Origin of the sequence: Rhodococcus sp. 5A-K4 (genome assembly GCF_046097995.1) — a bacterium.
Taxonomy (GTDB): domain Bacteria; phylum Actinomycetota; class Actinomycetes; order Mycobacteriales; family Mycobacteriaceae; genus Rhodococcus_F; species Rhodococcus_F erythropolis.
In genome coordinates, this window is record NZ_JBJURM010000023.1 from 57,672 (window position 1) to 109,233 (window position 51,562).

Genomic DNA, 51,562 nt, shown 5'->3' on the forward strand with positions numbered 1-51,562 from the left:
GGCCAGATCGCCGGCCTCAACGTCCTTCGTATCGTCAACGAGCCCACCGCGGCTGCACTGGCATACGGACTGGACAAGGGTGACACCGAGCAGACCATTCTGGTCTTCGACCTCGGTGGCGGCACCTTCGACGTCTCCCTGCTCGAAATCGGCGACGGCGTCGTCGAGGTTCGCGCAACCTCCGGTGACAACCACCTCGGTGGCGACGACTGGGACGAGCGCGTCGTCGCTTGGCTGGTCGACAAGTTCAAGGCTCAGAACGGCATCGATCTGACCAAGGACAAGATGGCCCTGCAGCGTCTGCGTGAGGCTGCGGAGAAGGCGAAGATCGAGCTCTCCAGCTCGCAGAGCACCTCCATCAACCTCCCGTACATCACGGTCGACGCGGACAAGAACCCGCTCTTCCTGGACGAGCAGCTCTCCCGCAGCGAGTTCCAGAAGATCACCTCGGACCTGCTCGATCGCACCCGTGCGCCGTTCCAGGCAGTGATCAAGGACAGCGGAATCGCCGTCAAGGACATCGACCATGTCGTGCTCGTCGGTGGCTCCACCCGTATGCCGGCAGTCTCCGATCTGGTTCGTGAACTGACCGGTGGCCGTGAGCCCAACAAGGGTGTCAACCCGGACGAGGTCGTCGCAGTCGGCGCCGCACTCCAGGCCGGCGTGCTCAAGGGCGAGGTCAAGGACGTTCTGCTCCTCGACGTCACGCCGCTTTCCCTCGGTATCGAAACCAAGGGTGGCGTGATGACCAAGCTCATCGAGCGCAACACCACCATCCCCACGAAGCGTTCCGAGACCTTCACCACCGCTGACGACAATCAGCCTTCGGTGCAGATCCAGGTCTTCCAGGGTGAGCGCGAAATCGCTTCGCACAACAAGCTGCTCGGCTCCTTCGAGCTCACCGATCTGCCGCCCGCCCCGCGTGGCGTTCCGCAGATCGAGGTCACCTTCGACATCGACGCCAACGGCATCGTGCACGTGACGGCGAAGGACAAGGGCACCGGCAAGGAAAACACGATCAAGATCCAGGACGGCTCCGGTCTGTCCAAGGAAGAGATCGAGCGCATGGTCAAGGACGCCGAGGCTCACGCCGAGGAAGACAAGGCACGTCGCGAAGAGGCAGAGGTCCGCAACCAGGCCGAGTCGCTGGTCCACCAGACGGAGAAGTTCGTCAAGGAGCAGCGTGAAGGTGAGAACGCGGGCAAGGTCTCCGAGGAGATCCTGACCAAGGTCGAGGCAGCGGTCAAGGACGTCAACGACGCCCTGGCAGGCACCGACATCGCTGCAGTGAAGACCGCAGTGGAGAAGCTGGGCACCGAGTCGCAGGCTCTGGGCCAGGCCATCTACGAGGCTTCCGCTGCAAACGAGGCCGGAAACACCGACGGCGCAGGCAATGACGACGACGTCGTCGACGCCGAGGTTGTCGACGAGCCCACCGACTCGGACAAGAAGTGACCTCGGACAACTCCGAGAACAACCCGGTCGACCCCGAGACCGGTGCACAGGGAGAGGCGGCGGGGGAATCCCTGCCGCCGCTCGACTCGGAAGACACAGGGGTAGTTCAGGAAGCAGAGTCGATCGTGGAGGAAGCATCCGCCACCGATCAGCTCGCCGAACGAACTGCGGATCTGCAGCGACTTCAGGCGGAGTTCACCAACTACCGTCGTCGCGTCGAGCGTGACAAGCAGGTCATCAAGGAAACCGCGCGCGCTTCGGTCATCACCGAACTCATCGGAATCCTCGACGACCTGGATCGCGCTCGGGCACACGGTGACCTCGAATCAGGTCCACTGCGTGCACTCGCGGACAAGCTCAACACGACCCTGACGGGTCTGGGTTTGACCGACTTCGGTAACGAGGGCGACGATTTCGATCCCGCACTCCACGAAGCGGTGCAGCATGAAGGCGAAGGCGACGACCCCGTACTCGGGACGGTCATGCGCAAGGGTTACAAGCTCGGCGACCGGGTCCTTCGGACCGCAATGGTGGCCGTGACGGACCGGGTAGGCGACAAGCCTGCAGACGGTTCAGAACAAGAAGCGAAGTAAGAGTGAGAGGAGGAGACGCCCAGTGAGTCAACGGGAGTGGATCGAGAAGGACTTCTACAAGGAGCTGGGCGTCTCGTCCACCGCGACGGCCGACGAAATCAAGAAGGCGTATCGCAAGCTGGCCCGGGATCTTCATCCCGACGCCAACCCTGACGATGCGAAGGCCGAAGAGCGTTTCAAGTCCGTCAGTGAAGCTCATGCCGTTCTGTCTGATCCGGACAAGCGCAAGGAGTACGACGAGGCCAGGCGCCTCTTTGCCAGCGGAGGCTTCGGTCCTCGTGCGCAAGGTGGCGGTGGATTCAACCCCGGAGCTGGTGGTTTCGACATCAACGACCTGTTCGGCGGCGGTGCCGGCGGGCAGGACTCGGGTCTCGGAGACATCTTCGGCGGATTGTTCAATCGCGGGGGAGCGGGCCAGCGCACAGCTGCGCCCAACCGACCGCGTCGAGGCAAGGACCTCGAGACCGAGACGACGCTCGCCTTCCGCGAAGCGGCGCTCGGTGTCACCGTCCCACTTCGTCTGACCAGCCCGACGTCGTGCACCACGTGTCACGGCAGCGGCGCAAAGCCGGGCACCAGCCCGCGAGTGTGCCCGCATTGCAACGGAACCGGCGTGGTCAGCCGCAACCAGGGCGCATTCGGATTCAGTGAGCCGTGTGACGACTGCCGGGGAACCGGCTCGATCATCGACTCGCCTTGCGAGGACTGCCACGGTAGCGGCGTCACCAACCGGACACGGACCATCACGGTTCGCGTGCCGGCAGGCGTGAGCGACGGTCAGAAAATCAGACTCAAGGGCAAGGGCGAAGCGGGTCTCCGCGGAGCTCCGGCGGGTGACCTGTTCGTCAACATCCGCGTCAAGCCGGACAATGTCTTCGGCCGTAACGGCGACGATCTGACGCTGACGGTTCCGGTGAGCTACGGCGAACTGGTGCTCGGGACGACACTGTCCGTGCCGACCCTGGACGGCCGTGTCGGAGTGAAGGTTCCGGCCGGAACGGTGGACGGACGCATTCTGCGAGTTCGCGGACGCGGCATCCCCAAGCGTCCCGAGGGGGCAGGCGACCTTCTGGTCACCGTCAAGGTATCCGTCCCGCAGAAGTTGGACGACCCGGCGATCGAAGCGCTGAAGACCTATCTCGAAGCCGAGAAGGCGAGCGGGTTCGATCCACGGGCCGGGTGGGCCGGTGCATGATGACCGAACGACCGCAGAATCAATGGGATGCGACGGTCGATCCTGACGCCCAGATCTTCGTGATCTCGGTGGCAGCCGAGTTGGCCGGCATGCATGCGCAGACCTTGCGTAACTACGATCGACTCGGTTTGGTCACCCCTCACCGAACCACTGGTGGCGGACGACGCTACTCCCCGCGTGATGTTGCGCTTCTGCGTGAAGTGCAACGGCTTTCGCAGGACGAGGGCGTCAACCTCGCCGGAATCAAACGGATCATCGAACTGACCAACCAGGTCGAGGCTCTGCAGCATCGCGTCCGCGAACTGGCCGAGGAAATCGCGAAAGTCCATGCGGGCTATCGCCGGGACCTCGTTCCGATCCCACGCAACAACGCGTTGGTGGTTTGGAAGCCACGAAACCAGCGATAGTTCAGACCTTTACGCAAACGGCTCCACGCCCTGCTCGGATTCACCTCATCGAATCCCGCAGGGCGTGGGGCCGTTTTGGCGTTTCCACCCAGCGGGAATCGGTCTGTCGAGGCCGCCCGAATATGCATAGCGTCCGCTTCCATGACTCCTCTTTTGTGCGTTTGACGTTATCCAGATCACATTCTATGCTCCAACCCAAGCAACTGCTTGCTAGATCATCAAGCGGGTGCTTGGTTGGCTGGTGCTCGAAATCAGGCGTTCCCACCGGCCGATCCTTCTTTCGTCAGGTATTCGCCTGACGTTCGGTGCATACATGTGTTCTAGGAGTGCAGACATGAATCGTCGGCCCATTCTTGTTGCGGCAGTTGCCGTGACGGCTCTGGCTCTCGCGGGGTGTAGTGGTTCTTCGGAGTCCGAAGGTGGCGCGGATTCGCCGTACCGCGTCCTGCTGACCGGCGGGATCAGTGCGCAGGGTGTTCTCGCGGCGAACTCGCAGACTTCCCTGCTGGCCACGAAGGCCGGCGTTCAGGTCCAGAACGAGGCCGGGGGCATCGGCGGCCGTCAGATCGAGCTCACCACTGTCGATGACGCGGGTGATGCAACCATCGCCGTCACCAAGCTGCGCGAAGCCATCAACTCGGGGAACAAGCCTGACCTCTACCTCAACTCGGGTCCTTCGTCGATCGCGGCTGCGGTTCTCCCGATCCTCAAGCAGAACAACATCCTCTCGCTGAGCATGGCGCCTTCTCCCGATTCCACGGACCCCTCGAAGTTCCCGCTGAACTTCGACCTGGCTCCGGGCGCGACCGACACCGCTCGCGGCATCTCCGAGTATGCAAAAACCAAGGGCTACAGCAGCGTCGGAGTCCTGCACGGTAGTACCGCTTACGGTGAACTCTTCGGCGAGGAGATGACCGGTGCGCTCGAGAAGGTCGGTCTGAAGGCTGCCGGCAACGAAGAGTACGACGCCGCTGCTCTGGACATGACGGCGCAGTTGCAGTCCCTCAAGAATGCCGGTGCAACGGCAATCGCGTTGGACGCGTACGGCGCCCCGCTCGGATACGTGTTGCAGAGCCTGGAGCGACTCGGCTGGGACGTGCCGTTGATCGGCAACACGTCGGTCTCTGCCACCAACCTCATCGCCAATGATCCGCCCGCCGGTGTGCTCGGCACCCCGCAGGTGAAGAACCTGGTGACGCAGGTGTTCACCAGCACGGTGTTCGATCCGAACAACGCGCTCGTCAACACGATGGTGGACACGATGGCGTCGCTGGGCTCGATCCCGTCGACGCTGATCCTCGCGGACAACTACGACGCATTCCCCCTCGTCGCCGCAGCAGCGGAGAAGGTCGGCAGTTCGACCGATCCGAAGAAGCTCGCCGAAGCACTGGAAACCGCAGAGGTTCAGGAGAATGCCAAGACCGCATTCCTCTCGCGCTACAACTTCAGCTCTGACAACCACGGCCCGAACCCGGATACCAGTGAGCTGAAGTTCATCAGCCCGACGAAGATCCTCAACGGTCAGTTCGGAAACCCGGCTGCGTCATGACCATTCTGTGGTCCGGATTGGCGCTCGGCGCGGTCTACGTGCTGGTTGCCATCGGGTACAACATCGTTTTCGTTTCCTCCAACACTTTCAACTTCGCTCAAGCTCAGCTGATGATGGTGGGCACTTTCGTCGCCTACACGGGTCTCGTAACCCTGAAACTTCCCGTTCTCGTGGTGGCCGTCATGGCAACCGTGACCGTGATGCTCCTCGCCTCGGTCGAGGAGATCGTCGCGATCAGACCGGTGGCCGATCACCAGAACCAGCTGGTCACCACGCTTGGCGTTGCCACTCTGCTCAATGGTGCAACTCAATTGATTTGGGGTAGTGAACCTCTCACGGTTCCGTTCTTCGGATCGAACGAACCGATCACCCTACTCGGCGGCCGTACCTACCCGGTAGAGATCGCTCTGCTTGTTGCGGCTATTGCACTGGTCATCGGGTTGAGTTACGTCTCGAAGAAGACCATGACGGGTCTGGCTCTGATCGGCATCTCCGAGGATCGTGAAGCGGCGATGCTGCGAGGAGTCAATGTACGACGGTTGGCGCTGGGTGCGTTTGCCTTCTCGGGTGCGTTGGCCGGTGTCCTCGGACTCCTTGTCGGCCCCAAGACGTTTGCAGTTGCGACGTTGGGTGCCGCGCTGGCCCTCAAGGGATTCGTGGCGTTGGCGATCGGCGGGTTCGGCTCTCTGCCAGGTGCTTTGATCGGCGGCCTGACCGTCGGCCTGGTGGAATCGTTCACCGCCCTGTGGGCGGGAAGTCAGTACAGCAATATCGCCGTCTTCACGGTGCTGATCGTCATCTTGATGGTCAAACCTGCCGGCTTGTTCGGCAACGTCCGAGAACGGGTGGTGTGAAATGGTAAGCGCGTGGCGGACTTTCCGTTCCCTTCCGAGCTGGATCATCCCGCTGGTCCTGGCGGTAGTGATCTTGCTGCTGCCCGTGATGGGGCTCGACCTGTCGACATCACGGCAGATTCAATTGGCCTGCATCCTGGCACTTGTGGTCAGCGGCCTGAACCTGAGCCTCGGCTTTGCCGGTGAACTGGCGCTCGGCCAGGCCGCGATGTACGCGGCGGGTGCATACACCGCGGGTCTGATGTCCCAGGCCGGTCACACCGACATCCTGGTCCAGCTCGCTGCGGCCGGTGCCGTGGCATTGGGCGTCGGCATCTTGACTGGCGTTCCCGGTCTGCGACTGGGCAACTGGTCCCTGGCGATGACGTCGTTCTTCCTGGTGCTGCTCGTGCCGGACGTACTGGCGATCTTCGGCGGCAAGACCGGCGGCCGAAACGGCCTCACCGGTATGGAGCCGCCGACGCTCTTCGGCTCCGAACTCGACACCCAGCAGTACTACATGGTGGTTGTCGTGGTGACCGTCCTCTGGTTCGCGGTGATGCGCAACCTGGTGGTCTCGCGTCACGGCATCGCGTTCCGCACGCTCAAGCAGTCGCCGGTGCTGGCGTCGTCGCAGGGTGTGTCGGTGTTCCGGATGAAACTGCTCGGCTATGCGATCGGTGCGTTCCCGGCCGGTCTGGCGGGTGCGTTGTTCGCCAATACCGACCTGTTCATCTCGCCGGAAGCCTTCGGGTTCACCTTTGCCACAGCGGTTCTGGCGGCATCCATTCTGGGCGGTGCGGCAAGTGTGTACGGCGCCGTAGTCGGTGCCGCGATCATGCAGCTCGGCCCCAACCAGTCGACGGCATTTCAGGAATACTCGCTGATCTTCTACGGGGGCTTCCTGATCATCGGCGGTGTGTTGCTCTCGGGTGGTCTGACCAAGGTCGGGCGAGCGATCGTCTCGAAACTCGATCGCAGGGCCGGCCTGGGCGTAGTCACCGCAAAGGAAAACAGCGGCGGAACACCGGAGCTGGCGCCGATCAACGGCGCACGGTTGGTGGTCGACGGAGTGTCCAAGGCATTCGGTGGCAACCAGGCGCTCAATGCGGCAACCCTGACCGCAGAGGCAGGTAAGGTCACCGCGTTGATCGGGCCAAACGGTTCGGGTAAGACGACCATGCTCAACATGATCTGCGGGTTCTACACCGCGGACGCCGGCGTGATCACAATCGGCGACACGGTGGTCTCGCAGTCGTCGCCGCACAAGGTGGCGCGCGTGGGTGTGGCGCGGACGTTCCAAACTCCGACGATTCCGGAGAACATCACGGTTCTGGAAGCTGTTGCATCCGGACGGTATTCGGTGCACCGCGCGTCGATGGCGTCGGCTGTGCTTCGCCTGCCCAGCTTCCGCAGGATCGCGAAGGCCGACATCGTCGAGGCCGAGCGTGTTCTCGAGCTCGTGGGGATGTCGCACCTGCGCAACGAGATCGCGACGTCGCTGCCCCTGGGGATGCGTCGCATGCTCGAAGTTGCTCGCGCCGTCATCGCCGAGCCGAGGGTCGTACTCTTCGACGAGGTTGCGTCCGGACTCGACGAGGACGAACTCGAACGCCTGGCGGACCTGATCCGGGTACTGCGTGATGCCGGGGCCACAGTGGTGTTGGTGGAGCACAACTTCCGCCTCGTGCTCTCGCTGGCCGACGAGATCGTGGTGCTGGCGCAGGGGCAGGTGATCGCCACCGGCGATGCGGCGACGATCGAACATCACCCGCGCGTGTTGAGCGAATACCTCGGAGTCAAGTCCGGTGATGAGGATGCGCTGCTCGAAGAAATCGGCGCGGTAGACCATCAGACCAGCGAGGTGAAGTGATGGAACCGATTCTGAAGGTCCGTAACCTGCAGACCGGGTACGGCGATCTGCGCGTCGTCTGGGATGTCTCGTTCGACGTCTATCCCGGTCAGGTGACAGCCCTGCTCGGGCGCAACGGTGCAGGCAAGACGAGCACGCTCCGTGCTCTGTCCGGCCTCAACAAGGTGGCCTCTGGAACCGTCGAAATGGACGGTGCCGACATCACCGGAGTTCCCGCGCACAAGCGGGTGCGGCAGGGTATGGCGTACGTGCAGGAGGGTAAGCGGGTCTTTCACAAGCAGACCGTCGAGCAGAACCTTCTGCTGGGCGGGTACACCCGCAAGGCAAAGCGCGGCGAGCTGATGGAATCCGTCGAGTCCATGTACGAGATGTTCCCGATCCTGGGGGAGAAGCGTGCGCTTCCCGCCGGTTCCATGTCGGGCGGTCAGCAGCAGATGCTCGCGATCGGCGCAGCGCTGATGGCGCAGCCGCGGTTGCTCCTTCTCGACGAACCGTCGGGCGGGCTGGCTCCGGTGATCGTCGGTGAGGTGATGGACCGCGTCCAGCAGCTCAAGGAAACCGGCCTGGCTGTTCTGCTGGTGGAGCAGGCAGTGGAGGCCGCGATGAGCGTCGCCGATCACGTGACGGTCCTCGACATCGGCAAGGTGGTCCTCGACGCCGACGCCAAGGACATCGACGACCTGGCAGTGCTCAAGGACGCGTACTTCGGACGCATCTGATCTGCAGCGATGTCACTTCAGCCCGGCCACCTCGGCCGGGCTGAAGTTGTTTTCCCGCTCCGTGGCACGGGGGCTGGCCAGCTCTGGACCATCGATCTACCGTCCAGCAAACAACCCCTGCGAGAGGCAAACTTGATGACTGCTCCCGACGTGCTCGCCCCGGCAAAGCTGGGCCCGGTGACCTTGCGAAATCGAATCATCAAGTCCGCGACATTCGAAGGCAAAACTCCCGACGCCCTGGTCACCGACGAGCTGATCGAGTTCCATCGCCGCCCGGCAGCCGGCGGAGTCGGGATGTCCACCGTCGCGTATTGCGCCGTCGCACCGGAAGGGCGCACCGAATACGGCCAGCTGTGGATGCGGCCCGATGCCCTCCCCGGACTGCGACGACTCACCGATGCCATTCACGCCGAAGGGGCAGCGGCATCGGCGCAGCTCGGGCACGCCGGCCCCGTCGCGAATCAGAAGTCGACCGGACTGCCTGCGCTGGCACCGTCGAGTTCGTTCAATCCGTTGAGCATGAGGATGATTCGCACTGCCACCACAGCGGACATCACCAGAATTGCGGCAGCGCACGGGAGCGCTGCGCGACTTGCCGTCGAGGCAGGATTCGACGCCGTCGAGATCCACTTCGGCCACAACTATTTCGCGAGCTCGTTCCTGAGTCCGAAACTGAACCGTCGTAAGGATTCTTACGGCGGATCGCTCGAGAATCGGGCTCGCGTCGTACTCGAAACTGCGCGCAGTGTGCGCGATGCAGTCGGCGACAAGATCGCGATCTTGGCCAAGCTGAACATGGACGACGGTGTGCCAGGCGGATTCTGGGTGGACGAAGCAATCCAGGTGGCGCAGTGGCTCGAGGCATCCGGAAGTGTCGATGCGCTCGAGTTGACGATGGGTAGCTCACTGCTCAACCCGATGTACCTGTTCAAGGGTGATGCGCCGATCCGCGAGTTTGCCGCCGCGATGCCGCAGCCTGTTCGGCTCGGTGTGCAGTTGGTGGGCAAGAGCATGTTGCATGCCTATCCGTACAAGCCGCTGTTCATGCTGGAAGAGGCTCGGCAGATCCGTGCTGCGGTGAAGCTGCCGCTCGTGCTGCTCGGCGGTGTCACGGACAAAGCGGGCATGGATACCGCAATGGCGGAAGGGTTCGAGTTCGTCGCCATGGCACGGGCACTGCTCAGAGAACCGGATCTGATCAATCGGATCGCAGCCGAATCCGATACCCAATCACTGTGCATCCACTGCAACAAGTGCATGCCTACGATCTTCAGTGGTGCCCGCTGCGTGTTGGTCGAACGCGTCTGAGTTGGTCAGCGCACACCACGTCCCGACATCCATGCGGATACCGGGTCGTGGGCCGTAGCGGATCAAGTTCGTGGTTGCTTCAACGCTCGTTTCAGTTCTGCGTGAAGACGTCGTAGGAGGCGTTCATCGTGGGGTAGCCGGTAGCCATGTAGTCGGTGAGGATGACGTGCGTCGGGTCACCGATGATGCGGGTCCCGTCGAGGGTGGGGTTGCCGGCGTAGTTGTTGGCCGCCATGACGGTCTGGACTCCGTCGGCCACGTGGTAGGTGACGTCGACACCGATGCCGCGCGGATCGCTGCTGTAGGCGGTGACGATTTCGGTCGTGTGCGGAGCCAGGTAGGAGCGGGGGCCGTTGATCCACTGTCCGTAGGGGTTGGACGCGCTGTCCAGCAGCATCGGGTTGTCGGTGTTGTTGGTGATGGTCATGGCAACCGTCGGGCCGTCCGTCGGCATGGTGCCGGCGTTGGCGACCGCCGCGGTTCCCAGTGCGGTTCCGCCGAGAGCGAGGGCGATTGCGGTGACTGCTACGAAGCGAGTGGTGTTGGTACGCATGATGTCTGCTCCTGGGCTGGTGTGTGGTTGCCGTTCTCGGCGATGAATCAATCTTGTCGCGAATCAGGGCTGCTGTATGTCCGCCGACGGGGCCGTGGCGGGGTTGAATCGCGTGTCCCCCGATCGGGGGAGGCGCAAGTGCTCGCATTGCTGGTACGGGCGTGAGAAAGTGAGCAATGCGAGAAGGCACGAAGCCGGTGGTCGGCAAGGTTTCCGTGGTGGTCGGCGACGATCACCCGTTGTTTCGTGAGGGCGTGGTTCGGGCCCTGACCGGCAGTGACCGCATCGACGTTCTGGGCGAGGCCGACGACGGCGCAGCTGCGCTCGCAATGATTCGGGAATTACGCCCGAACGTGGCGCTGATCGATTTCCGGATGCCCCACCTGGACGGGACCCATGTGGCAGCAGCAGTGGTTCGAGACGAGTTGCCGACCAGGGTGCTCCTGCTCAGTGCTCACGACGAATCGTCCGTCGTGTATCAGGCTCTGCAGGCGGGTGCTGCCGGATTCCTGCCGAAGGAATCCACCCGGGCCGAGATCGTGAACGCCGTGCTCGACTGCGCCGCGGGCCGAGATGTGTTGCCGCCCAGCATCGCTGCCGGACTGGTGGGAGAGGTGCGTCGCCGTAGCGAGCCGTCCGGCCCGACTCTCAGCGCCCGTGAGCGTGAAGTCCTCGGATTGATCGCACAGGGCGCCAGTATCCCCACCATCGCCTCCCAGCTCTTTCTTGCGCCTTCGACCGTCAAAACCCACGTGCAGCGCCTCTACGAGAAACTTGGAGTCAACGATCGAGGCGCCGCCGTCGCCGCCGCGATGCGGCAGGGTCTGTTGGAGTGAACGGGAGTCACCGCAGTACGTACGTGACGTTCATGGCCGGGTAACCCGAGGTCATCGTCACCGTGACGTCGTGGCCGTCGGGGGCATACGTTCCGCCGGCATCTGCCCTGGTCTTCGAGTTGGTGGCGCTGAAGACAAACACTCCACCGTCGTCGGAGCGGTACGTGAGCACGACGGGGAAGTCGTTCTGATTCTTGCTCGTGGCGACCACGTTGACGTTCATGTTCGGGAGGATGTAGTCGGCCGGCGGGACGATCCAGTCGCCGTTCGGGTTGGATGCGTCGACCAGATACAGGGCCCCGAAGCCCGAATTGCTGATCATCGCCGTCGTGACGGAAGTGTCGGTTATCGACTTCACAGCGTTCGCACCGGCGGCGCGGGCAACCAGAGCTGCCATGCTGAGGCCGGAGAAGGAAATTGCTTCGGGTCGAATTGTGTTGGTAGCCATGATGTTTCTCCTCGATTTGTCGGTCTCGGTGACCGTGTGTTTCGGTGATGAGACAACTATGGCCCCGAAATCCCTTCGGGTCTGTCCACCTACGGGTCCGAGTGCTGGATGACATCGGTGTCCCCCGATCGGTGGACACCAACGCTCTCCACTGCCGTAGCCCACCCAGTGTCATGGGGTGGAGGCTCCGCCCACCCAGCGGGAGAACCCGTTCCTCTACCAACCAGTCCACTCGTAGCGTGACCACCATGACCGATCCTGACTTCTCCACCGCACCACTCGACGTCGTAGTCATCGGCGCCGGCGTCGCTGGCATGTACGCCATGCACCGACTTCGCGAGCAGGGGCTGCGTGTCCACGGCTTCGAGGCGGGCTCCGGAGTGGGCGGCACGTGGTATTTCAACCGCTACCCCGGCGCACGCTGTGACGTCGAGAGTTTCGACTACTCCTACTCGTTCTCCGAAGAGCTGCAACAGGATTGGGACTGGAGCGAGAAGTACGCCGCGCAACCGGAGATCCTCTCGTACCTCGATCACGTGGCTGATCGCTTCGACCTACGCACTGGCTTCACCTTCGACACACGCGTTCTGAGCGCACAGTTCGACGAGGGTACTGCCACGTGGCGAGTACAGACCGACGGCGGTCACGACGTCACCTCACGCTTCGTCGTGTGCGCCACGGGCAGCCTCTCGACCGCAAACGTTCCGAACATTGCGGGCCGTGAGAGCTTCGGTGGCGATGTGTTCCACACCGGTTTCTGGCCGCACGAGGGCGTCGACTTCACCGGCAAACGAGTCGGCGTGATCGGTACCGGATCTTCGGGCATCCAGTCCATTCCGCTGATCGCCGAGCAGGCCGATCATCTCTACGTGTTCCAGCGGTCCGCGAATTACAGTGTGCCGGCAGGAAACACGCCTCTCGATGACAAGCGCCGCGCCGAGATCAAGGCCGGCTACGCAAAGCGTCGAGCGCTGTCCAAGCGCAGTGGCGGTGGATCGCCGTTCGTTTCGGATCCTCGCAGCGCCCTCGAGGTCTCGGAGGCCGAGAGAAACGCGGCATACGAGGAGCGGTGGAAGCTCGGCGGTGTCCTGTTCGCCAAGACCTTCGCAGACCAGACGAGCAACATCGAGGCCAATGGGACAGCGGCAGCGTTTGCCGAACGCAAGATTCGCTCGGAAGTCCAGGATCAGGCGATCGCCGACCTGCTCATTCCGAACGACCACCCCATCGGAACCAAGCGGATTGTCACGGACACGAACTACTACCAGAGCTACAACCGTGACAACGTCAGCCTGGTAGATCTCAAGTCCGCACCGATCGAGGCGATCGACGAGGCTGGAATCAAGACGGCCGATGCTCACTACGAACTGGATGCGCTGGTGTTTGCCACCGGGTTCGACGCGATGACGGGAGCGCTCGATCGCATCGACATCCGCGGCCGCAATGGCGAGACGTTGCGCGAGAACTGGCATGCGGGTCCAAGGACGTATCTAGGCCTCGGAGTACACGGGTTCCCCAACCTGTTCATCGTCACCGGGCCGGGTAGCCCGAGTGTGCTGTCCAACATGATTCTCGCTGCCGAGCAGCACGTGGACTGGATCGCGGGCGCGATCAACCACCTCGATTCGGCGGGCATCGACACCATCGAACCGAGTGCCGAAGCCGTGGACAACTGGCTCGACGAATGCTCACGCCGGGCGTCGGCGACGCTGTTTCCATCCGCGAACTCCTGGTACATGGGAGCCAACATTCCGGGAAAACCGAGGATATTCATGCCATTCATCGGAGGATTCGGTGTCTACTCCGACATCTGTGCAGACGTGGCAGCAGCGGGATACCGAGGCTTCGAACTGAACAGTGCGGTGCACGCATGAGTCGCCTCGAGGGTCTTCGTGTACTGGTGACAGGTGCGGCCGGCGGGATGGGCCGCTCACACTGCGAGCGTCTCGCCGACGAAGGCGCGTCCGTGATCGCGTTGGATGTCGTGCAGGCAAAGTCCGAGCTGGAGGAGACCGCCCAGGCGGTACGCGAGCGTGGAGGCGTGGCGGTCACCGGCGTCGCGGACATTCGTGACTTCGAAGATCTCGCCGCGGTAGTCGCCGATTGTGTCGCCGAACTCGGCGGGTTGGACGTCGTCGTCGCGAATGCAGGCGTGTACGACACGCCGGGACCGTCGTGGACCGTCGATCCTGCAGTGTGGAACCGCTCGCTCGACGTCAATCTGACCGGGGCGTGGCACACCGTCAAGGCCTGTGTTCCGCACTTCGGCGACGGTGGATCGGTCGTTCTGGTCAGCTCGACAGCGGGAATCAAAGGTATTGCCGGAGCGAGTCATTACAGCGCCGCCAAGCACGCCGTGGTGGGCCTGGCCAGAACGCTGGCCAACGAGTTGGGCGCGGAGGGTATTCGCGTCAACTCCGTGCATCCGGGTTCGGTACGTACCCCGATGATCATCAACGAGCGAGTGTTCGCGAACCTGTGCCCGGACATCGAGAATCCCACGGAAGCAGACGCCGCTGCAGTACTGAGCGCACGCAACCTGTTACCTGTTCCCTGGGTCGATCCGGTGGATGTCAGCAATGCCGTCCTGTTTCTCGCATCCGCGGAGTCCCGCTACATGACCGGCTGTCAGTTGGTGGTCGACGCCGGCCTGACCCAGAAAGTGTGAATTGATGACTTCTCGATTGGAAGGCAAGATCGCGCTGATCACGGGTGCGGCTCGAGGAATCGGCCGGGCTCAGGCCGTGCGATTCGCCGAAGAGGGTGCGGACATCATCGCGATCGACGTGTGCGCGTCGGTGGAAACGACAGTCACCCCGCCCGCGTCGGAATCCGATCTCGCCGAGACGGTAGCCCAGATCGAGGCACTGGGGCGAAAGGTCGAATCTGCGGTAGTGGACGTTCGGGATCTCGAGGCGCTACGCAGCGCGGTGGACTCGGGGGTCGAAGCGCTCGGCGGACTCGACATCGTGTGCGCTACAGCCGGTATCACGTCTTCCGACGGGGCTCTGACGATGTCGGAAACGATGTGGCAGACCATGCTGGACGTGAACCTGACCGGGGTGTGGCACACCACGACGGTTGCGGCGCCGCACTTGATCGCGCGAGGTGGGGGATCGATGACACTCACCAGTTCCATCGCCGGACTGCGGGGGCTGGTCGGAGTTGCGCACTACACCGCAGCCAAGCATGGAGTCGTTGGTCTGATGCGTTCGCTGGCAAAGGAATTGGCGCCGCACAACGTGCGGGTCAACACCGTTCATCCCACCAACGTCGACACTCTGATGATTCAGAACCCGTTGGTGCGCGGCAAGTTCCGCCCCGATCTCGAGAACCCGACGCGCGAGGAATTCGCTGCGGCGGCGATGACGATGAACATGCTTGCCATTCCGTGGATCGAACCGGTGGACGTAGCGAATGCGGCACTGTTCCTGTCCTCCGACGAGGCCCGTTACATCACGTCGGTCGCCCTGCCGGTGGATGCGGGGAGTTCGTCCCGCTGAAGTTTGGAATAGCTGAGGTTTGTCGCGCTGGGTTTCGCCACGGTGTGTAGCGTCGGTTTCACCTAACCGAAAGGCGCACACCGTGGCGGAACGACGCTATCTGGAAGTCACCGTCGGGACCAACATCGTCATGGTCCTCGACCACCGCACGGTGGAGGTCTTCGACCGCACCGCCGCGAGCACGAGCGAAGTGGCTCGCTGGCATGTCGAACACATTGCAGTGAAGGCGAAACCGTCGAAATCGGGATTGAAGCTCACCATTGGAAACCGGCTCGCCGACGACTCCATCGCGGTAGCGGGTCCACGGGCATCGCTCACCGTTCCGCCGGAGAACGAAGCCGCCGTCGTCGCGTTCTTCGACGAGGTCAAGGCCGCTCGTACGTGACTCAGTCGCCCGCTGTCGCGCGCGCGGCAGCATGGGCGCCGGCAACACGACCGAACGCGAAGGCGTCGGCAATATGGAATCCACCGTCCTTCGCCGCGCTGTAGGTGGAACTCACTGCGCCCGCCGCATACAGCCCCGGAATCGGGCTACCGGCGGTGTCGAGGACGCGGGAATGACCGTCGCGGCGCGGCCCACCGCTACTCCATCCCAGCAGCGGTGGCCCGGAGACGGCGTAGAACGGAGCGGTTGCCACCGGGGCCAAAGTTTCCGGGTTGCGGCCGAAGGAATGGTCTACGCCGTCCGCGCACGCCTCGTTGTAGCGGTGCACGCTCGTTTCCACGACGGTGGGGTCCAAGCCGAGCTTCCCGGCGAGTTCGGCAAGCGTGTCCGCTTTGACGATCCAACCCTTGTCGATCTCGGCTTGATTGTCCGAACTCCACTCGTACCCTTCGTCGAGGACCATGTGTCCGACGGGCAGTACGTCGCGACCGGGGCTCAGCTGCCCGGCCAACCTCATCGTCTCGTCGAACACTATGTTCATCGGTTGCACCGGAAAGTGTTGGTAGGAACCCTCTCTGAACACATGACCGTGCCGCATTTCGGCTGACTCGTCGGTGAAGCGTCGAGCTTCCCGGCTGAGGAATACATAGTTGTGCGCGTTCCACAGTGAGAGGAAGAATCCAGTCGGATTTTCGAGGTCGCCGGGGATTCCCGTAATGGTCATCATGTTGTTCATGTGCCACAGATCTGCGCCCACTGCCTGTGCCATCCGGTGGCCGTCACCTGTTGCCGAAGGTGAGCCCCAGATCTTCGGATTCTCCAGGCGTAGGTAATCGCGCACCATGGCCGGATTTGCTTCGAAACCTCCGGTGGCAAGGATGACACCTCGGCGCGCATGGATCTGCGAAGTTTGTTCACCCGAACGGATCTCGACTCCGGTCACCGCTCCGGATTCATCCGTCAAGAGTCTGGTGGCTTCGGTGTCGAAAAGAGTTGTGATGCCGCGTTCAGCGAGAGCGGAAACGAGGAAGCGGTAGAGAAGTTCATTGCCCATCTTCCCTTCGATGGTATCCATCCCTGCGTAACAAGAACTTCCGTCGAGTTCGCCGTACTCCGCCGTGGAATGGAAATCGCCGGTCATCGCTACAGTTGCACCCAGACTGCGGAGCCAGTCGGACAGTCCTTGCGTATTCTCTGCCCAGGCGTCGATGACGTCGTCGGCAACGGTGAACGTTCCGTTCAACGAACGCAGGAAGGTGCGGGCGGCGGCAGGGTCCTGGTTGACGAACCATCCACTGCCGGACAGTCGAGTGTTGCCGCCCGCGGTATCGCGTCCACTCTTCTCCAGAATCACCACCGACGCGCCGTCAGCGTGTGCTTGGAGTGCTGCGGCGGATCCGGCAGCGCCCGATCCGATGACAATGACATCGACGTTGTTGTCCATGTCACAAAGCTATGGTCGGATGGTGGCGCCTCATACGTGCCTTCCCGGTGAGCGAGAGAAGGCCTGTTCCGGACATTCCCTGAGGATCAGTGGGTGCCCATCAAGTACTCAGCTGTTGGGTCTCGACTTGAATAGCTGGACCGCACTGAGTGTTGCGACAATCGGCCAACACACAACGGCGATCCATACACTGGTTGAACGCTCGCCTTGAACGAGATCGTAAATTGCGAGGGCAGTCAGCAGAATCCCGATCCCGAATGCGATCCAGTTCAGAGTTCTGATGCGGGAGGCAGTTGGTGACGTCATTGAGAAACCCTACGCGACTTCTCGCGACCGTTCGGGAGAATTCCCAGGCAGGGAGGGATGGCGGAATACGAGTATCGCTCGCGATCTCGACGCGATATCAGGAGTGGATGCGCGGCATGCCCGGGTCGGAGTTGTCGATGACGCAGTCGGCTCGGGTCCAGGGTTTTGCAGCGGCGAAGTAAAGCCGTTGCCCGCCCACATATCTGTTCATCGAAGGATGATCCGGATCCGCGTTCGTTCCGTCGCGAAGGTTCATTCGCCGCGCGGTCTCCTCGAAGGGCACGTCGAGAAAGATCGAATAGTCCCATCGTTCGGCGAGTTCGTCTCGATGCAGGAAGAGTCCTTCGACAAGGACTATCGCTCCATCGGCTGCATGCAGGTACGCGTCGCTGTCCCGCCGTTGTCGGTACCTTCTGCTCCCGCCCGGCCCCAACGGATCGAGAACATGTCGTTCGAGCGCGTCGTAGTCGTAGCTGTCGAGCCAGAAGCCTTCCGGTGATTGCCGACCTCTACGATGACGAATCTCCGGCGGATTCAGAAAGTCGTCGACGTGAATCACGATGGCTTTGCGTGCATTCAGCTGCGCTGTAAGGCTTTTCGCGAATGTCGTCTTGCCGCTCCCATCGACACCGTCGATCGCGACGAGAGGCGAGCCGCGCAACGCGGATATTTCGGCGGCTAAGGTTTCGAAGACCGACGCGGTGCTCATCGATCAATTCCTACAGCACTCGCAGCGACACGAAGAGGCCCCGTGTCGTACAGGATTCGGTGACCGTCTTCGAGAACACGTCGAGTGCCCGCGTCGAGCGGAACGTCCGCCCAGCTCTCGCTCGCGAAATTCAGCTCGACGAGGAGGCCGGACCGTAGGCGGAAGCGTCGTTCTCGAACTGGCCCCCAGTTTGCGGCTCTGATGAATCGCGCGTCGGGGCGGAGCCGCACGAACCAGTCTTCATTTGCGAGCGCGTTCGCGTCGTCGGCCAGGATCATCAGATCAAGATCACTCGCCATACGCTCCGCGCCGCGCGCGTAGGACCCGACCAGCGCTACAGCTTTGACGTCATCGTGCTCAGCGGCCCATCGTTCGACGTCGACGAGCAAAGCGTTGACCGCGCGCCTGCGTCCTTTCAATCGTGCTGACATACCGGCATCATTCCCCACCGTCACGGCTGTCAGTAGCTTCGCTGGTACCTCTATCCTGGAACTGTCAGTGATGAACCAGGGGAGGGATGCGTATGTCCAAGGAAGTATCGGCAGGTCTGGCTGTTGGTGCGATGGTCCTTGTTGCAGGCTTGATCTGGACTGGGTTTCCGCTCGACGCATATTCGGTTGTCGCCGTGATTTTTGCAATCTGCGGGGGATTCATCACCTGGATCTACCTGCGCGAGAACGTAGATGGCGTCCCACACACAGCGACGAAAGAAGGCAGTCGATGAAGGCAATCATCGTGTGTACCTCTGTCTCCCATGGCAATACGAAGCGTATCGCCGACGTCATCGGAGAAGTTCTCGATGCTCGCGTGGTCGAGCCCGGTGACATCGACGCCGCGCAGCTCGCTGACTACGACCTGGTGGGCTTCGGCTCCGGCATCTACCTACGCTCGTACCACGAAGATCTACGCTCGTTCGTCGAGGCACTCCCCGAAGAACGGCGATCCAAGGCTTTTGTCTTCGCCACCAGTGGTTTTCCCGACAAGGGGATTCATCGCTTCTCGCGTCCACTGGTTCAGCTGCTCGAGCAGAAGGGCTTCGATGTGGTCGCAGCCTTCTCGTCCCGTGCGTGGGATACGTATTTTCCGTTCAAGCCGTTCGGCGGTATCCGGAAGGGGCGGCCGAACGCCGACGACTTGGAATCGGCGCGCACGTTCGCCGAAGTCCTACGCGGAAGCGTTCAGGACAGCTTGCCCGGCACCGGGTAGCTGCGCAGGCTCATCTCCAATTCACCGGCGTCGGCAAGGTCGTTGATCGTCTGACGCAGAGCGCCACACGTCCGCTGAGCGTTGGCTCGACCGTTCTCACGCCCCAGTTCCGGGCACACCACTTGCGACTCTTCGAGCCATTGGACGCTGGTGTGCGCTTCGCTGTATTTCTCGACCAGAACGCGGTTTCCGCAGTTCCGACAGCTGACCTGACGCATCAGCGTGCAATCAGATCGGCCGGTGACCAGAACGCGCGCATGCTCGTGATCTTGGCGTCCGCGTCGAAAGTCATGACGTCGATCGGTTCGACCTCGTAGACCTGATCGCCCACCGGTGTGACGACGCGGAAGTGGAAGGCCGCGCTGGATCCGCTCACCCGCAAGGTGAGAAGCTCCGTCTCTTGCGAACCGCCCTCGAGAGCGCCGTAGAACTCGGTGATCGCAGCTTTGCCGACACGGGGTTCGCTGCCGACCGGGTCTTCGAGTGTCGCGTTCTCGGCGTAGAGGGCGGCGATGTCCGCTGACGATCCGCGAGCCACGGCGTCGAGGTAGGTGGTAACCGTCGCCGTGATCGCGGCCGTGGTGTCTGGTTCGAGAGTGGTCATCGAGTTAGTCCGATCAGTCGAGAAGTTCAGGGTCTGACAACTACTTCGGACGCTATCGGTGCCGTCTCGATTCGGCGTCGCAATCTCCCACGCAGCGGGACGGCCCGCAAGAAATTCAGGCGTCGAAGCGTCCGAAGCCGCCGCGGTAGAACAGAAGCGGACCGTCGTGGCGCAGCACGTTCAGATCGGTGATGCGTGCGACGACGATGGTGTGATCACCGGCGTCGTGCTCCTGCTCGACGGTGGCCTCGATGCGAGCGAGTGCGCCGCTGAGCGCCGGAGCACCGTTGCCGGCCGCGTCCCACTCGACGCCGAGGAACTTGTCGGTCCCGCCGCGAGCGAACGCCGAACACATGTCCTGCTGATCGTGGGCGAGAACATTGATGCAGAGAGTTCCGGATTCGCGAAGCTTCGGCCAACTTGTCGACGTCTTCGCCGGGCAGAACGAAAGCAACGGGGGATCGAGCGATACCGAGACCAGAGACTGGCAGGTGAAGCCGAGGGGTGAGTCTCCATCGTGAGCGGTGATGACGGTGACGCCAGTGCAGAAATTGCTCATCACGTTGCGAAGTGTGCGTCCGTCCAGAACTGGCGGCTCGGCGTTTTCCACGGTCATGTCGTCTCCTTGTTCAAATCTCTGTTCAAAACTCTGCAAACAGCTTCAGAAGCAACGATGTGTGGCGCCGCGGTCGTAATCCAGCGGCAGTCCCACTCAATGGCAGCAATGGCTTCTCGCCACGGGTTCGGACCGACCGAGTGTCAGGTGGAGGGGTCTCGGGCAAATTTGATCCCGCTCAGCGGTCCGTTCGGATTCTACGAAACCAGCAAATCACCAGTGATTGTTAGACTTCGGGCATGTCCGAACCTGATGACGTGTCCCGAGGACTTCCCGCTACCAGCTGGGCAGTGCTCGGGATGCTGACGTTCGGGGAGGAACTGACCGGAAACGATTTGAAGAAGTGGGCCGACTGGAGTGTCGGCTTCTTCTACTGGAGCCCGTCCATCAGCCAGGTTTACGCAGAGCTGAAGAAGCTCGAAAGCATCGGATTCGTGGAGTCCCGGGTCGTCTCCGAGCCCGGGGTGCGGGGCAAGCGCCTCTACTCGATCACCCAATCAGGAACCGACGCAGTCCGGACGTGGTCACGGGAGGCGCCGGTGGAAGTCCCGGTGCTCAAGCACGGCGTGATGTTGCGTCTGTGGATGGGACACCTCAACGAACCCGAGCGACTGAAGGCACTGGTCGAAGCCCATATCGCCAACGTCGAAGAGCAGATTCGACGCGCGAAACTCCACGCAGATCATGCCGAGAACGAGCCGGCCTGGTCGTTCCCGGTCATGACACTGCGCTGGTCGGAACGGTACTTCCGAGCCGAGATCGACCTTGCTCGCGAACTACTCGAAGACATCGACCGTGCATCCGCCGAGTTCGCGAACGTCGCCGAGCACGACCGACTGGGATCGCCGTTGCCCTCGACGCCTGGCAGATGGAAGAACGTCGAGGAGTACGTGTTGGCGCTCGAGCAAGCCGGTCTCACCGGCAACGGCTCGAATATCTGAGTCAGGCCCCGGCTGCGGTGGGCATGTTGCGCAGCAGGTGACGACGCTGCAACGTCGGAGTGACGCTCAGCGATCCGCCGTCGATGCCACGCCAAATGGCAGCGGCCGCCATCCGAACCGGCGCTGCGCTGACGTGGTCGAGTCGGAGAGCCTTCGACGGCGCGCAGATGGATACCGCGGCAACAGCGCGGCCGATGGGGCCGATCGGTGCCGCAAGACAGCTGAATCCCGGTAGGCCGTTTCCGGTTTCGAATGCCACCCCTGATTCGCGAATCCTGGCGAGGTGGGGCAGTGCGTAGCCCGAGGACTTCGGCGAACCGAATGCAAGCAGTGCCTGACCGATCGCGGTGGTCTCGGCCCGGCGTCGACCACCCACACGCGTCGGCACCGCGGCAGCGAGGCGTCCGCCGATCTTCTCCATGTAGACCACATCGGGCCCGTCGAGGATGCCGAGGTGAACCACGAAGCCGGTGACGCGGTAGAGCTCGTGGAGGAGCGGCATGGCTGCAGCGTGGAGGCGGTCTTGATGAACCGCGAGCGATCCCAGTTCGACGAGGCGCATACCGAGTTCGTAGTCGCGGCCGTCGCGGCGCAGCCAACGCATCGAGACGAGACGTTCGAGCATGCGGTGGGCAGACGAGCGTGGCAGGCCTGTGCTCCGAACGACCTGAGCGAGCGTCAACCTGCCGGGACCGTCGAAGGCGTCGAGAACCAGCGAGACGCGATCGAGAATTGCTGTCGGGGCCGAATCGGCGCCTAAAGCATCCACAGCCTGCAGTGTCATCGTGTACCTCACTTCTCTTAGAGCTCCACAACCAGTGAACTGGCTATTTCAATTAGAAATAGTGTCATAGAGTTCTGGATTTGTGAAGTGGATCACCGGTCTGTTTTCGGGCGCGTCACGGTGGAAACGACGAAGGGGCTTGCGCGAATGCTCGCGCAAGCCCCTTCGTCGGTTCACTACCGGCGGGTACTACATCGTCACCGGCAGGTACTACATCGTCGCCGACAGGTACTACATAGCTGCCAGCGGTTCGCTTCCGGACCAGTCGTGGCCCCAGTAGCTGTCAGCGGTGATCTCCTCGGAGGAGTACGAGTCCTGATCCACCTTCGCGCCCTCGGTGCCGAACTCGATGTCCCAGCCGCCGGGTGCGCGGACGTAGAAGGAGATCATCTTGTCGTTGGTGTGGCGACCCAGGGTCGACGACACGGAGAATCCGTCCTTCATCACGCGGTCGAGAGCCTGGCCGACAGCGTCGAGGGTGTCGACCTCGACCATGATGTGAATCAGGCCGGGTGCGCCGCCGTGCGGTGCCGGGCACAGGGCCAAGCTGTGGTGACGCTCGTTGACGCCCATGAAACGGATTCGCAGCGGCCCGAATTCGGGCGGGGCCGGCAGGCGGAAGGCGCCGCGCGGGTAGAAGCCGAGCACCTCGGTGTAGAAGTCGAAGCTCGCGGCACTGTCCATCACCGGGAGCACGACGTGGCCGAGACCCTGCGCGCCGGTGACGAATCGAGCGCCGAAGGGCGTCACCACGGGGCTGTGGTCGAGGATCGCTCCGTGGAAGACCTCGATGGCTGCTCCACCGGGATCGGTGAAGGCGATGACCTCTTCGACCCGTCGAGCGTCCGCTTCGGCGAGCGAAAGCTGCTCCACCTCGGTGCCGTTCTTTTCGAGGGCCTCCTGAACGCGGCGCAGTGCGGCGTGATCGGCGACCTCCCAACCGATGTTGACGATCTCGTCGCGCTCACCCTCGACGACGACGATGCGAGCAGCACGCTCGTCGAGCCGTAGGTAGAGAGCGTTCTCGTCCGGCCCACTGCCCTTGGCGAATCCGAGAACATCGAAAGCGAAAGTGCGCCAACGTGCCATGTCGTTGGTCGAGATCTTGACGTAGCCAAGTCCCTTGATGTCAGTGTGTGTCATCGTGTTCTGTTCCTGTCGATTTCTTGTGTCGAAGTCTGATCAGATCATCGCCCGCAGCGGACCCTGCGGATCTGCGCCGAGACGGCTCAGTGAGGCGGCGTGGAATACGGTGCCCGGCACGTGAATTGCGTGGTGCTGTCCCGCGTGAGCGTCGCGCCAGAATCGCTGAAGCGGCTTGTCCATCCGCAGTGCGTTGCCGCCGCAGCGCGGGTAGACCTGATCGATCGCGTTGATTGCGCGCCACGCTGCCTGCACCTGAGTCTGACGTCCCTCGGCGCGCTGCTCGAAGGTCACTTCCTTGCCGGCATCCACTCGATCCCACATGCGGTCGACGTTGGCCAGCAGGGTGTCGCGGGCTGCCCGGATGTCGGCAGTTGCCTGACCGATGGCGAACAAGGTGTACGGGTCGTCCTTGACCGCCGTGCCCTGTGCGTTGATGCGATCGGCCTGGTACTCGTTGGCGTGGAAGAGCATTCCCTCGCAGATGCCGATCGTGGCGGCGGTGATACCGAGGGGGAACATGTTCGACCACGGCATCAGGTACAGCGTCTCGGTGCGCCCGTACTTGCGCACCGCCGTTCCGTCGATGACCTCGTCGCAGTCCATGACGCGGTAATCGGGGACGTACGCATCCTTGACCACGAGGTCCTTGGAGCCGGTGCCGCGAAGTCCCATGACATCCCACGAGTCTTCGATGATCTCGTAGTCGGTGCGCGGAATGATCACATGGAGCATGCGCGGCGGCATCTCCATGTTGCCGTCCTTGTCGCACGCCATCGCACCGAGGAAAGCCCAGTCGCAATGGTCGGTGCCGGAAGAGAACTGCCAGCGGCCGGAGAACTTGTAGCCGCCGTCGGTGGGGATACACATTCCGCCGGGCATGTACGGCGATGCCATCCAGGTGTCGGGATCCGATCCCCAGATCTCCTGCTGCACCTTGGGATCCGCGAACGCGAGCTGCCACGGGTGAACTCCGACGATCCCGTGTACCCAGCCGGCCGAGGGATTGAGCGAAGCCATGCGCATCACGGTCTCGGCGAACTCGCGAGGATGCGCCTCCATTCCGCCGTGTTCCTTGGGTTGGAGCATGCGGATGGAACCGATTGCCTTCATCTTCTTGGCGGTGTCGTCGGCCACCCGGCCGATCCGCTCGGCCTCGATGCCTTCGGCGAAGATGTCGTCGGCCATCGCGTTGATCTGTTCGAGCACTTCGTACGTCATGTTGTTCCTTGCGTTCAGTCAGGTTGTCTCAGCAGTGTTTTCGACTGCGAATCAGGAGGTTGTCTCGAGCGCCTGGGCGTCACGTGCGGCAACGTTTTCGGCGACTTCCCGCTTCCAGCTCTCCACTGCACGGGTAGTGTCGATCTCGAATTCGAAGCGCTTCGTCATGTCTTCCGTGACGTTCTCGACATCGGTGTAGAACTGGTTGTACCAGCGCCGCAACTGGTAAACCGGGCCGTCCTCCTCCGAGAGCAGCGGGTTGTCGATCGGGGCCTTGTTCTTCCAGATCTCCACGTCCTGAAGGAATCCCATCTCGACGCCCTCGGTGAACTGCGCGGCCATCGCGGCAGTGGACTCGTCGTCCATACCGGGAAGCTTCTTGACCATCGCGCCGTACTGCAACACGAAGGCATTGTTCGAGATGGGGTAGTGGCAGTTGATCAATACAGTTTCGATGATCTGCCCGTTGGCTTCGCTCTTGATCCAGTCGATCATGTACGACGGACCGAAATACGAAGCATCCGAACGAAGAACAGCGTTGGGATCGCCGTAGTTGGTGCCGCTGATGATGTCCTCGCGTCCCACCGATTCCATGTACTGGCTCGCTACGTGACCTTCGAAGATGTTCTTGAAGTACTTGGGGAACGAGTAGTGAACGTAGAAGAAGTGGGCCATGTCCACGACGTTGTCCACGATCTCGCGGCAATGAGAGCCTTCGATGGTGAGCGTGTTCCAGCTCCAGTCGCTCCACTCATCGCTTCCGAAGCCCTCGATGTCGGGAATTGTGACCTCGGCGGGCGGGGGATTCCCCTGGGGATCGTGCCAGACGAACAGCTGACCGTTCTTCTCGAGTGTGGTCCACGCCCGCGTCTTGGCCAGCGGCGGAACGCGTCGTGCGTAGGGGATCGCCGTACATTTTCCGTTACCGCCCCAACGCCAGTCGTGGAACGGGCAGGCGATCGAATCGCCCTTGACGGTTCCGTGAGCGAGGTTGCCACCCATGTGGCGGCAGTAGGCGTCGAGAATCTTGATGTCGCCCTTGCTGTCGGCGAAGACGACAAGGCTGGTGCCGAATGCCTCGATCTGGTGGGGCTGACCGTCGCGATAGGTATTGCTCAGTCCGAGGCAGTGCCATCCACGCGCGAACCGCGCCGGGGGCGCTGCCGCTTCGATTTCTCGAATTTCCTCGCCGGCGCCCGACTGCGTCGAGGCGTCCGTAGTGGTGAGTGGGCCGGTTCCGAGTGCCATGTCTTCCTCCGAGCCGCGTCTTGCGACGCTCCAGTGATGTGATCCGTCTCATACAACGACGAAGCGTCCTCTGGAGATACGGCAGTTCCCGCTGGATGGAACACCCGCTCGGTGACCTGCAGAGATTCAGCTCGCGAGTGTCGCCACATCGTCGATCGCGTAAGTCGCCCAGGCCCGAGCGGTGACGACCCCGGTGGGATCGGTGGCGACCAGAGCTACGTCGGCGACGCTCTCGTGGTCCTTCTCGTACGTAGCGAGCACCGTCACGGAGCAGTTCAGATCTGCTCCCGCGGAAGTTGCGGTGCAACGTCCGCGGAACCGTCGTAGCGACGCCGAGCCGTAACGACGAGCGGCGAAATCGGCAAGGGCAGCAACGGAATCGGTTCCGGTGCCCGCTGTCGGGGCTTCCCGGACGAAGACCTCGGCAACCAGATGCCCGGTCTGGTCGTGGTATTCGGTGATCCGCTCGAGAGTCGAGCCCAGCGGCCTCACGGATCCGGTGAGCAGCGCGCCCGGATCAGGGCGCCCGAAGAACACGACGTCCTGTTCGACGACGGACCCGTCGGGTGCCGAGCGCACGGTGCCGTACAGCGAGTCGAAATCCGAGAGGAGCGTGGTGGACGTACGGGGAGCAGATGCCGTGAAGTGGGCGGTACCGAGGTTGGTAGTCATGACACTCTCCGTTGGACGCGACCGAGACGCTGTCGTCTCGGTGGGTACATCGACGCTAACCACCGCTCTCGCGGGTGACGACGGGCTTCCCGCTGATCGGGAGCATTCTCGGATTCGATCGAAGAGGTGGAACCTGTTCCAGTTTTGTGCAATTCTGGATATCGTATCCGTGACCGGGAGCACATCTCGATGACTGCACGCGCCGAGCAGAAGGAAGACCAGATGACAGACGAGTTCGCTGACCTGCACCGACCGGTATACGGTCCGGACCTGCTCATCACCGCTCTGGAACGCAATCACGACAAGCCTGCGCTGTACCTCGGAGACGTGATCCTCACCGGAGGGCAGATGCGCGATCAGATCAGCTGCTTCGCCCAGGCTCTCGCGTCGCTGGGAATCACTCAGGGCACCAGCACCGCGATGCTGTCGAAGAACCGCCCCGAGGTGCTGATCAGCATGGGCGCGACCATGATCACCGGCTGCCGGGCGAGTGCCCTGAACCCGATGGGATCGCTCGACGACCACAAGTACATCGTCGACGACGCCGAGATCGAGACCCTCATCTTCGATCCCAATGCCTTCGAAGATCGTGCCGCCGAGTTGAAGGCGTCGTCGCCTTCGCTGACCAACGTGCTCTCGATGGGCCCGTCCGAAGTGGGGATCGACATCCTTGCTCTGGCCGCGACATTCGAGCCTGCGCCGCTGAAGGCAGCGCACGTCGATGCCGAAGACGCCAGCAGCATGGTCTACACCGGTGGAACGACCGGCAAGCCCAAAGGTGTTGTGGGATCGTTCCGTTCGGGTGCAGCGCTCAATCAGATCCAGATGTCGGAGTGGCAGTGGCCCGAGGACAACCGCTTTCTCATCTGCACGCCACTCTCACATGCAGGCGCGGCGTTCTTCATCCCGACTTTGCTGCGCGGCGGCGCTCTGATCGTCCTGCCCGCCTTCGAACCGGGGGCCGTGCTCGAGGCGATCGAGAAGCACAAGATCACGGCAACCATGTTGGTGCCCACCATGATCTACATGCTCATGGACCACCCCGATCTGCCCAAGCGTGACGTATCGAGTCTGCAAACGCTGTTCTACGGAGCGTCCGCGATGTCCCCGGCCAGATTGCAAGAGGGCATCAAGAAGTTCGGGCAGATCTTCTTCCAGTTCTACGGTCAGACCGAGTGCGGCATGACAATCTCGGTGCTGCGCAAGGAAGAACACCTCGCCGACGATCCGGCCCGCCTCGCGACCTGTGGGCGGCCGGTGCCATGGCTCGACGTCCGGTTGCTCGACGACGACCTCAACGAGGTGCCGCAGGGAGAGCTCGGTGAGATCTGCGTGCGGGGCCCGCTGATCATGAAGGGCTACTGGAAGAAGCCGGCCGAAACCGCCGAGGCGTTCCGTGGGGGTTGGCTGCACACCGGCGACATCGCACGTAAGGACAAGGACGGGTTCATGTCCATCGTCGATCGCAAGAAGGACATGATCGTGACCGGTGGTTTCAACGTGTTCCCGCGCGAGATCGAAGACGTGATCTCGGCGCACCCGTCCGTCGCATCGGTGGCGGTAGTCGGTGTGCCGGACGACAAGTGGGGCGAAGCCGTCAAGGCCTGCGTGGTGCTTCGTGCCGGACTGACCGTGGACACCGAGGAACTGGTCGACAAGGTGAAGGCAGCCAAGGGTTCGGTTCACGCTCCCAAGAGCATCGACTTCGTGGATTCACTCCCGTTGACGCCGTTGGGCAAGCTGGACAAGAAGGCACTGCGCGCGCGGTACTGGGAGACCAGCGCCCGCGCAGTCTAGGAACCAGCGTCGTGTAGCGAAGGGTCAGCGTTTCCAGACGTAACGACGCTCCGGGCGGCCCACCACTCCGTATTTCAGCGAGGTGGTGGACCGCCCGGACTCGTAGAGGTACTCGAGGTAGCGCCTCGCGCTCGCGCGCGAGATACCGACTCTCTCGGAAATGTCTGTTGCCGAGGCGGGTTCGGTGTCGTCTCGCAGAGCTGTCTCGACCAACAGAAGAGTCTCGGGACTGAGTCCCTTGGGCAAACCTTTGTGGGACGACGCCCCGGGCGCGCCACCTGCCACACCGAAGGCCTCGTCCACTGCTGTCTGTTCTGCTTCGCCGGAGCTGTCGAGATTCGCGTATGTCGATCGGTAACGCTCGAGACGCTCACGGAGAACCTCGAACGTGAATGGCTTCATCAGGTAATGCACGACGCCGCTGCGCAGCGCCTTCTTGACCGAGCCGGCCTCGCGCTCACTCGTGATGACAAGAACATCCAGCTCCGGTGCCAGTTCGCGAAACGGGGCGATCAGATCGAGTCCGGTGGTGCCCGGCAGGTGGACGTCGAGAAGCACCAGGTCGGGTTGGAACTCACCGACTGCGGCCAGCGCGGCCTCGGCCGAATGGGCGACGCCACACACTTCGAAACCGTCTATCCGCGAGACGAATCCGCTGTGCACCTTCGCCACCATGAAGTCGTCGTCGACCACCAGTACCCGGATCATGCGCCCTCTCCGTCGTGTAGGACTGCGGTGAAGACAGTCCATTCGATGCCCTCTGTCGAACGACTGCTCACGGTGACGTCGCCACCGCGTCGACGACACGTCAGGCGTACCAGTGCCAAGCCGAAACCGTGTCCGTCGCTCGATTGTCCTTTGGTGCTCCAGCCCTGGCCGAAAACCCTGTCGCGATTCTCCGGCGCGATACCGGGGCCGGCGTCCTCGACCCGCACTTCGACGGCGGTGCCACGGCCCCGAATCGACAATCGAACCTTGCGGCGCGACGCTTCCGGCATCTCACCGACAGCGTCGACGGCATTGTCGACGAGGTTTCCGACCACCGTCACGAGGTCTCGGCCGAGTCGGCGATCAACCGAGTCAAGGTGCGTGTCCGAGGTCAGTTCCACGGTGACCAATCCCTGTGCAGCGGCACCTATCTTGGCGATCACGAGTGCGGCAGTGCCGACGTCGGCGATCTTGTCGGTCACGGCTGCACTGACCTGTGCGCGCTCCATGGTCAGGCCCTCGACGTAGCCGACCACTTCGTCGTACTCGCCGAGCTGGATGAGGCCGGAAATGGTGTGCAACTGATTGTCGAACTCGTGGATGTGGGCGCGTAGCGCGTCCGTGCTGGTTTTGGTCACGTCGAGTTCTTCTTCCACGGAGCGCAATTCGGTGCGGTCGCGGAAGGTGGTGACCGACCCGATGGTGCGGCCTTTCGATTCGATCAAGACGGTGTTGAGGACGAGTAGTCGATCTCCGACAAGAACCAACTGATCGGATTCGGTTGTGCCGGAGGTCAGTACACTCTGGAGTCGGTCGTCGAGACCGAGGTCTCGCACAGATCTACCGGCACTCCCGCGTGGGATGTCGAGGAGTTGGTGGGCGCTGTCGCTCATCAGCACCACTTTTGCCTGCGCGTCGAATGCGATGACACCTTCCTTGAGGCCACGCAGCATCGCCTCACGTTGGCGAACCAGGTCCAGGATCTCGCGGGCCTCCATGCCGAGGGTCTGCCGTTTGACCCTGCGGGCCAACAGGATCGAACCGACGCCCCCGAGAAGCGAGGCCACCGCGAGGTATACCAGGAGGTTTGGTGCAGACTGCAGCAGTCGCGTCCAGATCGAGGGGTACTCGATGCCGACGATCGCGGTTCCGGTGATCCCTCCTTCACTGCCGAGAATCGGAACGTGCGCTTCCACTGCCTTGCCTGAGGACGTGTCGACCAAACCCGTCCATGACCGATCCTGTGTCTGACGTGCGTCGACGCCGACATCGCCGGGACGCGTCGAAATGACGACACTGCCGTCGGCGTCGGCAAGCGAGACGTAGGTGACGCCCGAGATGGCGCGCACCGAGTCGACCGAACCTTGCAGTCCGGAGCGGAGACGAGTCTGCGCCTGGGGGAATAGTTCACGTACCGCTGGATTGGCCGCGAGTGATTCCGCTGCCGAGAGTGCGCGACGTCCCTCCTCGCGTTGGAAACTCGCAGACGACTGAGCGAGGGAGAGGGCGGTGACACACACGAGAACTGCGACGACGATCAGAAGTTGCAGTTCGAGAAGTTGGGTCGCCAGAGTGTGCCGGCGCCGAAACAGGCGCTCACGCAGAGGCGACTTGCGCTCTCGCTCGGCCTGCTCGTTTCCTGAGGACACCAGCCAGACCCTAGCCTTCGGTTCGATGCCGGGAAAGCAGTTGTTCGTGAGCACAATGAGCACAAATCAATTTGCTTTCCCAATGGTGACCCCAGTCACAAAGTGCGTCAGTATGAAACCTGTTCACACAGCGGTACCAGCAGACAGCCAGCAGACAGCCAGCAGACAAGGACAAGGCCATGAGGACATCGAAGCTACTGAGCAGGCATATCGCCCTGCTCGGTGCTTGCGTGATGGCTCTTGTGCTCTCGACCGGATGCACTCCGGTCGAGTCCTTCTTCGCCGGTGGTCGAGCGGGTGAGACTTCCGAAGAACTGCGTGTACTGGTGCCCTCGGTGGCCGGTGGTGGTTACGACCTGACCGCCCGGACCATGGTGCAGGCACTGGCCGACGAAGGGACCGTCGACGCCGACGTCGTTGTTCTGCCCGGATCGGGTGGCATCGTCGGACTCAACCGGTTGGCTCTCGAACGCGGAAATCCCGATCTACTCATGGTCATGGGACTCGGCGTTCTCGGTTCGCTCGAGATACTGCCGTCCGAGCACACCCTTTCCGACGTGACACCGATCGCGAGACTGGTCGAAGAACCGGAAGCTGTACTGGTCCCAGCAGATTCGCCTTACAAAACTCTGGCAGATCTGACGCAGTCCTGGGTGGCGGATCCGTCGTCGATCTCGATCGGTGGTGGTTCGAGTGAAGGCGGACCGGACGGGCTGTTCCGCCTTCTGTTCGCACGGGCGGTCGGCGTCGATCCGTCGCTGTCCCCTTACCGAATCTACGACGGCGGCGGAGAGCTGCTTCCGGCGCTGCTGACCAGGCAGGTCGACGTCGCCGCCACCGGTATCGGGGAGTACCTGGATCAGATTGCGGCAGGCACGGTTCGGGTCCTTGCGGTCAGTTCGCCGGAGCGCACTCCGGCGGTGGATGCACCGACCATGGCGGAGTCGGGCGTCGACGTCACGTTCACCAACTGGCGGGGTCTCATGGCGCCCCCCGGATTGAGTGACGACCAGCGTCAGCATTTACAGAATTTAGTGCGGGATCTTGCGGCAAGTCCACGGTGGAACGAGCTGTCCGACCGAAATGGTTGGAACAGCGCAGTTCTCACCGAACCCGAGTTCTCTGTCTTCCTCGCCGAACAATCCCGGTTCGTCGACGCGACACTCGTTCCGCCCGGAACCAACTGAGCACAACCGAAGTTTCGTTTCACCTCCACGAAGGTCACCGGCTCGATTTGCCGTGCCCTTTTTCTCGGCAACTCAGCACAAAAGGAGTTCATCATGCTCGTCACACTCGGCTTCCTCATGGTTGCGGTGTTCATGTTCCTGATCCTCACCAAACGCGCGACCCCGGTGGTGGGACTGACCCTGGTGCCGGTGGCCTTCGGACTACTCGCCGGAGCGGGCCTCGGCATCGGCGACATGATCACCGACGGCATCAAGTCGCTCGCACCCACCGCGGCGCTGTTGTTCTTCGCGATCATCTTCTTCGGAATCATGATCGACGTCGGCCTCTTCGATCCGCTGGTCAAACTCATCTTGCGGATGGTGCGAGACGATCCGATGCGGCTCGTGGTCGGCACCGCGGTGCTCGCGATGGTGGTTTCGCTGGACGGAGACGGTTCGACGACCTTCATCATCGTGACCTCCGCGCTGCTGCCGCTCTACCTCAAACTCGGTGTCAGTCCCGTTGTACTGACGGTGATCGCCGGCTTGTCCAACGCGACGATGAACATCATTCCGTGGGGTGGCCCGACCGTGCGGGCGGCTAGCGCGCTGGGACTCTCGCCCTCCGACGTGTTCGTCCCGATGGTGCCGTCGTTGATCGTCGGCCTGATCATGGTGCTCGGATTCGCGATTCACCTCGGGATCATGGAGCGTCGCAGGATCGGGACTTTGGTCCTGACTTCTGAGCGCATCCTCGAAAAGGTCGGAAACGGTGGAAGTTCCAGCACCGGTAGCGCCGGCACCGGCGGCTCGAACGACTCCGAAGACGACGGCGGCGACACCGGACGATTCATCGACGGCCTCGACCCCAAGCGGGACACCTTGCGACCGAAGCTGCTCTGGTTCAACGCCGCGCTGACGACGATCCTTCTCGTCGTGCTCGTGATGGACATCCTGCCCATCCCGGTGCTGTTCATGATTGCGTCGTCGATCGCTCTCGCGGTCAACTTCCCGGCGGTCAAGGATCAGGGCGAAGCAATCGCACGCCATTCGTCGAGCATCGTCTCCGTTGTCGCGATGGTGCTGGCAGCAGCGGTGCTGACCGGCGTTTTCCAGGGAACCGGCATGGTCGAGGCGATGGCAGAGTGGCTGCTCCAGGTCATTCCCGACGCGATGGGCCCGCATCTGGCCGTCATCACGGGCGTCCTGAGCATTCCGCTCACGTTCTTCATGACCAACGACGCGTTCTACTTCGGTGTGCTCCCGGTGCTGTCCGAGACTGCAGCCCAGTACGGCATCGAGCCGGTGGAGATGGCGCGCGCCTCGATCACCGGGCAGGCCGTGCACATGCAGAGTCCGCTGGTCCCGGCGATCCTGCTACTGGTCACACTCGCCGGTGTTTCGCTGGCGGATCACCACAAGAAGGTCCTGTGGCGAGCAGGCCTGATCTCGATCACGATGCTCGTGGTCGGCGTCGGATTGGGGCAGATCCCCTTCTGAGTGCGATCAGTTGTGGAAGGGGCACCGGCCTTGGTCGGTGCCCTTCTTCTTTTTTGTCACGAAGTTGGGCCGGATGTCGAGATCGGGCTCGTCGTACAAGCGGTGGAACGTCGGCGTGAGCGAGCTGGACATGGGCGGGTTCACCCATGACCAGTCGGTCGGGCACTTGCGCCCGGCCTTGTCCTCACGCGCGATGTGATCGATGAATTGCTTTGCGACAGTGTGATGGTCGACCATGATGACGCCGGCCTTGCGGTAGCTGTGGATAACTGCACGGTTCAGTTCGACCAGTGCACGGTCCTTCCAGAGCGTGCGGTCGTGGCTCATGTCGAGCTCCATCATCGCCCCGATGGTCGGCAACATGTTGTAGCGGTCGGTGTCGCTGAAGTTGCGTGCACCGACCTCGGTGCTGACGTACCAACCGCTGAACGGTGTGCAGGGATAAACGATTCCGCCGATGTCGAGGTTCATGTCCGAGACCGCGGGAACGGCATGCCATTTAAGCCCCAGATCAGCGAACCAGCTGTATTCGGGATGCTCGATCTCGACCTCGAGAACGAGGTCGGTCGGGACGTCGAAGTACTGCAGGGGTTCGTCGGGAACCGAAATCAGCACGGGGAGAACGTCGAACGCCGTACCGGCGCCCTTCCATCCCATCGCGGTGACCTGAGCGGTGAGATCGACGTGCCACGGGTCGCCCAGGATGGTGCCGTCCGGTTGCCGGTAGCCGGCGTAGCGGATCAGTTGCGGGCTGAGGATGCGGTACTCCTGGCCGTCCTCGCGGGGAAGCGGCCCGACCGTCACGACGGACTGCAGAGCGCCGCCGTTGGTCGACAGTCGCAGGTGCTCCCAGCACGCTTCTGCGAGAGCGGAAGCCGTGACGGCATCGCGCGCGTCGATGAGTTTGAGGGTCCGCCAATGCGCGCGACCGACGCACCTGGCGTGGTTTCGCCAGGCGAGTTTGGCGCCGACGAGCAATTCCTCCGCTGTGTGCGTGTAGGTACCGGTCCGGTGGAGCTCACGCAAGGCCTCGCGCCGCCGAGACGTCGGGAGGTGGCCCAGTTCCGGAGAGTCGAAAAATTCGACGCACTCGAGTTCCCGACGTTGAAGCTCGGTCAGCGTCGGGGTGGTGGAGGCGATCTGGGACGTTAGCCCGCTATCGGTGGGCAATTCGTCCTGTCGAACAAAATCCACGGCACGACTCCTGTTTGGCTGGTTGAGATTTCGCTGAACGTTAGCTCGGCGATTGAGAGTGTCGAAGCTCTTGTTTATCTTGCACGCAAGAATAAGAAAGGGACGGTCACACCGCGAAATGGGGTCGCATTGTGACACTTGTCCAGAATGATTTACGAGTCAGACATTTGTGACATAAGCTGCAGACGAAATTCCGCGGCGGGTCTTGCCGCGTCTAGTCGGGACGAGGATGAGCGTGGATTCGCAAGCAATCTCTCTGGTCCGGTCGAGCTTCAAATCCGTCGCTGCGGTAGAAGATGGTCCGGAACGGCTCGCCCGTACCTTCTATTCGATCCTGTTCGCTCGATCGCCCGAAACCCGGGAGTTCTTTCCGGCGGCGATGGATGTGCAGCGGGACCGGCTTGTCGGCGCTATCGCTCACGTCGTCGAACGCCTCGACGAGTCCGACGCGATACTCGAGTACCTCGCGCAGCTCGGCCGCGATCACCGCAAGTACGGCGTCACCGACGAGCATTACACGGCAGTCGGCAATGCCCTGATCGAAGCACTCGAGACTTTCGGTGGCGCCGAAATGTGGACAGACGAGGTCGACAGCGCATGGCGCAACGCGCTCGCGATCATCTCGGCAGCGATGATGGACGCCGCCAACGCGGAGGACGGCCCGCCCGCCTGGAGTGCCACCGTCATCGAATGCCGCCCGGTCATCAAGGGCGTCGCCGTCGTCAGGCTGCAACTCGACCAGACTATGCAATACCGCGCCGGTCAGTACGTCAGCGTGCAGGTCGCCGCGAGGCCGCGGATGTGGCGCTACCTCTCACCGGCCACGCCGTACGACGGGACTGGAGTCCTCGAGTTCCACGTTCGTCAGGTCACCGGCGGGTGGGTCAGCCCGGTCATGGTGAACCAAACCGCTGTCGGTGACACCTGGGTGGTCGGTTCGCCCATCGGCGCCCTGGGGATTCCGGAGAACTCCAAGGACCTTTTGATGATCGCGTCGGGAACAGGTGTCGCGCCTCTTCGCGCTCAGATCCTCGAACTGATCCGACGCGGCAACACTCGCAAGGTCCAACTGTTCTACTCCGGACAGCATCCGTGCGATCTCTACGACCTTCCTCATCTGTGGAAGCTGGCCGAGAAGCACCCGTGGCTCACGATCATCCCGGTCTCGGAAGAAGACGAGAATCCGTGGTGGCACAACGAACCGGAACCGCTGCCGCCGATCGGCATGGCAAGGCGCATCGTCGGCAAGGTCGGTAAGGTCGTGACCTCGTTCGGGGACTGGGCGGGCTACGACATCCAGGTCGTCGGCAGTGAATCCATGGTCAACAGCACCAAATTCAGGCTTCGCGCGGTGGGCATCGACGTCGACACCGTTCGCAATGATCCGACGTACTGACCGTCAGTACGGATCGAACTGAATGACCTCGGCCGGCGTTCCGGCCTCGATCAATCGATCACGCGTCGATCGAACCATGGCCGCTGATCCGCACACCAAGACCTGATGTTCGGTGAACGCACCGTACGACGCGACGACGTCGGCGAGCGTGCCTTCGATGAGATGGTCGTCGCCGAATCCGATGTCGACGTTCAAACGGTCGAACCATCCGTCGGGCGGGCCGCCGTCGGAGAGATCTTCGACGACGGGAATGGGCTGCAACCACGGAAACTGATCGGCGAGTAGCCACAACATGTCCGCCGCATAGAGATCGCGAAGCGTTCGGCCACCGAAGAAGAGGTACACCTGCGGCGGGTTCGGGGTCTGAGCCAGATCGAGAATGATCGACCGGAGTGGGGCCAAGCCGGTTCCGCCCGCGACCATGATGACGGTGGGGCCGTTCTCGTCGACGGACAGGTTGCCGCGCGGGTCGAGGATCTGCCAGACGTCACCAGGCTGGGTGTCCTTGACTATCGAACCGCTGACCCAACCGCCGGGAACCGTCTTGACGTGAAACTCCAACTTCCCGTCGTGTGAGGGAGGCAGGGCGGGGGAGAGTCGGCGGAGCAACCGCGAATTCTGCGGGACGCTGACATCGACGTACTGGCCGGGGCGGAAGGGGACGACATCGCCGACCAAGCGGACAACCGCCAGATCCTCACGGAGACGGTGATGTTCGACGACTGTGCTCGACCAGGTTCGCTGGGCCATGAAAGTTCTCCTGTAGTCATTCGCTGGGCCATGAAAGTTCTCCTGTAGTCAGTAGAGCGGGTCGTGCCGGATCTGGTCGAGTGGAGTTCCGCCGGCCCGCAAGGCGTAGACGGTGGTCTTGATCATCGACGGTGACCCCGAGATCTGCACCTGACGGTCGGCCCACGAGCCGAACTGCGAGACCACTTTTCCGATCGGTCCGATCAGTCGGCTGTGCATTCCGAAGGGTGGCTCCAGCACCGGTCCGTTGTGCCACCAAGGGTTTTCGGGTTCTTCGGAAACCGGTACGACGGTCAACCACGGATTACTGAGCGAGATGTGCCAGAGCGTTTCGAGGTCGTAGAGGTCGCACGGATACCGGCCGCCGACGAACAGGTGCACGCGCGGATTGTGCGCGCGTTGGGACATTTCCATCACCTGTGCCCGCAGTGGGGCGATGCCGGTGCCGGATCCGATCATGAGAACGTCACGGTCGCTGGTGAAATCGACCTCGAGACCGCCGAGGGGAGTGGACATGACCCAGCGGTCACCGACGTTGGTCTCGCTGACGATCGCGGGGCTGACCCATCCTCCCGACACCTTGCGGATGTGGAACTCGAGCTGACCGAAAGGGTTGGTCGGAATCGCCGGTGAGTAGTACCGCCACATTTTCGGACGCTGCGGAATCTGAACGCCGACGTACTGTCCCGCCCCGTACGGAATGGGTGGGTCGGCTTCGAGGCGCACTATCGCCAGATCGTCGAGGACTCGTTCGTGGCTGACCACGGTTGCGCCCCAGAGTGCCGGGGTCGTATCGGACTCGGCGCCGTCGGCCATCGTGCTCACGACGAGGTCGGTGAACTGAGACCAGGCGTCCTCCAGTTCCTGCGTCCACTTGTAGCGACTGTGCGCGCTGGTTCCGTACATCGACCGAACTGCGCGCTCGAGTGCAACACCGGCAGCCTCGTAGTGCTCACGCTCGACGCCGTAGCGGCGATGATCGCGGCCGAGTTGGGTGAGGAACTTCCGGATCCGACGATGCTGGGGAAGGTTCTTGACGACGAACTCGATCGCTCTGAAGAAACGGTGCCCCTGCGATTCCATCCCGGCCGGGAACAATGAGCGGTACAGAGGATGTTCCGCAAAGAGGCCGGTGTAGAACACAGCCGAGAAGTGCGCACGGCTCTCTTCGTCGTCGGTCAGAGAATCGAGGCTGGATTGCAGACGGGCGATCACTGTCGGATCCAATCCATCCCCCTTTCGCACCAGCTGCAACTCTCGCCACAATTCTAGTACGGCTGAAAATGTGACCTGAGTCATTATTTTTCGAGTGTGTTCGGTGAGCATCCGACGCTGCTGTTTCTGACCGACCAGCCGTGCAGGCAGCGTTGGTCGACGAAGAATCGGCGAGCAAATGGAGGCGTCATGACATACTCCTCCCTGAACTTCTCGGTGGTTGTCTCCCGCTCCCTGGGACGATGACATAGCCGCCTAGCCTGAGTTGGAGACTTGCCGATGGGATTTCAGACACCGCTGTATGAGCTGAGCGAATACCTGAAGTGGACCACGAGCGGAAAGATTCAGCTCCCAGATTTCCAGCGTGGCTACAAGTGGGAGGACGAGCGGATCCGTCAGTTGCTCGTGACGATCTTGCGTGGACACCCGCTTGGCGTGGTGATGCTGCTGAATACCGGCAACGATCAGATTCGTTTCAAGCCGCGCCCGATCGAAGGTACGTCCGTTTCGGACGGCACCACCGCTGATCTACTTTTGCTCGATGGGCAACAACGATTGACGTCACTCACTCAGGCCCTTACGGGGGATGGGGTGGTGCGCACAATGGACAGCCGCGGCAAGCTAATGAATCGTCGCTATTACATTGACATGCAGTTGGCCGTGCAGGGCGAGGATCGCATCGATGAAGCGGTCTTGTCGGTCCCTGGCGATGGCATCGAACGGACCAATTTCGGCAAAGACATCGTTCGCGACGTTTCCACACCTGAGAAAGAGCAGGCCGGCGGCCTGTTTCCGGTGCGTCTCCTGTTTGGAGACGCAATGTCGTGGCTGTTTGGTCTTGATGACCGTGAACTTGCGAAAAGGTTCAACGCAGATATCTTGAAACCAGCTGGTTCCTACAACATTCCTGCGATCGAGCTCGGAAAGGATACCAGCAAATCGGCCGTAGCGACAGTTTTCGAGAAGGTCAATGTGGGTGGTCTGCCCCTGAATGTCTTCGAACTGCTGACCGCTACGTTTGCCGGTGACGCTGCGTACTTTGCCGAGCATGGGACTGACTTTCGTCTGAACGACGATTGGAAGGAGTCGAAGGCCAAGTTCGTGCCATATCCGGTCCTCGCGGGTTTGGAGAACACGGACTTCCTTCAAGCCGTCACGCTACTTGCAACACGGAAACGGAACCTTGCCGACACCAGTACACGGCCTCCGGCAATCTCTGCCAAGCGCGAGGACGTGCTGAAGCTGACGTTGGATGAGTACCTGGAATGGGTAGGGCCGCTACGTGAGGCGTTCATTTGGGCATCGGACTTTCTCGCCGACCGCCACATCTTCGACACCCGTTTTCTTCCCTACCCGAAGCAACTCGTTCCACTTGCGGCGATTCGGGTTGTCATGGGCAGCGACGCTGACTTGTTCGGCCCTCGCGAGAAGCTTGTCCGGTGGTTCTGGTGTGGAATCCTCGGCGAACTCTACGGCGGGGCTATCGAGACCCGGTTCGTCCGCGACCTCGAACAGGTACCGGCCTGGGCGCGCGGACTGGACAGCGCCGCAACGCCGAACAGCGTGAACGACGCGACATTTGTCGAGTCTCGACTCCATTCACTTCGCACGCGCCAAGCTGCGGCATACAAGGGCATTTATGCGCTTTTGCTTGGTAACGAAGCCCGAGACTGGATGGAAGACAAGGCCTTGGACAAGGTGCAGTACGTCAGCCTCGCTGTTGACATTCATCATATTTTTCCGAAGAAGTGGTGCAACGACAACAAGATCGACGACGAACATCGCGAGAGCGTGGTAAATAAGACCGCTATCTCGGCTGTCACCAATCGCACGATCGGGGGAGCGGCGCCCTCCGCCTACCTGGCTCAGATCGAGAAGAAGGCGCAGATCGGTTCGGCGAAGCTCGACGAACTGGTGGAGGCTCACCTTGTGCCCGCAGCCCATCTTCGCTCCAATGACTTCGACGCCTACTTCGTCGAGCGGCGATCGCGCCTGTGCGACATGGTGGAGAAAGCCATGGGAAAGGCGGTGCCTCGGGACGTCGGTCACGATGCCGGAGAGGACTCGGCTCAGTTCCAATTGGCGGAGATTGAAGAACTCCCAGAAGAAGCCGAGTGATCTGGGTGGGCGATGACACGAGTTGCCCTGGCGAACCACCCGATGTGAATGCAGGCCTCTTTCATCTGTGAAAAGACCATTAGCCAAAGCATATTCGGTTGGAATAGACCTATTTCGTGTTGTTGTCTGTCCTCTGGTTGGCTGCTGGCGCGGTGTATTCACGGCCGCATAGCCGTTGATCTGGTCGCTGAAGTCGAGGGGATCAGCGTCGTCTCCGACCCGTTGCTGGTGGACCTCACCTTGCTCGAGGTGGGCTGCCGCGCTGAGGTGAAACTCAGCTATCTCGTAACCGTCAGTTATGTCTAACAGCCTGGACGTCTGGTGCGGGCACGTAAGGTCGGCTGCTCGTTCGGTCGGATTAGTTCCGTCGGTCAACCGGCCCCTGTCTGAAACAGTGCATGGTCGTACGCACGCGTGATACCGGTCCGGTCGGCTGCCGAACTGAGTTGAAATATTCAGAGTCCGCGACTCGAATACTCGATCGGGATCTCACACGTCTTCAAGTTGTGATCGACATTATTCACGATTCTGGACTTCCGTTTCGATTGCGGGGTCCTGCCTACTAAGACCGAAAATGTGACCTACGAAACCAACTCGGCCTGGCGAAAACAAACTTGAGCGGAATAGACTCAAGTTTGTCCGCGTTGAGCATATTGACACAGTCGCAATACCAACCGGTCGCGGCTCTTCCCGTTCGACTTCGCCAGAAAGGTGACAAGTGGACTCGTTCACACCAACAACCAAGACCCAGGCTGCGATGACGGCTGCACTGCAGTCGGCGTCGTCGGCGGGTAATCCCGATATCCGGCCTGCCCATCTGCTGGTCGCATTGCTCGACCAGACCGACGGCATCGCTGCCCCACTACTCAAAGCTGTAGGCGTCGACCCCACGGTCGTACACCGTGAAGCACAGGCAATCGTCGATCGCCTGCCCAAGACAACCGGCGCAAGCTCCACCCCGCAACTCGGGCGTGAGGCACTCGCGGCACTCACTGCTGCTCAGCACCTCGCCACCGAGATGGACGACGAGTACGTCTCCACCGAGCACGTCCTCTACGGACTGGCCGGCGGCGACTCCGACGTCGCGCAGTTGCTCGTACGTCATGGCGCTACCCAGGACGCATTGCGAGAAGCCTTCACCACCGTCCGCGGCAGCGCTCGCGTCACCAGTCCGGAGCCCGAAGGCACCTACCAAGCGCTGGAAAAGTACTCCACCGACCTCACCGAAGCTGCACGTAGCGGCAAGCTCGACCCGGTGATCGGTCGCGACACCGAGATTCGCCGTGTCGTGCAGGTGCTCTCGCGTCGTACCAAGAACAACCCGGTACTCATCGGTGAGCCCGGCGTCGGCAAGACCGCGATCGTGGAGGGCCTTGCCCAACGCATCGTCGCGGGTGACGTCCCGGAATCGCTTCGAGGCAAGACCGTCGTGTCCCTGGACCTCGGGTCCATGGTCGCCGGTGCCAAGTTCCGCGGTGAATTCGAGGAACGCCTCAAGGCAGTTCTCGACGACATCAAGAACAGTGCCGGACAGGTCATCACCTTCATCGACGAGTTGCACACCATCGTCGGCGCCGGCGCCACCGGTGAATCCGCGATGGACGCAGGCAACATGATCAAGCCGATGCTCGCCCGCGGTGAGCTGCGGCTGGTCGGTGCCACCACGCTCGAGGAGTACCGCAAGTACATCGAGAAGGACGCAGCACTCGAGCGTCGTTTCCAGCAGGTGCTCGTCGGTGAGCCCTCGGTCGAGGACACCATCGGCATCCTGCGAGGTCTCAAGGAGCGCTACGAGGTGCACCACGGCGTACGCATCACCGACTCCGCGTTGGTGGCTGCTGCCGCGCTGTCGGACCGGTACATCACCTCGCGGTTCCTGCCGGACAAGGCCATCGACCTCGTGGACGAAGCCGCATCGCGACTTCGTATGGAGATCGACTCGCGACCCGTCGAGATCGACGAGGTGGAACGCACTGTTCGCCGACTCGAAATCGAAGAAGTGGCACTCGAGAAGGAGACAGACGACGCGTCCAAGGCTCGGCTCGAGAAGCTGCGTCAGGAACTCGCAGACGATCGCGAAAAGCTCAATCAGCTCAGCACCCGCTGGCAGAACGAAAAGCAGGCCATCGACTCGGTGCGCGTGCTGAAGGAACAGCTCGAAACCCTGCGAGGAGAGTCCGAACGCGCTGAGCGTGACGGCGATCTGGGCAAGGCAGCCGAGTTGCGCTACGGCCGCATCCCGGCGCTGGAGAAGGAACTGGAAGAGGCAGCAGTCGCTTCCGGAGCCGCCTCCGACGGTGACGTGATGCTCAAGGAAGAGGTCGGGCCGGACGACGTCGCAGACGTGGTCGCAGCCTGGACCGGCATTCCGGCCGGCCGGATGATGGAAGGCGAGACCGAGAAACTGCTCCGCATGGAGTCCGAACTCGGCAAGCGCGTCGTCGGCCAGACCGACGCCGTCGTCGCCGTCTCGGATGCGGTTCGCCGCGCCCGAGCAGGTGTCGCCGACCCCAATCGGCCCACCGGTTCCTTCCTGTTCCTCGGCCCGACCGGCGTCGGTAAGACGGAGCTCGCCAAAGCCTTGGCGGACTTCCTCTTCGACGACGAGCGCGCGATGATCCGCATCGACATGAGCGAATACGGTGAGAAGCACTCGGTGGCCCGACTCGTCGGTGCCCCTCCGGGATACGTCGGTTACGAAGCCGGCGGCCAGCTCACCGAAGCAGTTCGGCGACGCCCGTACTCGGTGGTCCTCTTCGACGAGGTCGAGAAGGCACACCCGGACGTGTTCGACGTCCTGCTTGCAGTGCTCGACGAAGGCCGACTCACCGACGGTCAAGGCCGCACGGTGGACTTCCGCAACACCATCCTGATCCTGACCTCCAACCTGGGATCCGGTGGCACGCGGGAGCAGGTCATGGACGCGGTACGCCACGCGTTCAAGCCGGAGTTCATCAATCGTCTCGACGACGTGGTCGTTTTCGACTCGCTCTCCGAAGAGCAGTTGGAACACATCGTGGACATCCAGCTCGAGCAGTTGCAGAAGCGTCTGGCTGCGCGTCGTCTCACCCTCGAGGTGAACGGTGCAGCCCGGATGTGGCTCGCAGTGCGCGGCTACGACCCGCTGTACGGCGCTCGGCCTCTGCGTCGACTCGTTCAGCAGTCGATCGGCGACCAGCTCGCCAAGCTGCTCCTGGCCGGCAAGGTCCAGGACGGCGACACCGTGCACGTCGGTGTCAGTGAGGACGCGGATCAGTTGGTTCTGTCCTGATTCGGTAAGTGGAATGCCCCGTCGATCCAAGTGGATCGGCGGGGCATTCGCATTTTGTTCTACCCTGGATGGCTGGATGCTCGAACTGGGGATGTCTGCACCCGCGCCTCTCCGAACGACTTCGACGCTCTTTCGTCCCAACCGAAGGTGAGCCAGGCATGACCGATCAGAACGATCCGCGTAACTCGGGTGGGCCGCGCCGTGAGGATCCCGAGGCCACCGAGGTGTGGGGGCGTACACCCGACCAGCCGACAGAGCAGTACGGGACGGTGTCCGGCCAGAATCCGAACCAGCCGACGGAGTACTTCGGTCAGCAGCCGGGGGCGGGGCAGTTCCCGGGGGCACAGCAGTATCCCTACGGTGGCCCGGATCAGAACACGGAGTACTTGGGGCAGCAGGGGCAGCAGGGGCAGCAGCCGAATCCCACGCAGGCCTTCCCCGCCTACAACCCGCAGTTCGATCCGCAGGCCCCGCCGCCGGGTGCGACGCAGGCATATCCGCCGTACACGGCCCAGCAGTACGGGAACCCGGATCAGTACGGGAATACACAGCAGTACGGAAACACACAGCAGTATCCGGTTGCCGGTGGTGGCGGGGGAGTTCCGCCGGAACAGCCGTTCATCGAAGACGGGTCGTCGGGCGGCGGCAAGAAGCGCAAGCTCGCGACGTGGGTGGCTGCCGGCGTGGTCGGGATCCTGGTCGCCGTGATCGCGATCGTCGCGTTCTCGGCGTTCGGTTCGAACGACAAGGGAACCCAGACCGCTTTCGTTCCGCCGACCACCACGACGCAGGCGCCGACCACCACACCGCCGAAGGCCAGCACCACGGCGCCGACTCCGACGACGGATTCCCCGCTCAGCCAGCTCCCGGGCGGGCTCGGCGAAGTCATCGGCGACGCCGGGGGAGCCGTCGGCACCGTCAAGTCGAACGACGGCGGCACGTTGGTCATCGATTCGATCGGTGGATCGCAGGTGACGGTTCTGACCACAGCCGACACCACCCTCATCGCGCTCAACCGCGCCACGATCGCCGATCTGCAACCGGGAGACAACATCGTCGTCGACGGAACTCCGGTGGAGAACGGCACGATGACCGCCAACACGATTCTGAGTACGTCGTTGCCGAAGTTCGGCAACTGAGTCGTTCACGACACATCAGGCGAGTCCACCAGGGTGTCGCGGGAGGTTGAGGCCGCGAGTCGCTACCCTGGAGGGTGATGACTGGAATGTGGTTCGGACTGGCAGCAATTGCACTCGCAGGCGCGTGTGCGCTCCTGTACGTCGACAGGACGAGGCGAGATCAATCCGGGCGAGTGCGTCAGATCTGGGCCAAGGCGCAGGGATACACGTACACGGCCACTGACGATCAGCTCGCAGGCGAATGGCATCGCGCGGTCATGGCGAAGCAGGACTACCTCACTGCCACCGACGTCGTCCGCGGCCGTCGTCGCGGAGAGCAGTTCGTGCTGTTCGACCTGGAAGAGACCGCAACCATCGTCGCCGTTCGCCGCGAGATCGGGTCGGACGTCGACATCGATCTTCGGTTGAAATCGACGGCTCCGCCCAAGGACGGCGACCTGAACCTGCTGGGTGCGATCGGTTCACGAGTCGTCTTCGCGACCGATCTCGAGATCGCACGTCGTGTCTGTGATCAGCGCATGGTGGCGTTCACCGAATCGGTTCCGCCGTCGATCAGCATGCTGTGGAGCGAAGGGCAGTGGACGCTCGGTTCGCTTCCGGTGACCAGTAACGGCCGGGATTGGGACGCTGCAATCGAGTCGGTTGCGCGCCTGTCCGGCATTCTGCATGTCCTGCCTCCCGTCACCGATCCCAACGAACTCGAGGTCGATCACGATCCGAGCCGCCCGCGGCCGGGCGCCGAGAAGTCTCGCCCAACTCCGGATCCGGTAGAACAGCCCCGTTCGCGTCAAGAGCAGCCGCCCCGTGAAGCTCCGCCGCGTGAATTTGCCCCGCGTGAGTCCGCACCGCGTGAGCCTGCACCGCGGGAATCTGCGCCACGTCCGGATCAATCGCTGCGCAAGCCCGAGGCGGCTGACAAGCCGGCTCAGCGTCCGGCGTCCCAGCGCTCGGGCACAATTCGCCCGGTCGACTGACCTTTAAGGTTCCCGTCCCGCCGCGATAACCACTAGCGTGGCCGGTATGTCGACTTCCCACTCGGATCGCCCTGTGCGTCCCGTTGCCCTGGTGACCGGACCTACCTCTGGTCTCGGCGCCGGTTTCGCCAAGAAATACGCCTCCCTCGGATACGACCTGGTTCTCGTCGCACGTGACGAGGTCAGATTGCACGACCTCGCGTCCGAGTTGAAGACGATGTTCGGCACCGAGTCGGAGATTCTGGTTGCCGATCTCGCATCGGGGGCTGGACGCGACACCGTCGCGCTTCGTCTGGAGAAGGGCGTCGAGGTGTTGGTGAACAACGCCGGATTCGGTACCTCCGGCGAGTTCTGGACTGCAGATCCGGCGCTTCTTCAATCTCAACTCGACGTCAACGTCACCGCCGTGATGCGGCTGACCCGCGCGGCGCTGCCCAGCATGATCGCGTCGGCGCACGGAACGATTGTCAATGTCGCGAGCGTCGCGGGCCTGCTGTCCGGACGGGGTTCGACGTATTCGGCAAGCAAGGCCTATGTCATCTCGTTCACCGAAGGGCTTTCCGGCGGGTTGGCCGGGACGGGAGTGCGCGTTCAGGCGCTGTGCCCGGGCTTCATCCGCACCGAGTTCCACGAGCGTGCGGGCATCGAGATGTCCACGATCCCCAAGCCGATGTGGTTGAGCGTCGACCAGGTGGTTGCGGCGTCGATGAAGGATCTCGGTGACGACAAGGTCATCAGCATTCCGGGAATTCAGTACAAGGTCCTCACGACGGCTGGGCGTCTGGTTCCCAAGGGGCTGGTTCGCCGGTTGACCAACATCGTTGGACGAGGCCGCGGGCGCACGTAGCCCAGAGGCAGTAGCCGAACGTAGCCCAGAGGCAGAAGCCGAGCATAAGCCGGTGGTCGGTAGGCTGAGCACTCATGAGCGATCGTGAGGATTTGGCTGCGCTGGTGCGCGAATTGGCTGTTGTACACGGAAAGGTGACGCTGTCTTCGGGCAAGGAAGCCGACTACTACGTCGACCTTCGCCGCGCGACACTTCACCACAAGGCGGCGCCGCTGATCGGCTCGCTGCTGCGTGAACTGGTCGCGGACTGGGATTTCGACGCCGTCGGAGGTTTGACGATGGGCGCCGATCCGGTTGCGATGGCGGTGATGCACGCTCCCGGACGCCCGATCGACGCGTTTGTCGTTCGCAAGGCTGCGAAGGCTCATGGGATGCAGCGTCAGATAGAGGGCCCGGACATCGTGGGCAAGCGTGTCCTGGTTGTCGAGGACACGACCACGACGGGCAATTCTCCGTTGACAGCAGTGAAGGCTCTGCGCGAGGCAGGGGCCACTGTGGTCGGAGTCGCTACGGTCGTCGATCGCGCGACGGGTGCGGACGCGATTATCGGTGCCGAGGGCGTCGAGTACCGATCGCTGCTGGGCCTGGAAGATCTGAACCTGAGCTGACACCCTGTGAGTGGTTAAGGAGTCCCTGCACTCCTCAACCACTCACAGGGGTCAGTCGCCGACGGTGACGGCGAGTGCTTCGTCGACGCTGTGCGGCGCGGGATCGTGGTCGTCGACGTGTGCGAGGACCTTGCGTCCGCTCGACAGGACGAACACAGCGGCGAGGGTGAGCACCGCGCCGACCCAGAACGGCATGTGGACGTTGGACTCGCCGAGCTTGCCGGCTACCCACGGAGCTGCGGCGCCGCCGACGAATCGAACGAAGCTGTAGGCAGCCGAGGCGGTCGACCGTTCCACGGGAGCCGAGATCATGACGGTTTCGGTGATGAGTGTGTTGTTCACGCCGAGGAACAACCCGGCGAGGACGACACCCACGATCAAGACGATCTTGTTCTCGGTGAAGAGCGCCATCATGCCGAGGTCGAGTGCGAACAGTGTCAGCGCCAGCATCATCATCGGTAGTGTGCCGAAGCGTCGTTGCAGGCGAGGGGCGAGGAAAACCGACGAGATCGCCAGCATCAGGCCCCAGCCGAAGAAGATGAATCCGATCGGGTACGCCCCCATGTCGAGGGGGAACGGTGTGTACGCGAGCAGCGTGAAGAATCCGTAGTTGTAGAGCAGCGCGGTGATGGCAACGGTGAGTAGCCCGCGGTGTCGCAGCGCCTGGAAGGGCGCAGCGATGGACGTGTGGTGTTCGGGCTTGGGTGCGCTCGGAAGCATCACGACGATGAGAATGAAAGCAACCGCCATCAGGGCTGCGACGCCGAAGAACGGTGCGCGCCAGCTGATGTCACCGAGAACGCCGCCGACCAGCGGTCCGACCGCGATACCGATGCCCAGTGCAGCCTCGTAGAGGATGATCGCCCGTGCGACGCCGCCGCTGGCCGCGCCGACGATGGCCGCCAATGCCGTTGCGATGAAGAGTGCATTGCCCAGTCCCCAGCCGGCACGGAATCCGACGATCTGGCCGATGGTGCTGGAAGCGCCTGCCAGAGAGGCGAACACGATGATGATGGCAAGGCCTACAAGAAGTGTTTTCTTGGCGCCGATGCGGCTGGACACCACACCGGTGATGAGCATGGCCACGCCGGTGACGAGCATGTAGCTGGTGAACAGGAGCGAAACCTGCGACGGTGTGGCGTCGAGTTGTTCGCCGATCGGCTTGAGGATCGGATCGACCAATCCGATGCCCATGAAGGCGATGACGCTGGCAAAGGCTACCGCCCACACCGCTTTCGGTTGTTTCAGGAGGCTCGGCGGAGCCTCGTTCTGGTGCGTTGATGTCGCGGTCGTGTTGCTCACGGCCACCTCCTTTTTCAGTGGTGGGTATTTCAGCTGGGGTCGGAAGTCTTGATGATGGACCGCAATTCGGCCAATCCGTCGGCCAGTTTCTTGATCTGCTCGGGCCCGAGTTCGACGAAGTGGGGGACTAGAGCGTCGGCGATCTCGTTTCGGCCGTCGTTCAGGATCTTTCGACCCTTCTCGGTCATGGCGACGCGCACTGCGCGGGCGTCCTCCGGGTCGGCGCGGCGTTCGACGTAACCGTTCTCGCCGAGTTTGCGCAGTAGGGCAGTGGCAGAGGGCTGCGAGCTTCTGTCGAGTCGAGCGAAATCGCTGATCCGCATTTCGCCGTATTCCTCGAGGAGTGAGAGCGCGCGCAGCCAGGCGCGTGGGTACTGATCGGACGCGAAAGAACCTGCCAGCTTCGCGAAGCGGTGCGTGTTGCTCACGAGGTTGACGAGTAGTTCGTGCAGTTGCTGCTCTTCATCTGTCACGAAAAATATTATTGCATAGGGTAACTATGTAAATCAACGAGTCCGTAAAAGGTGGTCCGTCACACTCGTGGTGACCAGTGCCGCGATGTCGAGGCCGGGTGCAACGAGCGCGAGGCTTCGATTTGCCGCCAGCACTGCGATGCCGTGGGTTCCGGTCCAGATGTTCACTGCAGAGTTGGTGGGATCGGACGCGTCGGCCTCTTCGGTCAAGGCTTGCAGGGCGGCGAAGAGCGGGAGTGACGACTCTCGGAGGTTGCTGCCGGTGCCCTCGAGGAGGTCGTGGCGAAACATCAACTCGAACATCGCCGGCCGCTCCTGGGCGAATGACACGTATTCGATTGCTGCCGAGATCAATCGGCTACGAGCGGGTTGTTTGCCGACGAGTGCCGGCTGGAGTCTTTCGGTGAGATCGCGCAGGCCGTGCGAGGCAATTGCGGCAAGCAGGCTGTTGTGGGTCGGAAAGTATCTCCGCGGGGCGCCGTGCGACACGCCCGCGCGCCGCGCGATCTCCCGTAGCGTCAGTTCTGTGGCGCCGTCGGCATCGAGAATCTCGACGCCGGTGGCGACGAGTGTTTCGCGAAGGCTGCTGACAGTCATGGAAGACAGTGTCTACTATTCTCGTCGTAGACACTGTCTACTAGACGGAAAAGGTGATGCCCTGTGCTCTATTGGCTGTTCAAATACGTTCTGATCGGCCCGGTCCTCTGGCTGTTCGGGCGGCCGACGATCGAGGGGCAGCACCACATCCCCAAGAAAGGGCCGGTGATTCTCGCCGGAAACCATCGGGCAGTCGTCGACTCGTTCTTCCTGGTCCTCATGGTGCGCCGACGCATCACCTTCGTCGCGAAGAGTGAATATTTCACCGGGACCGGTGTGAAGGGCGCGATGCAGCGCTGGTTCTTCGGTGGGGCGGGTCAGGTGCCGATCGACCGTAGCGGCGCCGATGCCTCCCGTGCGGCATTGGACACGGCCATCGGAATTCTCGACAAAGGCGGAGTCTGGGGGATCTATCCCGAGGGAACTCGATCGCCCGACGGATGCCTGTACAAGGGAAAGACCGGAGCGATTCGTGTCGCCTTGGAAACCGGGGCGCCGGTCATTCCCGTCGTCGTGCACGGCGGCGACGCAGTCAACCCGCCGGGTACGCGGATGTGGCGCTTCAGCAAGGTCCGGATCACGGTAGGGGAGCCGATCGACTTCTCTCGGTACCGCGAACTTCGTGGCTACCAGGCCGTCGTGCGCGCGGCGACGGATGAATTGATGGCAGTGCTCTGTGACCAGTCGGGGCAGGAATACGTCGATGTCTACGGCGCGGACGTCAAATCCGGCGATGCTGCCTGAGTGACCCAGTACGGTCGCTGTTGGACGTGTAACCAACAGGAGGATTGTGATGGCGGGCAAGTGGGGCATCGAGCACGCAGTTTTTGCGGCGGCGACGGCAGCGACGGTGGTTGGGGCAGTGGTCGGTAACGAGCGGGTTCAGCAGATCGCCAAGCCGCTGATTGCACCTGCCTTGGCCGCCCGAGTGCTGCGCAAGCGTTCGGAGACGGAAACTGCCGATACCGCACTGCTTCTGGCCGGCCTCGCCGCCGCGACCGTCGGCGACGTGTTCATGATCGACCCGGACAACGATGCTCGTCTGATCAAGGGCGCGTCGTCGTTCGCGGTGATGCAGGCCAGTTACTCGGCTCTTCTCCTGCGCCGCGGGGCACGGCCGACCCGTGCTGCCCTCAAACCCCGCATCAGCGGTTGGTCGACGGCGTCCGGTCTGCTCCGTGCCAAGGCACCGAGCGTGTCGACGCCGCTCACCGGATACGGATTGATGTTGGGAACCACCTCGACGTTGTCGGCGGACCCCGCTCTGGCACCGCAGTCCAAGGCCGTGCTCGACGTTGTCGTCCCGAACAAGGATCGACGCTCCTGGCTCGGATTGGGCGGAGTGCTCTTCACCGCGTCCGACGGGCTGATCGTGGTGCGTCGACTGTTCATCCGCGGGACCGCCGGCCGTGCCGCTGCCGAGGGTGTGATCCTGGCGTCGTACGCGGGAGCGCAACTGATGCTGGTGGAGGGCATGTTGGCGCTGGGACGCAAGAAGAGCGTCTAGTTTTTCACGGGCACAGCATGATTCGGTCTCGGTTCTTCGGGTCCACCATGACGGTGACCGTGGATCCGGGAGTGATCTTGTCTTTGAACTCGGGTCGGATCTCGTACTCGATCCGGCCCGAGTACGAATCGGAACCTGGAACCGTGAGGCGGAGTGCGAGCTTGGCCAACTCGCCGTCGACGGTTCGACGCAGGGGTGTGACCTTGTCGATTCGTGCCCACCCTTCGAGGCCGTGCTTTTCGAGCTTGCGCTCGGCGCGGGTCGGTCGATTGGCCCAGGCCATTCCGAATCCGAGTGCCGAGCCGAAAGCGGCGAGTAGCCCGCCGATCTGATAGGGCAGAGTGCCAGGTGGGGTGTGCTCGACCAGCCATCCGAGCCACACCGCGAGCACGATCAGATATCCCACCGCGATGAAACACACGGTATGTACGACGCGACGGTGATTCATCAGATTTCCTCCACATCCAGGATAGCCTGACCGGATGAGCGAACCGAACGTCTTCATCACCGGTGCTGCGGCTGGAATCGGGCGGGAGACGTCGCTGTTGTTCGCGCGCAACGGATACCGCGTCGGCGCGTTCGACATCGACGACGCCGGCCTTGCCTCGTTGAAGGCCGAGATCGACGGTTTCGGTGGCAGCGTCGTGACGGGTGTCCTGGACGTCACCGATCCGGTGGGATGGGCGCAGTGTCTGGCCGATTTTGCCGGGGAGTCCGGGCGTCTGGACATCCTGATCAACAATGCGGGCGTGCTCTCCTCGGGACGGTTCGAGGATATTTCTCTTGCGGCGCATCGCCGA

52 protein-coding genes (1 of these 52 running past the window's edge) are annotated in these 51,562 nt (G+C 62.4%); 30 read left to right on the top strand and 22 right to left on the bottom strand.

Features of this window, described 5'->3' with window-relative positions; all coding sequences use genetic code 11:
* The 9 genes from dnaK to ACKAMS_RS25390 all read left to right on the top strand — a co-directional run.
* Nucleotides 1-1,455, top strand: partial view of a molecular chaperone DnaK gene (gene dnaK, locus ACKAMS_RS25350; RefSeq protein ID WP_019749384.1) — the 3' portion only. The gene continues 399 nt to the left of window position 1, outside the view; only the last 1,455 of its 1,854 coding nucleotides appear in the window; its start codon lies off the left edge, out of view; its stop codon occupies nt 1,453-1,455.
* On the top strand, nt 1,452-2,048 hold the full coding sequence (grpE, locus tag ACKAMS_RS25355; RefSeq protein ID WP_408989749.1) for a nucleotide exchange factor GrpE: 597 nt from the start codon (nt 1,452-1,454) through the stop codon (nt 2,046-2,048). The genes dnaK and grpE overlap by 4 nt, the downstream gene beginning before the upstream one ends.
* 22 nt (nt 2,049-2,070) lie before the next feature.
* Nucleotides 2,071-3,243, top strand: coding sequence for a molecular chaperone DnaJ (gene dnaJ / locus ACKAMS_RS25360; RefSeq protein ID WP_019749386.1), 1,173 nt, complete (start codon nt 2,071-2,073; stop codon nt 3,241-3,243).
* A complete protein-coding gene (locus ACKAMS_RS25365) occupies nt 3,240-3,650 on the top strand; it encodes a heat shock protein transcriptional repressor HspR (RefSeq protein WP_003944355.1) in 411 nt (136 codons plus the stop codon). Before dnaJ ends, ACKAMS_RS25365 begins: the two co-directional genes overlap by 4 nt.
* A gap of 334 nt (nt 3,651-3,984) precedes the next feature.
* Nucleotides 3,985-5,199 carry an ABC transporter substrate-binding protein gene (locus tag ACKAMS_RS25370; protein ID WP_019749387.1) on the top strand — a complete coding sequence of 405 codons (1,215 nt, stop codon included), beginning with the start codon at nt 3,985-3,987 and terminating at the stop codon, nt 5,197-5,199.
* The gene (locus ACKAMS_RS25375) at nt 5,196-6,053 is read left to right on the top strand and encodes a branched-chain amino acid ABC transporter permease (protein WP_020906602.1); all 858 of its coding nucleotides are present in this window, start codon (nt 5,196-5,198) and stop codon (nt 6,051-6,053) included. Before ACKAMS_RS25370 ends, ACKAMS_RS25375 begins: the two co-directional genes overlap by 4 nt.
* A 1-nt stretch (nt 6,054) precedes the next feature.
* Nucleotides 6,055-7,905: an ABC transporter permease subunit gene (locus ACKAMS_RS25380; RefSeq protein ID WP_019749389.1), complete on the top strand. Its 1,851-nt coding sequence runs from the start codon at nt 6,055-6,057 to the stop codon at nt 7,903-7,905.
* Nucleotides 7,905-8,624 (top strand): ABC transporter ATP-binding protein, encoded by a 720-nt coding sequence (locus ACKAMS_RS25385; RefSeq protein WP_020723665.1) that lies wholly within the window; start codon nt 7,905-7,907, stop codon nt 8,622-8,624. The genes ACKAMS_RS25380 and ACKAMS_RS25385 overlap by 1 nt, the downstream gene beginning before the upstream one ends.
* A gap of 132 nt (nt 8,625-8,756) precedes the next feature.
* Entirely contained in the window at nt 8,757-9,932 is a 1,176-nt protein-coding gene (locus ACKAMS_RS25390) for an NADH:flavin oxidoreductase (RefSeq protein ID WP_024487410.1), read from the top strand.
* Nucleotides 9,933-10,023: 91 nt separating this feature from the next.
* Here ACKAMS_RS25390 and ACKAMS_RS25395 read toward each other — a convergent pair whose 3' ends face one another.
* Entirely contained in the window at nt 10,024-10,485 is a 462-nt protein-coding gene (locus ACKAMS_RS25395) for a hypothetical protein (RefSeq protein WP_408989750.1), read from the bottom strand.
* A gap of 176 nt (nt 10,486-10,661) precedes the next feature.
* Here ACKAMS_RS25395 and ACKAMS_RS25400 point away from each other — a divergent pair, with 176 nt between their 5' ends.
* A complete protein-coding gene (locus tag ACKAMS_RS25400) occupies nt 10,662-11,321 on the top strand; it encodes a response regulator (protein WP_408989751.1) in 660 nt (219 codons plus the stop codon).
* Between the two features lie 7 nt (nt 11,322-11,328).
* Here ACKAMS_RS25400 and ACKAMS_RS25405 read toward each other — a convergent pair whose 3' ends face one another.
* The gene (locus tag ACKAMS_RS25405; RefSeq protein ID WP_019749394.1) at nt 11,329-11,769 is read right to left on the bottom strand and encodes a hypothetical protein; all 441 of its coding nucleotides are present in this window, start codon (nt 11,767-11,769) and stop codon (nt 11,329-11,331) included.
* 248 nt (nt 11,770-12,017) lie between these two features.
* On the opposite strand from ACKAMS_RS25405, the gene ACKAMS_RS25410 reads away from it, so the two are divergent.
* The 4 genes from ACKAMS_RS25410 (at nt 12,018) to ACKAMS_RS25425 (ending at nt 15,657) form a co-directional block, all read left to right on the top strand.
* A complete protein-coding gene (locus ACKAMS_RS25410; protein ID WP_408989752.1) occupies nt 12,018-13,643 on the top strand; it encodes a flavin-containing monooxygenase in 1,626 nt (541 codons plus the stop codon).
* Nucleotides 13,640-14,437: a mycofactocin-coupled SDR family oxidoreductase gene (locus ACKAMS_RS25415; protein WP_142006039.1), complete on the top strand. Its 798-nt coding sequence runs from the start codon at nt 13,640-13,642 to the stop codon at nt 14,435-14,437. The genes ACKAMS_RS25410 and ACKAMS_RS25415 overlap by 4 nt, the downstream gene beginning before the upstream one ends.
* Nucleotides 14,438-14,441: 4 nt before the next feature.
* On the top strand, nt 14,442-15,272 hold the full coding sequence (locus ACKAMS_RS25420) for a mycofactocin-coupled SDR family oxidoreductase (RefSeq protein ID WP_020968781.1): 831 nt from the start codon (nt 14,442-14,444) through the stop codon (nt 15,270-15,272).
* Nucleotides 15,273-15,354: 82 nt separating this feature from the next.
* Complete coding sequence (locus tag ACKAMS_RS25425) at nt 15,355-15,657, top strand: hypothetical protein (protein ID WP_020906608.1); 303 nt, start codon at nt 15,355-15,357, stop codon at nt 15,655-15,657.
* Nucleotide 15,658: 1 nt separating this feature from the next.
* On the opposite strand, the gene ACKAMS_RS25430 is transcribed toward ACKAMS_RS25425, so the two are convergent.
* The 3 genes from ACKAMS_RS25430 to ACKAMS_RS25440 form a co-directional block, all read right to left on the bottom strand.
* Entirely contained in the window at nt 15,659-17,101 is a 1,443-nt protein-coding gene (locus tag ACKAMS_RS25430) for an FAD-dependent oxidoreductase (protein WP_408989753.1), read from the bottom strand.
* 403 nt (nt 17,102-17,504) lie between these two features.
* The gene (locus ACKAMS_RS25435; RefSeq protein ID WP_047888704.1) at nt 17,505-18,116 is read right to left on the bottom strand and encodes an AAA family ATPase; all 612 of its coding nucleotides are present in this window, start codon (nt 18,114-18,116) and stop codon (nt 17,505-17,507) included.
* The gene (locus tag ACKAMS_RS25440; RefSeq protein WP_046379814.1) at nt 18,113-18,547 is read right to left on the bottom strand and encodes a nucleotidyltransferase domain-containing protein; all 435 of its coding nucleotides are present in this window, start codon (nt 18,545-18,547) and stop codon (nt 18,113-18,115) included. The genes ACKAMS_RS25435 and ACKAMS_RS25440 overlap by 4 nt, the downstream gene beginning before the upstream one ends.
* 92 nt (nt 18,548-18,639) lie before the next feature.
* Here ACKAMS_RS25440 and ACKAMS_RS25445 point away from each other — a divergent pair, with 92 nt between their 5' ends.
* Together ACKAMS_RS25445 and ACKAMS_RS25450 are read left to right on the top strand one after the other, a co-directional pair.
* Nucleotides 18,640-18,840: a hypothetical protein gene (locus ACKAMS_RS25445; protein ID WP_021334256.1), complete on the top strand. Its 201-nt coding sequence runs from the start codon at nt 18,640-18,642 to the stop codon at nt 18,838-18,840.
* Nucleotides 18,837-19,322, top strand: a complete 486-nt coding sequence (locus tag ACKAMS_RS25450; RefSeq protein ID WP_021334255.1) for a flavodoxin family protein — start codon at nt 18,837-18,839, stop codon at nt 19,320-19,322. The genes ACKAMS_RS25445 and ACKAMS_RS25450 overlap by 4 nt, the downstream gene beginning before the upstream one ends.
* Here ACKAMS_RS25450 and ACKAMS_RS25455 read toward each other — a convergent pair.
* The 3 genes from ACKAMS_RS25455 to ACKAMS_RS25465 form a co-directional block, all read right to left on the bottom strand.
* A complete protein-coding gene (locus ACKAMS_RS25455) occupies nt 19,295-19,540 on the bottom strand; it encodes a hypothetical protein (RefSeq protein ID WP_020906615.1) in 246 nt (81 codons plus the stop codon). The genes ACKAMS_RS25450 and ACKAMS_RS25455 overlap by 28 nt on opposite strands.
* A complete protein-coding gene (locus ACKAMS_RS25460) occupies nt 19,540-19,926 on the bottom strand; it encodes a nuclear transport factor 2 family protein (protein ID WP_020906616.1) in 387 nt (128 codons plus the stop codon). The genes ACKAMS_RS25455 and ACKAMS_RS25460 overlap by 1 nt, the downstream gene beginning before the upstream one ends.
* A gap of 115 nt (nt 19,927-20,041) precedes the next feature.
* Nucleotides 20,042-20,542 carry a flavin reductase family protein gene (locus ACKAMS_RS25465; protein ID WP_020906617.1) on the bottom strand — a complete coding sequence of 167 codons (501 nt, stop codon included), beginning with the start codon at nt 20,540-20,542 and terminating at the stop codon, nt 20,042-20,044.
* A gap of 239 nt (nt 20,543-20,781) precedes the next feature.
* Here ACKAMS_RS25465 and ACKAMS_RS25470 point away from each other — a divergent pair, with 239 nt between their 5' ends.
* Entirely contained in the window at nt 20,782-21,483 is a 702-nt protein-coding gene (locus tag ACKAMS_RS25470; RefSeq protein ID WP_020968789.1) for a PadR family transcriptional regulator, read from the top strand.
* Between the two features lies 1 nt (nt 21,484).
* Here the strand turns inward: ACKAMS_RS25470 and ACKAMS_RS25475 are convergent, their stop codons facing one another.
* The 5 genes from ACKAMS_RS25475 to ACKAMS_RS25495 form a co-directional block, all read right to left on the bottom strand.
* Nucleotides 21,485-22,267, bottom strand: a complete 783-nt coding sequence (locus ACKAMS_RS25475; protein WP_020968790.1) for an IclR family transcriptional regulator — start codon at nt 22,265-22,267, stop codon at nt 21,485-21,487.
* A gap of 231 nt (nt 22,268-22,498) precedes the next feature.
* Nucleotides 22,499-23,410, bottom strand: a complete 912-nt coding sequence (bphC, locus tag ACKAMS_RS25480; protein ID WP_029254739.1) for a biphenyl-2,3-diol 1,2-dioxygenase — start codon at nt 23,408-23,410, stop codon at nt 22,499-22,501.
* A gap of 39 nt (nt 23,411-23,449) precedes the next feature.
* Nucleotides 23,450-24,631: an acyl-CoA dehydrogenase family protein gene (locus ACKAMS_RS25485; RefSeq protein WP_019749417.1), complete on the bottom strand. Its 1,182-nt coding sequence runs from the start codon at nt 24,629-24,631 to the stop codon at nt 23,450-23,452.
* Nucleotides 24,632-24,682: 51 nt separating this feature from the next.
* On the bottom strand, nt 24,683-25,879 hold the full coding sequence (locus tag ACKAMS_RS25490; RefSeq protein ID WP_020906621.1) for a Rieske 2Fe-2S domain-containing protein: 1,197 nt from the start codon (nt 25,877-25,879) through the stop codon (nt 24,683-24,685).
* Between the two features lie 126 nt (nt 25,880-26,005).
* Nucleotides 26,006-26,551, bottom strand: coding sequence for a hypothetical protein (locus ACKAMS_RS25495; protein ID WP_020968793.1), 546 nt, complete (start codon nt 26,549-26,551; stop codon nt 26,006-26,008).
* A 222-nt stretch (nt 26,552-26,773) separates the two neighbouring features.
* Here ACKAMS_RS25495 and ACKAMS_RS25500 point away from each other — a divergent pair, with 222 nt between their 5' ends.
* Nucleotides 26,774-28,348, top strand: coding sequence for an AMP-binding protein (locus ACKAMS_RS25500; RefSeq protein WP_024487413.1), 1,575 nt, complete (start codon nt 26,774-26,776; stop codon nt 28,346-28,348).
* Between the two features lie 24 nt (nt 28,349-28,372).
* Here ACKAMS_RS25500 and ACKAMS_RS25505 read toward each other — a convergent pair whose 3' ends face one another.
* Complete coding sequence (locus tag ACKAMS_RS25505) at nt 28,373-29,056, bottom strand: response regulator (RefSeq protein WP_020906624.1); 684 nt, start codon at nt 29,054-29,056, stop codon at nt 28,373-28,375.
* Nucleotides 29,053-30,705 carry an ATP-binding protein gene (locus tag ACKAMS_RS25510; protein ID WP_408989754.1) on the bottom strand — a complete coding sequence of 551 codons (1,653 nt, stop codon included), beginning with the start codon at nt 30,703-30,705 and terminating at the stop codon, nt 29,053-29,055. Before ACKAMS_RS25510 ends, ACKAMS_RS25505 begins: the two co-directional genes overlap by 4 nt.
* Nucleotides 30,706-30,884: 179 nt before the next feature.
* On the opposite strand from ACKAMS_RS25510, the gene ACKAMS_RS25515 reads away from it, so the two are divergent.
* Together ACKAMS_RS25515 and ACKAMS_RS25520 are read left to right on the top strand one after the other, a co-directional pair.
* Nucleotides 30,885-31,892, top strand: coding sequence for a Bug family tripartite tricarboxylate transporter substrate binding protein (locus ACKAMS_RS25515; RefSeq protein ID WP_408989755.1), 1,008 nt, complete (start codon nt 30,885-30,887; stop codon nt 31,890-31,892).
* A 93-nt stretch (nt 31,893-31,985) separates the two neighbouring features.
* Nucleotides 31,986-33,371: a CitMHS family transporter gene (locus ACKAMS_RS25520; protein WP_003944372.1), complete on the top strand. Its 1,386-nt coding sequence runs from the start codon at nt 31,986-31,988 to the stop codon at nt 33,369-33,371.
* A gap of 6 nt (nt 33,372-33,377) precedes the next feature.
* Here the strand turns inward: ACKAMS_RS25520 and ACKAMS_RS25525 are convergent, their stop codons facing one another.
* Complete coding sequence (locus ACKAMS_RS25525; protein WP_020906627.1) at nt 33,378-34,565, bottom strand: nitric oxide synthase oxygenase; 1,188 nt, start codon at nt 34,563-34,565, stop codon at nt 33,378-33,380.
* Between the two features lie 235 nt (nt 34,566-34,800).
* On the opposite strand from ACKAMS_RS25525, the gene ACKAMS_RS25530 reads away from it, so the two are divergent.
* On the top strand, nt 34,801-35,961 hold the full coding sequence (locus ACKAMS_RS25530; RefSeq protein ID WP_283310100.1) for a globin domain-containing protein: 1,161 nt from the start codon (nt 34,801-34,803) through the stop codon (nt 35,959-35,961).
* Between the two features lie 3 nt (nt 35,962-35,964).
* Here ACKAMS_RS25530 and ACKAMS_RS25535 read toward each other — a convergent pair whose 3' ends face one another.
* Nucleotides 35,965-36,711, bottom strand: coding sequence for an FAD-binding oxidoreductase (locus tag ACKAMS_RS25535; protein WP_003944435.1), 747 nt, complete (start codon nt 36,709-36,711; stop codon nt 35,965-35,967).
* A 48-nt stretch (nt 36,712-36,759) separates the two neighbouring features.
* Nucleotides 36,760-37,956 carry an FAD-binding oxidoreductase gene (locus tag ACKAMS_RS25540; RefSeq protein ID WP_044480052.1) on the bottom strand — a complete coding sequence of 399 codons (1,197 nt, stop codon included), beginning with the start codon at nt 37,954-37,956 and terminating at the stop codon, nt 36,760-36,762.
* Nucleotides 37,957-38,205: 249 nt separating this feature from the next.
* Between ACKAMS_RS25540 and ACKAMS_RS25545 the strand changes: the two genes are divergently transcribed.
* From ACKAMS_RS25545 to pyrE, 6 genes are all read left to right on the top strand, one after another.
* Nucleotides 38,206-40,044 (top strand): DUF262 domain-containing protein, encoded by a 1,839-nt coding sequence (locus ACKAMS_RS25545; protein ID WP_408989756.1) that lies wholly within the window; start codon nt 38,206-38,208, stop codon nt 40,042-40,044.
* Between the two features lie 718 nt (nt 40,045-40,762).
* Nucleotides 40,763-43,315 (top strand): ATP-dependent chaperone ClpB, encoded by a 2,553-nt coding sequence (clpB, locus tag ACKAMS_RS25550; protein WP_020906630.1) that lies wholly within the window; start codon nt 40,763-40,765, stop codon nt 43,313-43,315.
* A gap of 158 nt (nt 43,316-43,473) precedes the next feature.
* A complete protein-coding gene (locus ACKAMS_RS25555) occupies nt 43,474-44,454 on the top strand; it encodes a hypothetical protein (protein ID WP_408989757.1) in 981 nt (326 codons plus the stop codon).
* A gap of 86 nt (nt 44,455-44,540) precedes the next feature.
* Nucleotides 44,541-45,428, top strand: coding sequence for a hypothetical protein (locus tag ACKAMS_RS25560; protein WP_408989760.1), 888 nt, complete (start codon nt 44,541-44,543; stop codon nt 45,426-45,428).
* Nucleotides 45,429-45,474: 46 nt separating this feature from the next.
* Nucleotides 45,475-46,275, top strand: coding sequence for an SDR family oxidoreductase (locus tag ACKAMS_RS25565; RefSeq protein ID WP_069146149.1), 801 nt, complete (start codon nt 45,475-45,477; stop codon nt 46,273-46,275).
* Nucleotides 46,276-46,349: 74 nt separating this feature from the next.
* Complete coding sequence (gene pyrE, locus ACKAMS_RS25570) at nt 46,350-46,883, top strand: orotate phosphoribosyltransferase (protein WP_019749433.1); 534 nt, start codon at nt 46,350-46,352, stop codon at nt 46,881-46,883.
* A gap of 51 nt (nt 46,884-46,934) precedes the next feature.
* Here the strand turns inward: pyrE and ACKAMS_RS25575 are convergent, their stop codons facing one another.
* The 3 genes from ACKAMS_RS25575 to ACKAMS_RS25585 are packed head-to-tail and all read right to left on the bottom strand — an operon-like array spanning nt 46,935 to nt 49,255.
* Entirely contained in the window at nt 46,935-48,191 is a 1,257-nt protein-coding gene (locus tag ACKAMS_RS25575; protein ID WP_020906634.1) for an MFS transporter, read from the bottom strand.
* A gap of 23 nt (nt 48,192-48,214) precedes the next feature.
* The gene (locus tag ACKAMS_RS25580; RefSeq protein WP_019749435.1) at nt 48,215-48,658 is read right to left on the bottom strand and encodes a MarR family winged helix-turn-helix transcriptional regulator; all 444 of its coding nucleotides are present in this window, start codon (nt 48,656-48,658) and stop codon (nt 48,215-48,217) included.
* A 33-nt stretch (nt 48,659-48,691) separates the two neighbouring features.
* Complete coding sequence (locus tag ACKAMS_RS25585; RefSeq protein ID WP_060939131.1) at nt 48,692-49,255, bottom strand: TetR/AcrR family transcriptional regulator; 564 nt, start codon at nt 49,253-49,255, stop codon at nt 48,692-48,694.
* Nucleotides 49,256-49,318: 63 nt separating this feature from the next.
* Between ACKAMS_RS25585 and ACKAMS_RS25590 the strand changes: the two genes are divergently transcribed.
* Both ACKAMS_RS25590 and ACKAMS_RS25595 read left to right on the top strand, forming a co-directional pair.
* Nucleotides 49,319-49,999, top strand: coding sequence for a 1-acyl-sn-glycerol-3-phosphate acyltransferase (locus ACKAMS_RS25590; RefSeq protein ID WP_003944312.1), 681 nt, complete (start codon nt 49,319-49,321; stop codon nt 49,997-49,999).
* A 49-nt stretch (nt 50,000-50,048) separates the two neighbouring features.
* Nucleotides 50,049-50,762, top strand: a complete 714-nt coding sequence (locus ACKAMS_RS25595) for a lysoplasmalogenase (protein ID WP_021343244.1) — start codon at nt 50,049-50,051, stop codon at nt 50,760-50,762.
* Nucleotides 50,763-50,766: 4 nt separating this feature from the next.
* On the opposite strand, the gene ACKAMS_RS25600 is transcribed toward ACKAMS_RS25595, so the two are convergent.
* A complete protein-coding gene (locus ACKAMS_RS25600; RefSeq protein ID WP_060939132.1) occupies nt 50,767-51,210 on the bottom strand; it encodes a hypothetical protein in 444 nt (147 codons plus the stop codon).
* A 34-nt stretch (nt 51,211-51,244) separates the two neighbouring features.
* Between ACKAMS_RS25600 and ACKAMS_RS25605 the strand changes: the two genes are divergently transcribed.
* Nucleotides 51,245-51,562, top strand: a 318-nt coding sequence (locus ACKAMS_RS25605) for an SDR family NAD(P)-dependent oxidoreductase (RefSeq protein WP_408989758.1), incomplete at its 3' end; no start/stop codon positions are given.

Coding starts and splice junctions, on each gene's coding strand:
- ACKAMS_RS25560 (WP_408989760.1), top strand. CDS start 44,541: ATGTGGTTCGGACTGGCAGCAATTGCACTCGCAGGCGCGTGTGCGCTC.
- ACKAMS_RS25405 (WP_019749394.1), bottom strand. CDS start 11,769: ATGGCTACCAACACAATTCGACCCGAAGCAATTTCCTTCTCCGGCCTC.
- ACKAMS_RS25565 (WP_069146149.1), top strand. CDS start 45,475: ATGTCGACTTCCCACTCGGATCGCCCTGTGCGTCCCGTTGCCCTGGTG.
- ACKAMS_RS25420 (WP_020968781.1), top strand. CDS start 14,442: ATGACTTCTCGATTGGAAGGCAAGATCGCGCTGATCACGGGTGCGGCT.
- ACKAMS_RS25465 (WP_020906617.1), bottom strand. CDS start 20,542: ATGACCGTGGAAAACGCCGAGCCGCCAGTTCTGGACGGACGCACACTT.
- bphC (WP_029254739.1), bottom strand. CDS start 23,410: ATGACACACACTGACATCAAGGGACTTGGCTACGTCAAGATCTCGACC.
- ACKAMS_RS25400 (WP_408989751.1), top strand. CDS start 10,662: ATGCGAGAAGGCACGAAGCCGGTGGTCGGCAAGGTTTCCGTGGTGGTC.
- ACKAMS_RS25505 (WP_020906624.1), bottom strand. CDS start 29,056: ATGATCCGGGTACTGGTGGTCGACGACGACTTCATGGTGGCGAAGGTG.
- ACKAMS_RS25470 (WP_020968789.1), top strand. CDS start 20,782: ATGTCCGAACCTGATGACGTGTCCCGAGGACTTCCCGCTACCAGCTGG.
- ACKAMS_RS25520 (WP_003944372.1), top strand. CDS start 31,986: ATGCTCGTCACACTCGGCTTCCTCATGGTTGCGGTGTTCATGTTCCTG.
- ACKAMS_RS25535 (WP_003944435.1), bottom strand. CDS start 36,711: ATGGCCCAGCGAACCTGGTCGAGCACAGTCGTCGAACATCACCGTCTC.
- ACKAMS_RS25490 (WP_020906621.1), bottom strand. CDS start 25,879: ATGGCACTCGGAACCGGCCCACTCACCACTACGGACGCCTCGACGCAG.
- ACKAMS_RS25445 (WP_021334256.1), top strand. CDS start 18,640: ATGTCCAAGGAAGTATCGGCAGGTCTGGCTGTTGGTGCGATGGTCCTT.
- ACKAMS_RS25555 (WP_408989757.1), top strand. CDS start 43,474: ATGACCGATCAGAACGATCCGCGTAACTCGGGTGGGCCGCGCCGTGAG.
- ACKAMS_RS25375 (WP_020906602.1), top strand. CDS start 5,196: ATGACCATTCTGTGGTCCGGATTGGCGCTCGGCGCGGTCTACGTGCTG.
- ACKAMS_RS25460 (WP_020906616.1), bottom strand. CDS start 19,926: ATGACCACTCTCGAACCAGACACCACGGCCGCGATCACGGCGACGGTT.
- ACKAMS_RS25370 (WP_019749387.1), top strand. CDS start 3,985: ATGAATCGTCGGCCCATTCTTGTTGCGGCAGTTGCCGTGACGGCTCTG.
- ACKAMS_RS25455 (WP_020906615.1), bottom strand. CDS start 19,540: ATGCGTCAGGTCAGCTGTCGGAACTGCGGAAACCGCGTTCTGGTCGAG.
- ACKAMS_RS25485 (WP_019749417.1), bottom strand. CDS start 24,631: ATGACGTACGAAGTGCTCGAACAGATCAACGCGATGGCCGACGACATC.
- ACKAMS_RS25430 (WP_408989753.1), bottom strand. CDS start 17,101: ATGGACAACAACGTCGATGTCATTGTCATCGGATCGGGCGCTGCCGGA.
- ACKAMS_RS25515 (WP_408989755.1), top strand. CDS start 30,885: ATGAGGACATCGAAGCTACTGAGCAGGCATATCGCCCTGCTCGGTGCT.
- ACKAMS_RS25435 (WP_047888704.1), bottom strand. CDS start 18,116: ATGAGCACCGCGTCGGTCTTCGAAACCTTAGCCGCCGAAATATCCGCG.
- ACKAMS_RS25545 (WP_408989756.1), top strand. CDS start 38,206: ATGGGATTTCAGACACCGCTGTATGAGCTGAGCGAATACCTGAAGTGG.
- ACKAMS_RS25600 (WP_060939132.1), bottom strand. CDS start 51,210: ATGAATCACCGTCGCGTCGTACATACCGTGTGTTTCATCGCGGTGGGA.
- ACKAMS_RS25395 (WP_408989750.1), bottom strand. CDS start 10,485: ATGCGTACCAACACCACTCGCTTCGTAGCAGTCACCGCAATCGCCCTC.
- ACKAMS_RS25475 (WP_020968790.1), bottom strand. CDS start 22,267: ATGACACTGCAGGCTGTGGATGCTTTAGGCGCCGATTCGGCCCCGACA.
- ACKAMS_RS25410 (WP_408989752.1), top strand. CDS start 12,018: ATGACCGATCCTGACTTCTCCACCGCACCACTCGACGTCGTAGTCATC.
- ACKAMS_RS25365 (WP_003944355.1), top strand. CDS start 3,240: ATGATGACCGAACGACCGCAGAATCAATGGGATGCGACGGTCGATCCT.
- ACKAMS_RS25495 (WP_020968793.1), bottom strand. CDS start 26,551: ATGACTACCAACCTCGGTACCGCCCACTTCACGGCATCTGCTCCCCGT.
- ACKAMS_RS25500 (WP_024487413.1), top strand. CDS start 26,774: ATGACAGACGAGTTCGCTGACCTGCACCGACCGGTATACGGTCCGGAC.
- ACKAMS_RS25585 (WP_060939131.1), bottom strand. CDS start 49,255: ATGACTGTCAGCAGCCTTCGCGAAACACTCGTCGCCACCGGCGTCGAG.
- ACKAMS_RS25385 (WP_020723665.1), top strand. CDS start 7,905: ATGGAACCGATTCTGAAGGTCCGTAACCTGCAGACCGGGTACGGCGAT.
- ACKAMS_RS25450 (WP_021334255.1), top strand. CDS start 18,837: ATGAAGGCAATCATCGTGTGTACCTCTGTCTCCCATGGCAATACGAAG.
- ACKAMS_RS25595 (WP_021343244.1), top strand. CDS start 50,049: ATGGCGGGCAAGTGGGGCATCGAGCACGCAGTTTTTGCGGCGGCGACG.
- ACKAMS_RS25440 (WP_046379814.1), bottom strand. CDS start 18,547: ATGTCAGCACGATTGAAAGGACGCAGGCGCGCGGTCAACGCTTTGCTC.
- pyrE (WP_019749433.1), top strand. CDS start 46,350: ATGAGCGATCGTGAGGATTTGGCTGCGCTGGTGCGCGAATTGGCTGTT.
- ACKAMS_RS25415 (WP_142006039.1), top strand. CDS start 13,640: ATGAGTCGCCTCGAGGGTCTTCGTGTACTGGTGACAGGTGCGGCCGGC.
- ACKAMS_RS25380 (WP_019749389.1), top strand. CDS start 6,055: ATGGTAAGCGCGTGGCGGACTTTCCGTTCCCTTCCGAGCTGGATCATC.